This is a genomic window from Methylomonas rosea (genome assembly GCF_024505055.1).
Lineage (GTDB): Bacteria > Pseudomonadota > Gammaproteobacteria > Methylococcales > Methylomonadaceae > Methylomonas > Methylomonas rosea.
This window is the reverse complement of sequence record NZ_JANIBL010000020.1, coordinates 1-57,671: the sequence shown is the minus strand read 5'-3', so window position 1 is coordinate 57,671 and position 57,671 is coordinate 1. Positions and strand designations below refer to the sequence as shown.

Sequence of the window (57,671 nt, the reverse complement as noted above, 5' to 3'; positions counted from 1 at the left end):
CCGTCATAATCGCGCCGTCGCTGTTATTTTTGGCTGCTTGTACGCCGGCAAACAAAACCAATGCCTCGACATTATCCGGTTCCTTGGCCAGCGCTTCGCCGACCATTTTTTCCGCGTCGTCTACCGCTCGATTCAACAACAACAACTGACCGACCCGAACCCGCGCCATCACGTGATTTTCGTTGCCGGCAACGACGGTACTGTATTCCTTAAAGGCATTTTCGATTTTGCCTTGTTTACTCAGCGCTTCCGCAATCTGGAAGTGAGTTTCCCAATCCTTGGGATCGATTTGCAGCACGTTTTTATAGGCAAGCAACGCTTTCTCATAATCGCCCGCTTGATATAGCTGTTTACCTTCTTCCATGTATTTCGCTTTCCGTTCATCGGCGCCGTTACAGGCCACCAAGCCGGTCGATAACACAACAATGCCTAGATTTTTTAAAAAATTTTGTTTCGTTGTCATTAGTCTCTCGATAATTCGTGCGTTTGATTATGTAGCTGCCATGATGGGGCGCCGCTTTTAGGATTTTAACTTATTTACGCGACCAAGCCTTAAGGCTTTCAGTAAAACGGCGAGGGTCGAGGTGCGGCATGTTGCCGCACCTGAGTGGAGAAACTATTGGACGCCAGCCGGCGCCGCGCCACTATCCGCAGCGGTTTGTTTTTGATATTTACCGGCGTTCAACTTGTCTTCATACTCCTGAACAATGGTTTCCATCTCGACACTGTTGAATTGCAACAAGGCTTCATTCTGCAACACGCTAGCCAGCGCACCCTTGTTTTCATAGCGCTCCAGCAACTCTTTGGCGGCCTCGTAAAGTTTGACATTATGAGTATCGCAAACGCCCAATTGCTGCTCGGTAGCTTGCTGCTTGGCGTTTATTGCGGTTAATTGCGCCTGCAAATCCGCTTTGGCCTGACTGACTTCCTTATGCTTTTCAATCACCTCGGAAAGCCTGGTGTTAGTTTTTTCCAAACGCTCGCGTACTTCACCGTTGGAATGTCGCTGCGCGGACAACTCGCTGCTGATTTGCTCCTTGGCCGCAACCGCCGCCGAATGCGCTTTTTTCAACTGCTCAAGCTCCTGCAGCTCTTCGGCTAACTTGGCCGATTCCGCTTTGGCCGCATCGCGCTCGGCGGTCAGGCTTTTAACCATGGCTTGTAGTTTTAACACAGCTCCGTCGTTCTTCGCGGCCTCACGCGGCGCGGCCAGACTGGCAGAGCAACCGCCGGCTAAAAGCACAACCGTTACTGCTACTATCGGTAATTTATTCATCGACAACCTGCCTAGAATTGCGTATTGACGTCGATCTGCAGCACATCGATACCTAGCGGTGCACCGGTGATAATATCGGCACTCAACCAGCGGCCGGTTAACCAGACATTTTTCATCAAGCCATAGTTGCCGCCGATGAACCAGCCTTTGCTATTGGTGCCGCCTAGGTGGAAGTCAGAATCGGTGAAAGCGTCCAATACCGCATCGCGCTCCACGTACTTATACGCGGCAAACACATTCCAATGTCCGGCCACTTCGGCCCGCGGCCAGCCGAAATCGGCCCTAAATTGCCACGCATTGGTTTTACCCTCCACCACAGTGCCATTAAGCATCCGGCTGACTGCGGCTTTATTAAAGCCGACGTTTTTGGCGTAGTCGCCGCTTAAGCGCAAACGATAAGGGGCAAACATGGCCATTTCGTAGGAGATATTGGCATTGACGATATTGTAATCGGACGCCAAACCGACCATCCCCGGATTGGAAGCCAAGGCGCCGGTGCCTTCTCGGCAGATCGACGCCAGCGTATTGCCGCCCTGCATGAATTCGGGCCGCGAAGCGGTATTACCGCGCGTATTAAGATCGCAGGTGCCTAAAACGCTGGTACTTTGTTTAGCTTCGACGTTGACGTAATCGAAATAAGCCAGGGCCGCCTTTAAATTGTCTTGATTGATAAAGCCCCAATCCACCCCGACCTGACCGCCGAACAACCATTTATCGCTGCTCAGAGCCGATTCTTGCAGCGGAAACGCGCCCGCCGTGGCGAACACGGAATGGGTTTGATCGTCGTTAGCCATCAAGCTGTCCGAACCGCCCAAACGGTGGCGCAGAGTGCCGGCAAAACCCTCGAAAGACAAATCCGTATCCCACACCAATTCGCTACCGCCGGTAAACTCGCCACCGCCGGTATACCAAGGATTTTTGATCCGACCGCCCGACAAGGTCAACCATTTGAATTTGTTATCGTCGAACGCATCGTATTGCAGATAAGCCCGGTCCACGGTGAAATCGTATTTCTGTCCGGTAAAACCCAAAGACTGATTCGTGGATACCGGATCGCGTTGATTACCCGTCGCCAAACGCACACCGGCTTTCAAACCATCGGTGACGATGGCATCGATACCCAAGCGCAAGCGTTCGCGAAAATGTTGTCTGTCAGTAGTGGTATTCAAAAATTGATCCACACCCGCAGCGTTCAGACCGCCTCTTTCGTTAACCGCTTGCCAATCGATATAAGAATTGGCGATATTTTCGTCGGCCATATATTCATGCTGCGAGCGCAAACGAATATCGCCAGATAATTTGAAGCGTTTGATCCAGTCAGGCAACGCATTCGGCATGCCCCATTGTTCGTTCTTGGCCTTTTGCATCACATCGCCGACCACTTCTTCGCGTAACTCACTACGCACCTGCTGACGAATCTCGTCTTTGACAAAATCCGGCACGTAAGCTACCCGGACTTCATCGGCAGGCACAGCTTCCTTGGCACCGGCAGCCTTGGCTTCGGCAACTTGCTGACCCGCTTCAACTTCGGCTTGTTTGATCATCTCGTTGGCAGCCTTATCGGTGATCACCCCTTGTTTGACCAATTGCTTGATCAAATTAGTGGTGGTGTTGCGCAGTTTCAGCAACTCTTCCTTTTCTCCGGCCTGCACCGCACCGATCAGCCCGGATAGCGCCAGGGCCATCAGCTGTTTCTTATTCGCCATTGTTCTACCTGTTTATTTTTAAATACGTGATGAAATCTTCAGCTTGATCGGCTGCTGCATGCCTGGCGGCGGCGCCTCGGCTACTCGGTCGAACTTGTTCAATAAGCGGCCAAGCAATTCATCGATATCGGCATCGTTACTGCCTTTGGCTAATTCGACCCGTTCCACCGAGCCGTCGGCTTTCAGCCAGACTTTGACGATGGCGGTATAGCCCTTGCGGCGCAGTTCTTCGTGGCTGCTTAATAGATTAAGAATGCCGTTTTTCACCAAGCCGCCGTACCAGGCGTAAGGATTGCCGGTACCGCCGCCAAATAGGCCGGTGCCGCCTTTACGGGCGGCCAATCCGAAACCGTCCGAACCCGCCGTGCCTTCGGCATCCAAACCCAAATCGCGGGGCGGAGCTTCGTCGGGTGGCGTTTCCGGCATCGGTTCCGGTTCGGGCTCCGGTTGTTCGATTTTTTCCTTGATTTCCGGCTCGGGCGGCTTTTCCACTTTCGGTGGCGGGGGTGGCGGAGGCGGTGGTTTCATCAACGTAATCGGTTGAATTTTTTTCTCGCTTTTCGCCGGTTTTTTATCGATGAAATCCATGATGATTTTCACCACATAAAAAATCGCTAACGCAGCCAGCAAGCCACCGATAATTCTCGGGATATACACCCGTAAGTGTTTCTTTTCGGACATGGTTGAATGGCGCTATTTGACAAGACTTTGCGTCACCAAACCGACCTGGGTAATTTCCAGCTTGCCCAGCAACGCTAAAATATCCACCACGCTTTGATACTGCACCGTGGCATCACCTTTCACCACTACCGGCAGCTCCGGGTTAGCCGCCTTGTATTGCAGCAAGGTCGATTCCAGTTGCTCCATCGTTACCGGAAAAGTATCCAGAAAAATGGTGCCGTCGGCGGTGACGGTAATGGCTTTGGTTTGTGGCTTGGCCAAACTGGGCGTATTGCTGGCCTTGGGTAGATTGACTTGCACGCCCTGCACGGCCGCGGTGGTCATTAAAATAAACACCACCAACAGCACGTACGCCAAATCCAGCATCGGCGTGACGTTGATTTCGTCGTACGCGGCGTTTTCTTCTTGAACTTTCATTGAATATTCTCTTGACCCACAGATCAGGTTTCATAGGTTGGGTTCGCTCGATAGAGCGTTAACCGACACCTCGAAGCCAACATGTCGGGTTACGGCTGACGCCTAATCAACCCGACCTACATTTTTTGGCAAATTAGCTATGCTGCTCGGCCAATTTGGCAACGAACTCGTCAACGAACACATGCATATCGGCGGTTACCATCTTGATCTGGCTACCCAGATAGTTGTAACCAAACAACGCTGGAATCGCCACGGCCAGACCCGCCACCGTCGCCACCAGAGCCGCCGCGATACCCGGCGCAATCGCGTTGACATTAACCTCGCCGCTGGCTGCAATCGCCGCAAACGTGATCATTACCCCGACCACGGTACCCAGCAAACCCAGGAACGGACCGCCGGAAATCGCGATAGTCAGCAACACCATTTGTGAATTCAGTTTTTGCAGCTCCCTTACCAACACGCCATCCATGGAGGCCTTAACCGCATTCAAGCCTTGCGCAGACAACAAATGATCAGCAGCATCAGCGCCAACGCCCTTGGGCAGACGTTTGTTCATTTCCTGCACGCCGACGTGATAAATCCGGTAGATGGATGAGCCGGCAAAGGCGGCATGATTGCCGGTCAATGACAATAACAACGGCGATGCGTCGAAATCTTCCTGACCTTCCTCGTCCTGGTGATCCAAATTGGTAATATTCGCGGCCCCCAAGCGGCTGAAGGCTTCTTCAAACTTCTTGTTTTCGCTACGGGTACGGCTTAACACAACACCCTTGCTGATCATTACCAGGGTACTGATCACAAACATCACCCCCAAGATTCCGATGATCACCCAGCCGTCGATAGTGACGTTGTTCAGTGTCGAGACCAGATAGGATTCACCGCCACCTTCGCTGTCCGGCGTGCTGTCTTCGCCGTAGTTCAACAGGGCTGAAGATTGGCCCTGCATCATGGCCGCGAATTGCAGATAGTTCTGATCGCGAGCGACCTTGGCGATGCCGAATTCGTCTATCGCCCCGACAAAACCGCGCGAACCGTCGACCGCCGCACCGATGCTAATATCACCCAGCAATGCCGACACGCTGGCGGGCAAAATGCCGACTGCCTTGCCATCGACATACAAGGTAAAACCGTCTTTGCTACCCGCTACCGCCAAGTGTTGCCAAGCCGCCAAGTTCAGATCGACCGGGCTCACCAATTCCTTACGATTTACCTCCAAAACCGGCGTTTGCCCTCTAACAGATAAAATCAGGCCATCACGTTGAAACACCACCCCATTACTTTGCGCCTGATCGATTTTTACCCAGCCGGATACGGTCCAACCAAACTCTACCGCCATTTGAATGGCCGGCGTTGCGGTGATACGGATAGCTTGACTGCCGTCGAAGCCACCCGCCGCCCCTACCGCGCCGCCTTCCACCACGGTCTGCGTCGCAGTAGCCGGTTGATTGGCATACGCGGTGGCATCCTTAACCGGACCGGCTTCAAAGTGATAGGCAAGTGCTTGCGCCACATCGAATATTCCAGGTACATCCTGGCCGTCGACAGCTTTGGGATTGCCGTAATACATCCAGAACATCGGCTCGTCGGCCGTCGCGATATCCTTGGGCAGTTTCACCCAAATCAAAGCCATTTCATTCAACGTGTCGATTTTCTCGATATAAAATTTCAATGGGGTTTTGTCGTCACCGGCCATGAAGCGCAAATCCTTGCCGTTCTCACCCAAATCGGCAAAGAAACTGAAATTGCCGGTATGCAGACGCACCAACACCAAACCTTCAGCCACCGGCTTAACGCCCGCTTGCTGCAACTGCTGGGCATCAATGGTTATTTTCTTTCTGTATCCCCATTCATCGTTCCACCAGGCTTGTGCCAGGCCCGGCATCATCAACAGGGTGATCACTAAAAAACCGATTCGTCTCATGCTTACTCTCAGATCAAAATTTATACGGGAATTATCACAAGGGTTTTTTACATGATTATGACGAGGCCACCGCTATCGAAAAAATTCGCAAAAAAGCTAACTCAGCCCCCTTGGTTTTCAGGATCGAATTTATTCGACCTGCCTGTCTAAACCCTCTACTCAGGCCGAATGAATTCGGCCATACATGGGTATGGATGCGCTGAAAAGTTACAAAATATGCTTGGCCGCTTCATCTGTAAGCAGTAGCTAAGCAGATTCAAAACCGCAACATTGATAGACGTGTGCTTAGTTCTACTTTGTCAGATTCGAAAGAAGTTCTTCATATCCGCAGGGTACAAGAGAGGGTATCCAGTGCCATGGATAGCGAGCTTCGAACCATCCATGGAGCCTGGCTTCCGGCAATCCATGCCGGAATGACGGCCTTCGGTAATGTAATACCCGAAATCTGACAATGCAGAATTAGGACTATTCACCAAAACCCAAAATATCCACGCTCAAGATACCCAAGGTGTTGGTCGCGGCCTTAGCCATTTTTTCCGCTGCTTCCTTGCCGACGCTGCCGGTACTATCCAGCGATTTGCCGACCGCGGCCGCCACATTGCTGACGCCGGTCAAACCGGCCGCGACACTGCCGGTGGCTGCGACAGGCACACCCACGGCAGAACCACCGATATCGATATTATCGGCGCCGACGATGGCGGTTGCCGCCAGCGTGATGTTATTGCCTTTAATGCCCGCCTCACCGGCGTCGATGATGCCGCGCGGCGCGAACAGCAACACGTCCCCTGCTCCTACCGTTCTAATACCGCCGCCCTGTAACACCGGCGACACTTCCAGCACCGGCATACCCGCCGCATCGTAACTGACTTTAAGCGGCGGAGCCGCTAACGCGGTTTGCGCGCTGCGGCCGGCATCGACATCGCCCTCGGTGGAACCGCCGGTAATATTGCCGTTACCCAAGGTCACCACGCGCTGAATATTCACGTCGATGTCATTGCGGGCCAGCAGATTGGCCTCGCCCTGTTTTTTCACGATCACGCCCAACTCATCGTCTTCCTTTGCCAAGCCGATATCGGCGGTCGCCAAACCTACGGTGATACCGCCATTGGGGGTAAACAGATTGGCATCGCCGCCATCCTTGGTTTGTATCGAACTCAAGAACAGCGAAATATTACCCAACTTGGGCCTGACCAATTCGCGGGCGTCATCTTTCTCCCGGTCGCTAGCACTGGCAAAGGTTTTACCCTGCCGCGCCAACTCCGCCTCGATTTTTTGCTGTAGCACGGCATTCAGACTATTCAAGATATTGCTGGCGCTGGTATCGGCGTTGACCACTATGCCGTTCGCAGCATCTACACGGTAATCGCTATTACCTGCCAATAAGGTGGTTCCGGGGAACAGCGACTCGATGGTGGCCAGCAATTTTAGCTCGGCCAAATCCTGAGCCTGTTTGGTTGTAGCTTTGGCCAGCGTGGTTGCATTGGCTTTCACTTCCTGCAAAAACACGGTTTGCACAACACTTAACAGTTTGCTGTCCAAGCGGGCCTTATCCACCGTGGATAGGCCGCTAAATGCCAGTTTGGCCGAATCGACGTTTAACGACGAGTCGCCGGTGATGCCGCGCATTTCCTGCACGAACAAATTCAGATAACGCTGATTTTCCAGGACGTATTTACCCGAGTTGAGCATAAACCCTTCGGCAAAACCATTACTGTTCAGCGCACCGCCCGCCAATCCGGCAATCACGGTTATATTGGCGCCGTCATCGGCCAGGGCGGCATTAGATTGATCGCCCGAAGAAGTGATACCGATAGACGATCCCAAATTCACATCCCGGCCCGCCAGTGCGGTTAATTGTCCGGGACCGGCCACGTCTATGCCTTGGTCGGCTTCGATAATATTGCCGGTGTCGGGGTGAATATTGATCGTGTACCGAATATCCCGGCCGGCATTAAAGATACTGACAGCGTCTGCGTTGTTATGTTGAATATTGAATGTGGCGCGGACAATATCCTTACCGGCGCTAACCTCGGCGGGCTTGGCCAATACAAACACCACGTCGTCGTCGATACGGCCGATATTGCCGGTGCCGGTGCTAATCAACACCGGATTTGGGTCATTGGCGTGCAGCGGCGTACTGGCGTGAATTGCGGTGGGCGATTGCGGTTGCTGAATATCCAGAACCTTCAGCACATTGTCCAAGTCGGTTAAAGAGGTCCCGACGAAGGGCAATGCAGCGCTCGGTAATGCCGCCGGTTCCGCATCGCTCAGAATAATCCGCGGATTACCCTTGCCGGTTAAATTCTTAGCGGCGAATAACTCCAAACCACCTTGCGCGGACGGATATAGCGTGAAGCTCTTGTCCACGGCAATATTGCCGTTCAGTGCGTAGGCCTTTAGGCCGGCGGGATAAACCAAAAAGCCTTCGGAAATATTGGTATTGGTGGCCTTCTTCAAACTGGCGATGTCGTTTTCCAGGCCAAGGTCGCCGGAGAGCGTGGTCAATGTGACATTGCTGTCGGTACTGTAGCGGAAAAACCGATTCGATGAGCCATTGATCAAATCTACCGAATCCGGCAAGGTCACGAACATCGGATCGACAATCGCTTCCAGGGCCATGGACTTGCCGGCGACTACATTAAACTGCGCATCGCCCAAAGCCAGTATCGGATTCAGCCCTTTGTTGGTTCCGGCTTTCAGCGATCCGTGCGCATAAATATCCGCCGCACCGCCGTCCACATAAAACACGCCGCCGGCGATATCGCCACCTGCCTGTAATTGCAGATTACCGCCACCGTTCACTTCGACCACATTGGTCTTGAACGTGATAACAGTGGCATCCGCCACCGGCGTATCCCTTTCGCCTACCTGTTTACCTGTGGTGGGGATCATCACCGACAGGTCTTCGACATTTCCACCCGCACTGATGCTGACATTACCGCCGCCAAAGGCTGTTACGCTTTGCTGATGCTGACGGGAAAAGCCGCTTGAGTCGCTGATGCCCAAGGCCACGCCCCAGGCAGTCGGACGTTCCGAGTTGAATTCCGTACTGTGCTGATTGCTATTGGACCAGTCACCGGTGCGCACCAAAGCATCGCTGAGCAATTGCGAGCTAGGTTTGGCATCGATATCGCGTCCGACCTGAATGCTGATGTCGCCGCCATCCAAGGGATATTCGGCGTAAAACAGCGCGGCCAAATCCGGCCCGCCGCTACCCCAGCGCTTGGCGTCATCGGCATCCGCGCGACCCGCCGTATAGATTGCCGAGTTTTGATTACCGTAGACCAGATCGCGCGCCGCGCGAATCTCAATATCGCCGGTACCGGTCCGCACGCTGACATCGTTGGCTAAACTGACGTCACCGCTACCGGCACTCGTCAACAGACTGGCAGAGGCCAGCACCGCCATCGCATTCGCGGAATTCAAATCAGCGCCACCGATCAGTTGGTAACTCCAAGAAGCACCGGTTTGTAGATAATCGCTGACGTTGATCGCTCCAAAACTTGCGGAATTCAAAACGCCGGCGGAAAAGCCGTCGCTCAAATTGGCATTGATCAACAAATTACCTTTAGCTCTAAGCGTTAACACCCCCACCACATCGTTATTCGCACCATAACGCCAGGCTTCTCCGCTGTCGAGTTTTCCCAAGTCCCAGGTCTCTGCGACGGTCAAATTACCGCTGCTGCGAACTTCGACGCCGGGGATGATGGTAAATCCGGCGCCAAAACGGCTGCCAGCAACATTAGCCGCCGCCAAGTCGGCCATATAGGCCAGATTATCATTGTGCATCGCCTGCTGCTCGGCAGCGGCGATACGGTTGTGGTTATAAATACGCGCCCCTTCAACGGTGACGTCGGTATCGCCAACGATAGTGCCGGCGGCAATGGCTTTGACGTTAACGTCCGCCAGACCGTCGCCGTCGGTATCCTGGCGATCAGCACGTAAATACACCTCGCCTGCCGCGCCGGCTCCAGCCGCTGCGACGTTGATGCGCGCGCCGGGCTGGATCTCAATCCCCGCGCCATCGGCCATGGCCCCATCGATAGACGACAAACTGACCTTGCCGCCGTTGCCATTCGCCGCTTGCGCATTCGCCAGAATCAGCGCCGAGCTGTTCAGCGTCAGCAAATCTTCCGCCGCCAGCGTCACCGAACCGCCATTCTCACCCGAGGCATCCAGGGTGCCGGCAATGCTGATACTGCCGGTGTCGGCGCTCAGATTAATCGCGTTGGCATCCACGGTTTGCCCAGCCTCTACAACGATATCGCCGCTACGCGTTCTCAGTTCGACTGCTCCGCTAAAACCGGCGGCGGTAAACACAGTATTCAAAGCACCAAAGCCACCGGCGTTCAAACTGCCGGTATCGATGGCGACTCGGCCACCGTTTGCCTTACCAACGCCATGGGCATCGATAAAACCGTTGAATTGCACCTGACCGGCGCCGGCTTGCGCGGACAGTAAGCCGGCAAGCATCTCGGCGTTAGCGGCGTTTAACAGCAGCTTGCTGCCGGCTTCGGCACTGACATTGCCATGCTGAGAACTCAAACTGATTTTGCCGCCGGACAGATTCACCGGCTTGCTTAGGCCGGCATACGCCACCGCACCGGAGACATCGATCAGCGCATTGCCGCCTAACACTACATTACCCTGCAAGGCATTCAAGGACACGTTACCGGTTTGATACAACAAGGCCGTGTTCAAGGCAATGTTATCGGCTTCCAACACTAATTGCGCGGCTATGCCTTGAGTGCCGGCGCTTAGCGTCTGGCTGCCGCCGCTTAGAGACAAGCCATGGCCGCTGGCATTAATAATGGTTTTGGCGCCGTTCTCGGCACTGACAAACGGCGTATTCACGCTGAGGTCGGCCAATGAAGTTAAAGTGCTGTCGCCCTTGCCCAACATGCGCTCGCCGGCGTTAACATTGACTGCGGCAAAACCCGACAGCTGGAATTTACCTTGGTCCAGCAACAGCTGTTGCACATTGATATTCAATACCCCACTGCCGTCGCCCGGCAAAACGCTGCCCGTAGACTTGCTATTGGCAATACTCAGGGTTTTCGCAGTCAAAGACAGGGTTTTCCCGGCATTGGCTTTACCGGCCAGACCCAAGGCATCAATGCGTAAATCGCCGAATTGAAAAGGTTGACCAAGCGCATCGGTTTGCAATAACTCCCCGTACAAATTGATCATACCCCGGCTGCTCAACACCAACTCGTTTACGGCCAAGTGCGAGAGCTGATTATTATCCAGCGACAGGCCGTTCGCTACGCCGGAGGTCTCGCCGAGGTTGATCGTTTCCGCGCCCAGATATAAGGAACCGCCGGCCAGATTCAGTTCACCGGCCATTTTGGTCCGCCGTGTCGAATCCAGCGCCACCGAGCCCGCGCCGGCCGAAATTACCGCGCCGGCACTTATGTTTAGATCGCCTTTCAAGCCTTTAGCGCCGGTACGGTTGATCGTTGCCTGCTTACCCGCGGACGTGCGCAGCAAGGCGCCGTCGCCGCTCAGCTCAAGCACCGTATCGCCTTCCGTATCCGCGACCGCGCCGCTGGCTTCAATTTTTGCACCCTGTTCAAGGGTGACATTTTCGCTGGCGGCCAGCAAGGCCTCCGGCGCTTTCAAGGTCGTGTTTTGGGCTACCGTCACCGACTTGGCGATGACATCCAGCTTGGTGTGGCCGGTCGCTGCATCAAAGCTTCTTACCGCACCCAGCAACAAGCTATCCACTCTAAACTTATCCAAATCGCTAACCGACAATTCGACATCGTCGGTCGCAGCGGTTGAGCCTAAGGCCAATTTATCCGCCACGATGTCTACCAAACCGCCACGTCCGCCCTCGACCACATCGGCCACCACGGTGGGTAGTTCCAGACGGGTTTTGGCGTTTAGCACCAGTTGTCCGGCATCTTGCGGCAGCCGCGGAATCGCCAGTTCTTTATTTACCGCTCTATCCGCGAAAAATTGATTGGCCGAGCTGATGTTGTATTCGCTACGGGTTTTGGCAATGCTGCCCGCTTCTACGACATACTCGGACCAATATTGGTCGCGGATGTCTGTTCCCGCGATAGTGCGGTAACCACTGACGACAGACGCACCATCGACCCGTGTTCTACTGGTACCGGGAATCGCATTGGCGCTGCCGGCGACCGGCGACACCAAAAATGCATTCGGCAATAAGGCGTAACGAGCCGGCAGTAAGGCATAGTAGCCGGCGGCAAGTCCGCTACCGGCACCGATGTAAATACTGTCGCCGGTTTTCAAACCGGATTCGGGAAACGATTTGGGGTCGAACGGCGAATAATCAGACACACCCGGTACCACCGCAAACCGTTGATCCGAATCCAGCACATCCAGCGAACCGCCGTCGCCTGGAATGAACTCAAAACCCAATAAATCGCCGCCACCGGATAAATCCACTAAAGCACCGTCTTCCCGGCGGATTTGCGCGGCTTTGACGGTTATTTTTTTCTCGGGGCTTTCAAACACCCGTTTTTTATCGGTGTCGGCCGGTTTCAAATCAGGGTTGACCACGTTCAGGTTGTTGCCGGTGCCGGCCAATGGCAACAGCCACTCCAAGCCGCCCTGGGTTACGCCCAGCGGGATGATTTGTCCCTTAGCAGAAACCGACGTAATGCTGTCGGCGCCGAAAGTCACCGTTTTTGTCGCCTCCAACACGATCTCGCCCAACGGCGCGGTCAGCACACCGTTTTGGACGATATTCGGCCCTTGCACGGTCAAACTGCCCAAGGCGGACAGCACCGGTGCGGCGGCTTTAGCGCTTTTATTGAAAGTCACCGTGCCGTCCGGATCGCCGGCAACAGCCAAGGTAAACTCGGTCAAGGAGGTGGGATAGACCTGCGAGGCAGTTAGATTAAGTTTGGAAAAGGTTTTAAATTCGCCGACAAAATCCAGTTCCCGACTGTCGATCCGAATGCCTTTCAGGCGAATATCGCCGTCGGCGGCAAGATCGACACTATTAAAACCGGTCGTTACCGAGCCACCGACCAAATCAATCAAATCGGCATTGACCGCCAGCCGGCCATCGCCGTTCGTGGCTTTTAATATCGGTGCTCGATAGCTATCCGACCCCAAGGTCGCGGTAGTAGCGCTGATTTGCACAAGGCCGGTATCGTCGGCGGTGTTCCGCTCCCAACCGAAATTGACCGCGTCCAGCGCAATAGCGTTATTCAGTTGCAGATCGACATCGCCGGTAAAACGAATCTCGCCTTTCTCGCCGGATACGGCCAAATCCAGAGAGCTAAAGCCGGCCTCGCTAATCTGCTCGGCGGCCAGATAGCCGATGCCGGTCAGTTGGTCGCCAGGGGAGTCCTTCTTGGGCAAGGAATCGCCGGGTTTAGAAAAAGCCGCGGAAAACGGTACATTGCGTTCCTGGGAGATTTTTAAAATGCGCGGCGCGCGCGGAAAGACAGAATTTTCTATATCCGAATCTCGGCGATTGTCTACGTTCAGAAACACCGACAGTTTGCCGCCGGAAGTGCCGGGCGCTGCACCGCCCCTGGCTTGCATATCGCCGTCCAGAAACGCGCCTTCGGCAGCAGTAACATTAATGCTGCCGGCATGCGAACCTACCAAGGTGGCAGCATAAGCCGCGCCGATCACGGCAGGATTATTAACCGGTAAATCCAGGGTGGCTTGGCTACCGGAAACATTGATCAAGGAACCAACCTGGGAGGCAAAAAAGCCGCGCTGAGCATTGACGATCACTTTGCCGCCGTCGAAGACCTTACCGATACGCCGGCCCAAGCCGTCCACGGTGATTTGGCTGCCGCCCGATACATCGATACCGGCAGTGCTCCCCAGCCAGATACCTTGATCCTGGCGGTATTGCGGATCGACGTCACTTTGATCGGGAATGATATTCAGCGCCACGGTACCGCCGGGCGCAACGATGCGGCCATCCAGCACCAGCGACGAGTCGGATTCCAGCGTGACGCTGCTTAAATCATCGGCGTTAATCGTCGCGGTAGCAGCCACAAGCAAATTGCTATTGGAATTAATCCCGGCAGCGTGATCGGCTCGCAAGGTCAATTTGCTGGGTGCGCGCAGTTCCGGCAACAAGGTCGTCAAGTCCGAAAACGTTTCGATACCGTCGGCGTTGGCCTGTTCCAGATAGGTATTGTTCAATACTCTGTTCTGTTGGCGCAGCTCAATGTTGACACCGTCTTCCACCGTCAATCCGTTCAGGTTTGCGCCGATATCGAACTCGGCAAAGCCGCCTTCGCCGAAAAACGTAGTGGCGATTTGTAAAGGCTGTACGCCGCCATCGTTTCTGCTCGGCGTTTCTTCCCGACGGATAGCCACCGCGTTGGCTTTCACCGTAAAACCGCCGCCTTGTTGCATGGCATAGGCGTGCATAACGCCTTCCATCAACACGTTGGCGCCAGCGTTGTCTATGGCAGGTTCCGCGACCAACACAATGCCGCCCTCTTGCAAGGTGTCGCCCTTGCCGGTGGTCCTTTGCGCCTTACCGGCTTCCAGCCTGCGGTCTTCGTGCAACCAGGCACCGGCACTGATGTCGATCAAGCTGCCGGCCCGCAAATTCACCCCACCGCCGTTACCCTTGGCCTTGGCGATAAAGGTACCGCCGTCTATCGCCACCGTCTTGCCGTCAAGATTCTCCGGCTGGGCGAAATCGTTAATCCATTCCCCGCGCAAATCGATTGTCGCACCGGAAGCTAGGTTAATCTCGCCTTGCAATCCCGGCGCATTGGTCTCGGCGGTTTCCAGTTTTACCGTCGCCCCGGCACCGACGATATTGCCGCGCACGTCAACCGCGCCGCCTTGTAAAGTCAGATTGCCGCCGGCGGCCAAGCGCAAGGTCGCATTATCGGCGACGCTGATTTTGCCATTGGTTTTAAACACTGCATTGCGCACGCCGCCGTCGATGAGCTTGTTGGCATCCACGGCCAGAGCCATGGCCAAACCGTCATTTCCAACCGGCAATAACTCGTCGATATCCACATCGATGCTGTTTTGCACGCCGGCGGAGAAAATCAATGCCTGCGCATTGTTCAGCGTAAACGCGGTATCTACCGTCAGACGGCTACCCTTGGCTTGCTCGGCCAGCGTCCGCTGCCGCCTGCCGTTGGTGGTCTTACCCAGCAGCTCGCCGTCTAAAACAGCACTGTTAGCTCTAACCATTAAGCTGCCGGCATCCTGGCCCTCGACATAACCCGGTTCGAAACGCGCCAGCGTAAACGGACCGTCGATTTTCCAGACTTTGGTGATGCCCCATTTTTGGTATTTTTTCACCACCTCGCCGTAAATCGCCTCGTAAGACACTAAAGGATCGGCTTCGCTAATATCCACCAAGCGGCCATTGGCCAGCAGTTTACTGGTGGTAATGAAGCCATCCAGATAAGTAATCTCGCCACCGGAAAAGTCCAAAACCGCGCCTTTTTCAAGGATCACATCGCCTTCGGAGTTCAGCGTAATCTCGCCGCCTTTCACCATTCGTTCGGCGACCGTGCGGCCAATCCCTGCCACGGTAGGCGCAATATCGGTCAGAGGCGTGCCTTCGCGGATGTCCACCAGGACGGTCTTACCTTTCAATATGCCGGTCTTTTGCAGCGGGGCGTCTTTCAATTCGAAGTTGCGCAATTCCACTTCCAGGACGTTGCTCTCCATGGTGCGAACCACTTTGTCGGTGCCGGACACATCGATTTTTGCGCCGGCATCGATCAGGATGCGGCTATCGTTTTTTGCACTGTTGTCGGCAACCGGATTTAACGGCGATTTAGTCGCGGTGATGTTAACCTTGCCATAGGGTGCGTTGATTTCCGCGCCGGACTGCAAATGCACTTTATCGGCCATAATCTCGACCCGAGATTGCGGCTGCACCTGACCGGGTACGGCGGTTTTCTCCACCAACACCTTGACGGCTTCGCCGGACTCCAGATTTTGGGTTTCCTCGATATACTCCACCTCGGGCAGAATCTCGGTGGTACTACCCTCGCCTAAAGTCACTTGCGCGGAACGGCCCAAACCATCGCCTTTATCCGTGGTGCGGGTGGTGGACTTCGCAGCGATAACCGTCTCGCCGCCCTCGGTTTTGGTGGTGAAACCTTCCCGTGCCAACAGGCGGATAGTGCCGTTGACATTGGTGGAGGTGGTTGCGGATACCTTGCCGCTTTGTTTGACGGCAAAGCCCATCAAGGTGACATTGCCGCGATTGGCAGCGATGTTGCCCAAGTTTTCCACCTTGCCGCCGGTCTCGACTTCCACCAGCAAGCCGCGCACATCGTTATTGGTTCTGTCATCGGCAGTGGGGGCTTCTTGCAAGTACACCTTGTCGGTCGCCGCTGCCATGATTACCTGACCGCCGGGCGATTCCACATCGCCTTTGTTCATGATGCTCGGCGCAATCACCAGGATGCGGCCGCCCTCGCTGGACTTGATCCGCGCCCCGCTTTCCACTTTGATCTCAATCGGCACTTTTTGACCGTCGGCATCCAGTTTGAAACTGCCATCGGTATTTTTTTGATAAAAATCGCCGGAGCCTTGAAAAGCGGCGCGACCATCCTTAGACACAGTGCCGATGGTTTCTTTGTCAAAGGTTTTTTCGAAACTGACATCCATCGTCGAAGCCACCAAACCACGTGCGTTGACCACCGAATCCCTGCCAAATACAAAGCCGTTTTTATTGACTAAATAGATTTGTCCGTTTGCGGTTACCGAACCCAAAATCTGGCTGGGATTTTTGCTGGGATCAACGATTTTATTTAAGGCGATGGCGCTGGCGCTGGGCTGCTTGAACTCGACGGAACTGTCGGCACTGACGTTGAATTTATCCCAATTCAGAATAACCCGGTCGGTCTCCTGATTAATGGTCATGTTATTACCGACTACGGAACGGTTGGCGCCGCCCATACTGGCCCAGACCGCGCTGGGCACCGGTAATTCGGCGCAAACCGGCGAGACGAAAGCGATCAACATACTGCCGGCGACTGCCGACTTTACGCAAGCCGCAATGGGATTTAATCTGAAAAATACCGCGTCGTCATGCTGGTGCTGTGCTCTGTTAGTCATAATATCGCCTGTGCCAATCGAAGAAACAACCGCATAAAAAATCGGTTGGCAACCCGGCTGTCTTGACTGACAAGACCCGCGGCTTTCCGCCCCCGCTTCGCAACGGGTTTAGCAATATTTAAATAAAACGGTAAAACGCCTTGTTTTCACCCCTCACCCTGCCCTCTCCCGCTGGAGAGGGATTGTTGTGCTTCGCGGTGAATAACTACAAATAACTTTTAACTACCTTAATAAGCATGAAATGCTGAATAAATACTAATTTAAAACAGCCCAATATTAACTGTACAAAAGTAGCAATAAGGCAATATAAAATATTACATATTTATTACAGTAAATAGATTTGTAATAAATATGTAATATTATTTATCGAAACTTACAGTCTTAAACAATGTTATTGCCATCAAAATATGTTTCAAATAAAAATCAACAACATAGATACCAGCACACGTACAAATTCCGAGTTTCTTAGGTATCCTCTTACAGAAGCTACTGATAATGCCTTTTCCCTCAGCGGCCCGTCGTAAAAGCTCGCACTCTCGAAAAGGCAATGCCGTTAAATTAAAAGCTGGACACATGTAGGGTCGAATTTATTCGACCTTTAGCGCCCGCCCATATTGCGAATAACTTCGCACCTACAAATCCTTGACTTAGCGGCGTTGTCCCAGACGAAGACGGGGTTGTTTTGAGTTTTACGTCAGCGTCCCGATTGAGTAGGAGATTTCTCTAATTCTTAAAGGTCCGTTTAAATAACAAAAAGACGGGAGCGAATAACCCAAAGACACAAATTAATTCGCTCCCATCTTCCGCAATGATTCAGCCGCCACGCCCTAAAATTGTGTAGCAATCCTAAAGTCCACTCGGTTCTCGCCGCGCCTGACGGTGCCTTGGTCCAGCAGCGGAATGCCAAAATCAAACTCGCCTTGCACATGCTTAAACATATCGAAACGTAAACCCACCCCGGTACTGGCTAGCGCCATTTCATTCGCATTTCCCGGTAAGGCATCCACAATCCAGCCTTTACCGGCGTCGACAAACACCAGCGCCCGCATTTTGTCGAACTCGTCCCATTCGTCCGGCACCAGCCGGGGGCTATACCATTCCAGCGAGGCGGTCACGCCGTCATCGGATAGCGCATTGGTTTCCAAATAACCGCGCACGGTTTGAAAACCGCCCATCGAAAATTGCTCGTTACTGATCAGCGGCGAATCGGTGATCTGTCCTGACATCCGCGCCGCCACTTCCATACCCCAAGGCAAGTTATGCCGGTAGTCCATACCGCCGCTCAGATAGATAAAATTGGATCTGGCTAAAAAGCGTTTGTCGGCAAACTGCTGCTCATCGCTGCCCAAGCCACGTATCGCAAAATTGACACCCACATTGAAAGACAACAAAGACTCGGCATCGCGCAAATTGCCGCTGTACTGGGCCATGAATGGCAGATAACTGATGGGGGTTTTTAAGGTATCCGAACCTAATAAATTCAAATCTTCCTTAAAGTCCTTGTAATCGACGCCCAGCGTCGCGGTATGGGTGTAATTGTTTAGCGTCTTAAGGGGCGATACAAAACGCGCGCCGTAAATATCACCGGTACCGATCACCGATAACGCGCCGGCGCTGGCAATTTGCGACGTGGAAGATGAACTGACTGCGTATAGAGCAAGACGCTTGTCATCGTCGATGATGGGCATTACATAACTACCGACCAACACTTCGACCTCGTCCGGATTTTCCGGCGAGGTTTGATACATGAACGACGCGCTATGAAATTTTTGCCAGAGATTGTCGTAACGCAGCGATACCAGGGTCCGCAAGCGGCTGGTGTTTTGCGTATTGCGGGAATTTACTTCGACTTTGCCGTGCAAGGGCAATTCGTCTTTAACTTTGAGATCCACTTCCAGCGTACCCGGCGTTTCACCGGCCCGCAGCACCGGCACCACGCTCCTATCCTCGCTCTCGCCGGCCAATGCGGTAAGCTGTTCCTGCATTTTCGGCAGATTGGGCACATTACCCTCCGCCAGCTCAGGCACCTTGGCTTTGATGGCACCCAGCGAGAAATAACGGGAATCGGTGACTCGCAAGCGCGATACCTTGCCTTCCGTCACCTGTAAATACACCACACCGCCCACCACGTTTTGCTCGGGAATATCGACGGAGACGGTTTGATAACCTTTACTGCGATATAACTCTTCCAGTGCGCTACGCGCATCTTCCACGGTATCAATGGTTTTTTTCGGGCCTAGAAACCGGTAGACGCATCGTTCCACCAGTTTCCGGTCCAATAAAGAGCTACCCTTCAGGCGCAGCTCCAGTAAATCGAATTGATTGCCGGCTTCGTCCGCGCTGACCAGCGCACTAGCCGTCAATAACACAGCCGCCAACCCAAAACGGACCGAGCCTAAAAACAAATGTTGTTTCATTTCACCCATCGCAAAAAAAGACAGCCTCCGCAAGCGAAGGCTGTTTGTATTCAATGCGCATCCTTGCGCGAACCTCCAGCTATTACACTAAAGGTTTATTACACGCTGATTACATCGGTTTGCTGGTGTTGGTAGAGTTTTTGATAACCGGCACTTGGCAGTTGCTCAAAGAACCCGCAACCGCATGCGAATAAGGCATAACAGGCGCGTTGACGTTCAAGGTGTCGGTAAAGTTGTTGCCGTTACCGATAGCCAAGTAACCTGATTGACCGAATGGGTGAACGAAACTAATGTTCAATTCGGTAGCCAGAATGGTTGGTGAAGCAGCGTCGGCAGCGATTTTGGCGATAACAGTGGATTTGTCAGCGCTGATAGCTTTCCGCCATTGGAACGTTTGCTCAACCCAGTCCATGTATTTGCCTCTGAACGCTTGCTCCAGAGTAGGCGCTACGCCGTCCACTTTGATAAAGCGGTAATGCTTGGCATGCGTGGCATTGTTTTCCAAACTTTGGTGACCAATTGCCCACGCTCTGTTGTTGGCAGTGTTAACCGCAGTGTTGAACACGTCAGGGTTGGTAGTAGTGATTTGTTTAGAAGCGGTTTCACCATCGGCAAAGTCTTCCAAGCACAATTCCATATCGCCGGAACCACTGACTTCATGCTTCACAGGACCCGCCAAATTAGAACCCGCCCAATCAGGTGACAAACCGGCAGAGCTGCATGGATTGTTCAGGAATTTGACGTATTGTTGCGCGCCGGTTCCGGAACCATCGATACGTTTGCAAAAATGCACTTTAGTATCGTTAGGCGTAACCGCTCTGACGGTGCCGTCGGAATCGGTGTAGTTCAAACCCGCTGTCAATGCGGTCAAGGCGACGCCGCCTACTTTAAACTCTGACCATCTTTTGATTTGACCGGAGATCAATTCGGCCACTTGTTGTTTGCTCAAGCTAGGCATACACGCTTCGGTGTAAGCGCCCGGTGCGCAGCTGCCGCCAAAACCGGCCAGCAGGTTTTGCGCTCTTTGCAAAGCCACATACAAGTTATCGGAAACCGGCACACCAAATACCAAGGCCGCTGCTGGCACCACGTTCAGAGCCGCGTCGGCAGCCACTGGGTCTACTTCAGAAGCATTTGAAGGCTTGTTAGGACCGACGAACAATTTTGGTTCGACATCGGAAATACCGGCATCGGACACTACATTAGTCAGGTTAGCGCCGCTGGCGTTGCAAAACCAGGTATTGGTTACGCCTTGTTGAGTGCAGTTACCATTGTCGATACGCATAGCAGCAATCGCTACGCCGTCGATCAATGGGTTAACGCCTTGCGCAGAACCGCCGGCAGAACGTTTGTGGAACAGTACTTTGGCGGTGGTTGCCGCAGCGCCGTTGACGGTCAGACCGGGTACGTTGGTAGAGTTCAGTGTGCAGAAATAAGCACTGTGGTTTTTACCTTCGGAACCCGCTGTTCCGTTGTCTTTAAATACATCCAAAGTACCGGCGTCGCACAAGTTAACAAACAATGCCGCCAGGGCTTTGTCTTGCGCGCTAGCGCCGGACATAAAGATTTCGATATCCGGCGTGACGCTAGGCGCATGCGCGGATGCGCCTTGCGAGAAACCTGCCAGAGAAGCCACTGCAATAGCAGCAGACAATAATTGCTTTTTCATTGTATATCTCTCAATTGATTAAATTTAAAGTTTGAGCCGACCCGTTCATGAAGGGGGAACCAGCGAAACAGAATCCGGCCGGCCCAAGACACTTTCGGGATTAAACCGCCAGCGATTTACGACGCGTTGCGCGCAATACGCCCATCAAACCGGCGCCGAACATCCAAACCGCAGCAGGCAGTGGCACAGCCGCAGGTGCAGCGGTGTAAGTCAAAGAACCCACGTTGCCGCTGAATGAAAAATTCCATGTACCTGGGAAAGTTACTAATTCACCAGTGTCGAAATCATCATCATTGACTTTTTCATGAACAAATGCCAAAGCAGTGCCCAGCTGACCTTGCGCGGTAAAAGGCAAGGCAGTTTGGAAATCGTTACCGTAAACAGCGGTGTAACCGTTTTGGCCGACAGTTTTGAATGTGCTCAAGTTGTTAGCATTGGCGTCTTGAGTTTGAACAGAACCCACCATAACGTTCCATTTGCTCATGGTATTACTGATGTCGCCAGCATTGGTATCAATGTTGGAAGGCGCAGGAACTACTGACGTAGTGTAGAAGCCATATTTCGCTGTATCTGATGGGTCATTTAACAATCCATGACCACCTGAAACACCCCAAGCAACGTTGTTGCCGGCAGTGTAAGCGGCAGCGAACGATTGGAAGTTGTTGTCGCTCAGTGAGAATGACAATGGTTGGCTAGGGTTAGCCAAAAATTGTTCAACAGTGATACCCAAATCCAGCGTATAAGAGTTTTGCGCTGTGTAGTTAACCAGGTTGAACAAAAACTCACTACCGTCTGCTGTCGCATCGCCGATAGCTTGGATACGCGCTTCCGCGGCGCCTGAAGCGGCCGCCGCCAATACTGCAACTGCCAACAATTTTTTAGACAATTTCATTTTTTAAAACCTCATGTTTAAATTTCGATTAATGACATAAGGTGACAGCCCAGCCGTCTTGACCTGCAAGACCCGTGACTTTCCGTCCCCGCTTCGCAACGAGTTTGGCTTTTACACGCTTTAGATCGTACTCGACGCTATCTAACATCCTGACAGCGCCGCTTTGTTGCCCCCGCTACCATTTCCCCCCAAGCCTCCTCCCTATCCTCTTCCGTAGCCGCTCCCTGTCCGTGCCGTCCGTGTTCCCTAGTTGCTCCCGAATCCTTGTTAAACTGCCTTATCCCGGCACCTCAACTTGGTGCGGATTATTCCAGAGCAATAGCGGCGTTTCGGTTACAGCATTGTTAAATTCACGTGACATGTAATACATCTGTATTACAAAACCGGCCGCTAACACGAAAATTCAGCGGATGATCGGGCGAGAGCGTTGTGAAAGTTAAGATTTTGTTTGCGGGCCTTGCTTCACTGGCATTGAGTGAAGGAAGAAGCTCCTTCTCCCTCCGGGAGAAGATTGGGATGAGGGAATCTAAATAAAGCTATTTTCATGAATTGTCGTGAGCGCTCGATATCAAGGCCCTCCTGACTATTGAGTTAGTCCGACCAAACCCAAAAAGTCAGTCATGCCTCCCGGAATGCGGGCATCCAGTGCCATGGATAGCAAGCTTCGAGCTATACGTGCAATCTCGATTCGGCATTCAAGCGAACGCAGACACCTCGCGACCGCGTAGCGAATCAGCGGCGGCAAATAGGCTCTCGCCTGCGCGGGAGCGACGATACCTGAGGGCGGCTAAACCACGCCCAGCAAGACTTTGGCATTAACGATACCCTCAGCATCGGCCGGCTTTTCGACTTCGATTTGCAGCACTTGCAAGCGGTGTTTGCTTTCCAGAATCGCCAGCCAGGACATGAGTTGGTCGAAAGGCAGATGCTCCAGCCAGACGCTGACTTTATCCTCGCCTTCCGGCGACAGGTGTTTGATGGCCGGCTTTATGTCCAGCTGTTGGCTGCTGAAATCGACTACCGCCATCGGCGATTGGTTCGCACCATCCAGCGTCGGCGCGTCGCCCGTAGCCTGCTGCCGCAAAGCCGCCGCTTCGTTGCCGACTTGTTGTAAGTAGGTATAGATTTGCCGTTGCGACTGGATTTTTTGCGTCAGCAAGCGGCTCTGTTCGGCGATTGGTTGGTAAAACAGCAGGTAAGCGCCATACACCAGCACGCCCAACAAACCGCCCACCGCCAGTACTCGCTCTCTGGGCGTTAAGTCGGCAAAACGTTGCGATATGTCATTTTTCGCGAATCTCAAGTTGCGCCTCCACGCCGTTTGCGCCGCTGTCGGCCGATTGAATTCTGACCTGCACCGTGCTTTGCAACTGCTGTTTGAATTGCTCCAGCTGGCCGATGTCGTCGGCAAGCAGATGTAACTGCAAACCGCCGTTCAGGAAATTGAACTTTTTCAAGTGCACGGCTGGCGTGTCTTTCAACACCAAGCCGGAACGGTAAATTAGCCGCATAAAGCTGCTGCCGGCAAAATCCTGTTGTTTTCTAAGTTGCGCCAGTTGTTGATCGGCTTGAGCCTTGACATTGACAATGCGTTTCACATCGGGAAAGGTCTGTTTGAACAGGTCTTGGGTTTTGACTTCCAACGCGCCTAGCTCGGCTTGTTGTTGCCAATACGTATGCAATAAGGCGTAGCTCTGCACCGCCAAGGCCAATGACAAAATAATTGCTGCCGGCAGCCACTGTTGCCAACGGCCTATTTGTCGGCGGCTGACGGTATAGGCACCGCTCAACAAATTCAGCTCGGCCGGCAATAACTCGGCGGCGCTCGCCATGAAGTGCAAAGGCTTGTCGATAGCTATTTCCAAACCCGTATTCGGAAAATCATTCGCCAGACTGGTTTCTTCACTACTTTTGCATATCCGCAAAGTCTCGAAATCGGCGCCTTCGGCACGGGCTTTTTCCAGCAGCTGCGGCAGAAACTCCGCATCCACGCCGCCGCCAAGATAGGCCGCGCTGCGCAGAATGGCATTGCTGCCTTCGATCAACAAAGTACCTTGTCCAGGCTTATACGGCAGGCACAAGCTTTCCGGATACGCAGCTTCCAGCGCTAAACCGGCCTCGCGGAACGGCGCAAGCCACGCCGTTAATGTTTCGTGCGTAACAGCGGCCACGGCAAGTTTGTCCCGATCTTGCTTTAGCCAAACCAGATGATAATTTTCTACATCCTCAGCCAGCAGGTCTTCCAACGCAAACGGCAGGGCTTTTTTCAGTTGCGCCGCGTTTTTAACCGCCAGCTCAATTCCCAGCAATAACACCAAAGCGGCAGGCACCAGCAGCAGTAAAGACTTACCCTGTGCAGCCATTGCCAACTCGGCCATCGTGCCGGACGCCGGCTGACTATCAGGCTCGGCAAGACTCAACCATTCCAGATGGTCGGCGGACCCAGCGCCGAATCTGACCAGTAGTTTTTCAGCCATGCGCCAAGCCCTGGCGCTGCCGCTTCACCACTCGCGCGCCACCACTATCGCGCTGCAATTGCGACTCAAACAGCAGATGGGTTTTACCCATATCGATTTGCCCTTGTAATAAAAAATTTTGCGAACTGACGCCCAAGCCATATTTACCGATGCCGGCATCGGCAACCGTTTCATCCTTTAAAAATTCCGCGACTTTTGCGAAAGGCTTACCTCGGGCCCTGAACATCGATTCCGCCTGATCGGCGCTGATGTCGTCGGCCAAACAGCGCAACACGGTGGCACTGGCGGTGTTGATATTCAGCGGCGCGTAGCCGTCCACTGCGTAGACATAGGGCAGCAATTTCAGATAGGTCTCGCGCGTCACGCCTTGTACCAACAGCAACTCGCTGACATCGGCAAATTGCCGGTTCGCGGCACGGTAGGCCGGCTTCAGCCGGGTATAGGTTTCATCTTCCGCACCGTGCGGATAGCTGACATCCATATCCGCATCGACCCAATCGCTTATCGCCTGCACCAGCTCGGTTTTCAGTTTTAGAATTGCCAGCAAGCGCTCCAGGCGCTTGACATCGTCCTTGGAAATTTTGCCCTCGACCAATAGGTTGTTCAGATTGATCCGCCCCTGCAAATCCTCAATCTGCGCTTGCATCGTGCCGCCGACCACGCTTGTCCTTGCCAACGGTATAGACCAATCTTCAGCCAAACCATCTACTTTACCGGCCGTGGTGTCTGCAGCCAGCCGGCCAATGGCCCAAGTTTCCAAACCGTACACATACTCCCAGGCTTGCGCGCTGCGCAGCTGATTTTCGGTGCGGCGAATATCCAGTTGCCGCGCGCTGGACATGGACACGACCGCTACCGTGGCGATAGCCAGTATCAGCATGACGGTGATCAACGCTATCCCGCACTGCCGCTGATGTACTATTAACCCGGCCTTTAAATATCGTCGCTCCCGCGAAGACAGGGAATTTAAGGGCCGGGTTAATAAACTCATTCCCGCACCAGAAATAGCCGGCGGATTTCGCCCAAGCCGGCCAAGTTAAAATTAGCTTCCACAGCTCTGGGTAAGCCGCTGCCGTCAGCCGGCCAATGCGTAGTCCAGTCGCTGCCGTAAAAACGCAAATCAAGCGCCGCGACGTTCAGCAATTTTTTCCGGCGAAATTGCGTCTGCTGGGTACGATCCAATACAGTCCAGACCTGCCGGTACAAACTACCATTTTCCAGACGATAACTAACTCGTTGCAGCTGACTGCGCATCGCCAATTCCGACCATTCCGGCACGTTGCGCGTCAAGGTCAACAAGTCCTCGCCGTTGCCGCCGGAAAACGCCGGCTGTTCGCTGCCGAACTCGTCCCGAATAGAACGCGGCAAGGCTTGGGTCAGGTCTTCGTTAAGCAAATACAAGGTTTGCTGCAGTTCCGCCATGCTGTCCGAACGTTTTTCAGTTCCCGCTCTGACATCCAGCACCGCACTCAAACCGGCGTAGGCCATTGCCGCCATGATCGCAAATACGGCCATGGCGATCAGGATTTCCAGCAAGGTAAAGCCACGCGTTGTTGCGGCCCTACTGGTCATGACCGAGCGGGATATAACTAAGCAAACCGGCGTAAGGCGACTTATCACCCTCCAAAAACACTTCTATCCGGTAATCCCAAACAGAACCGCCGATACTCGGCGTCACGCCGCGCTTGGCTTGCCAATACCAGCGCCGGCCCGCCATCTCTTCCCAGCCATCCTGGTTTTCCGGCTTTTCGGTAGCCAAGCGCAATTGCAACGCATGATTAGCCGCTATCGTCGCGGCTATCGTTTTGTTTTCCAGATACCAGAGATTCTTGGTGTTGTCGGCGGTAATTTTGATCAATCCGGCCATCAGGATGGCTAACAGAGCCAACGCAATCAGCACTTCCAACAACGTAAAGCCGCCGTCGCCGGAATATTTCATGGCTTGATGGCGACGCTGGAAACCGCCAAGCCCTCGTCCACGGTATTGCTCAGCCAAAACCGCAGATCGCTTTTTGCTAAATCCAAAGCAATTTGGAACACATCGGTGGCCCCGTCCGGAGTAAATACAATCTGCGGCTCGGGATGCACGTTGCCGCCGAAACGGTTATGCAGATACACCGGCTTTTCGTCCAAGGTTAAAGACAAGCTCATGCCTGTTGGTAAATCCCGCTGTCTAAAGACCGCATCAGTATTCTCCGGCTGCCACTTGCCTTGGGCCGGCGACAGGAAACGATAACCTTGCCCCACCAATTCCAGACCGATACTGTCACCGCGTATCATCGCTTCCTGCTCTACCAGCTCCAGCAATTTTGCCAGCCGCTGAATTTCCAATTGTTGCTGCTTGCTGTTATCGGTATTGCCCATCGCCAGCATCGCCATGCTGCTCATCAGCCCGATCAGGACCATCGCAATCAATAGCTCGATAAGCGTGAAGCCGCTGGCGTTCAAGCCCTTAAGCTGACTTATTTTTGCGCCCAATTGGTGATGTCCGCGCCGGCTTCGCTACCGCCTTCCAAACCGTCGGCACCGAAAGAATACAAATCAAATTCGCCGTGCGCGCCGGGTTGCATATAAAAATACGGTTTGCCCCAAGCATCGGCCGGCAGTTGATCCAGATAACCACCCTGCTTCCAATGCGCGCCTTGCGGCAGATTGGCCGGCTTGTGTACCAAAGCTTCCAGACCTTGGTCGGTGGTGGGATAGCTGAAGTTATCCAGGCGATACAGATCCAGCGCGGCGCTGATGGCTCTGATGTCTTGCAAGGTGCGGGTGGCGCGGGCTTCGTCCGGTCTGCCCATGATTTTCGGTACGACGATGGACGCCAAGATACCCAAAATTACCACCACAATCATCACTTCGATCAGGGTAAAGCCTTGCTGTTTTTTATTGCTCATAGCGGTCTAAAGTAGCTTGGGTTGATGCACCCCTTGAGAATACGGTGCAATAAATCTTACGTAGGTTGGGTTAGGCGTTAGCCGTAACCCAACATGTCGACTTCGAGTTGTCGGGCTACGCCCTATCAGGCCAACCCAACCTACATTGATAAGATTAAGAAGCCAACGTGACAGGCGTATGACAAAACGCTTATCTGATCAGCTGGTTCATTTCAAATATCGGTAACAGAATCGCCAGTACGATGGTCAGCACCACCAAGCCCATGAACAAAATCAAGGCTGGTTCGAATAAACCCATGGTTAGTTCAGTCAGGGCCTGAATATCGCGCTCCTGATCGTCGGCGGCGCTTTCCAACATGCGCGGCAATTGCCCGCTGGCTTCGCCACTGGCAACCAAATGTATCGTCACTGGCGGGAAAAAGCCGCTGGCTTCCAGCGCCTTATTCAAACTCTGCCCTTCCCTCACCCGAATCGCGGTATGAGCGACCGCCTGTTGCATCGCATTGTTGGACAACACCTGACTGGAGATTTTTAATGCTTCCAGCAACTCGACGCCGCTATTGGTCAAAATCGCCAGCGTGCGGGTAAAACGGGCGGTGTTCAAGCCCTTGGAAAAGCGGGCGGTAATCGGCATGGTCAAAAGCCAACGGTGAAACAGCATGCGCGGCCGTTCCTGGCGCAAAATCAGCTTCGCGGCCACGGACAAGGCCACGGCGATGATCAACAGCAGTAAACCATTGCTCTGCAAAAAATCACTGCAGCTAATCAGCGCTTGGGTAATAGTCGGCAATTCATGGCCCATTTTGTCGAAGACGCCGGTAATTTCCGGCACTACATACGCCAGCAAGCCGATGACTACCAACACAGACACGGACGACAACAACACCGGGTAAATCATCGCCATCTGCAACTTGCGATGCAGTTGGCCTTTGTCGCTTAAATAATCGGCCAGCTTTTCCAGCACCTGATCCAGCTTGCCCGAAGATTCGCCGGCTTCGATGGTGGCGCGGTACAAGGGCGGAAAGGTACTTGGAAATGCCTGACAGGCCACGGCCAGACTTTGCCCTTCCAGAACTCGGCTTCTGATCGCCAGCAAGATACGCCTGGCCCTTGCCGACTCCAGTTGCCGGGCGATAATGCCCAGCGCTTCGTCTATCGCCAGGCCGGACTTCAACAAAGCGGCCAACTGCCGGGTGATATGCGCCAGCGCGCGCATGCCGATGTTTTGCGCCAACAAGGGCGACTGACCGCTACGTTCTTTTTTAAGAACTTCCTGAATGTCGAGCAGGGTTAGATCATTGGCCTTCAATTGCTGGCGGGCAGTTTTGATGGTATCGCTTTCAAGCGTGCCTTTAACCGACTTGCCCTTATTGTTCAAAGCTTGATATTCGAAGACCGCCATGGCAGTTCCTCAATCCTTTAAGGTAATGCGGATCGCTTCGTCGATGCTGGTGTCGCCGTTCAGCACTTTTTCCAGCGCGCTTTGTTGAATACTGCGCGAGGTCAGTCGTGCATGTCGTTCCAGCTCCAAATCGCCGGCACCATCGTGGATCAACTGTTGCATCGCGCTATCCAGCATGATCATTTCGAATATGCCGGCCCGGCCCTTGTAGCCGTGGTTATGGCACTGTGGGCAGCCTTGGGCTTGATAAACGGTCACTGGCTCGCCGGTTTCATTGCGATAACCCAGCTTGGCTAAATCCTGTGTCGGCACCTGCTCCGGCTTTTTGCAATGCGGACACAGTTTGCGTACCAGGCGTTGTGCAATCACGCCGACCAAACTGGATGCCAATAAAAAAGGCTCTATGCCCATGTCGCGTAGCCGGGTGATGGCTCCCACGGCGGTGTTGGTGTGCAAGGTCGATAGCACCAAGTGGCCGGTCAAACTGGCCTGCACGGCAATCTCGGCGGTTTCCCGATCGCGAATCTCGCCGACCATCACGATGTCCGGGTCCTGCCGCAGAATCGCCCGCAAACCCTTGGCAAAGGTCATATCCACCTTGGCATTGACCTGAGTTTGGCCGACGCCGTCCAGGTAATATTCGATAGGGTCTTCGACAGTGAGAATATTGCGACTGCGTTGATTCAGTTGGTTAACCACCGCATACAAACTGGTGGTTTTCCCGGAACCGGTAGGCCCAGTCACCAGAATGATGCCATGCGGGCGGGCGATCATCTGCTGAATACTGTTCAGCTCGTAATCCGACATGCCGACTTGCTTAAGACTTAACTGATTAGCCTGCTTATCCAGCAAACGCAACACCACGCGCTCGCCGTGACCGGAAGGCAAGGTCGATACCCGCACGTCCACGGTGCGGCCGCCAATATTCAAGGAGATACGACCATCCTGAGGCAAGCGCTTCTCGGCGATGTCCAGCTTGGCCATCACTTTAAGCCGGGAAATCACCATCGGCGCAAATTCGCGTTGCGGCTCGATGATTTCCCGCAAGGTGCCGTCCACCCGAAACCGCACCACCATGCGTTTTTCGTAGGACTCGATATGAATGTCCGAGGCGTTTTCCTTGATGGCTTCTGTGAGCAGTGCATTGATCAAGCGGATGATCGGCGCTTCGTCTTCGCTTTCCAGTAAGTCTTCCGGCTTGGGCAAATGCTGGGCCATCTCGGACAAATCCAGATTGTCCTGCATATCATCGACCATCTGTTGGGCGTGGCCGGTTTTGTGTTCGTAAACTGCTTGCAGCAAGCGCTCGAATTCTTCTGTGTCGACCGCTTCGAAACTGGCCGGCCTGGCCACGAAGCGCCGGGTTTCCAGCAAGGCCGTTACCGAGGCTTTAGGTTGATAGACGATGCGCGCCTGCTGCGCGGAACATTCCGCAACGATCACGCCGTGGCGTTTGGCAAAGCCGTATGACGGCAGCCTGTTATCGGTCGGTACTGGCGCTGTCGGTTCAGCGTTTGCCATTGCCGCCAGCCTCTCCGCGGTCATCCTGCACAGTCGAATTCTCGTCCGGTAAGTTATCCAGCAAGGGCTGCTTTTGCTCCGGCATCAACAACACGCCGTCCTCGTTAAACTCTTGCTGCTTGTCGCGGATATAGTTGTATTTATCGTGGGTTAAGCCGCTGGATTTACCCGCATCCCTGATGATTTGCGGACGCAAAAACACCATCAGATTCTTTTTGGTGATGGTCGTCGAATTGGTTTGGAACAAATAGCCCAGATACGGAATATCCCCCAACAGCGGCACCTTATCCACTGTTTCGGTGATGTCGTCTTCTATCAAGCCGCCCAATACCAAGACCTTGCCGTCATCGACCAATACGCTGGTTTCGATCTTGCGCTTATTGGTCTGCAAATCCGCCCCAGTCGTGCCCTGCACGACGCTGGAGACCTCTTGCGCAACTTTCAATTTGACCGCGTTGCCTTCGTTGATCTGCGGCAAAACCTTGAGTTTGATACCGATGTCTTCGCGCTGGATGGTTTGAAACGGCGTACTCAGGCTGCCGCCAACCGACGGCGTGTACTGACCGGTAGTTAATGGGATGTTACGGCCGACGATCATGCTGGCTTCTTCGTTGTCCATCGTCACCAGCGACGGCGTGGACAACACATTGACGTCGGTATCGTTGGCAAAGGCGGTCAGCAAAGCTTTTAACTCGCTACCGGCCAGATAGCCGATGCTTAAGCCTTTGCCGGCGGAGGTAATAAATTGCGATAGATTCAAAGAATTGCCTTCGCCTTTTCTGCTCGCTGCAAACACGCTGCCGTCTTCCTTGGTTTGCCATTCGACGCCGATATTCTGCGATTTGTCGTAGCTGACCTCGGCAATAATCGCTTCGATATGCACTTGTGCGCGGCGCACATCCAATTGTCTGACCACCGATTTCAAGGTCAGCATCAAATCGTGCGGCGCGGTGATAATCAGCGCGTTGGCCGCCTCGTCCGCCCGAACATCAAAGTCCTTGCTGGTGGTAGCTTTAGTTTTAGGTTGGTCGGCTTTTTCGTCCTTTAAAGACCCCACCCCGGTCAGTGTTTCCACCAATTCCTTGGCTACCGCATATCGCATATAAATAACTTCTGTATTACCGGCTTTTTCTATGGGCGTATCCAGATTGGCGATCAAGGCCCGCATCTGCAAACGAACCTCCGGATCGCCGCCGAGGATGATGGAATTGGAGCGTTCGTCGGCCACCATCGGCGGTGCGACCGGTGTGGTTTTACCGGCATTGTTGCCGGTAATCAGCGTGTTCAACGGCTGAATCAAATCGGCGGCATTGGCGTGCCGCAAATTGATGATTTCTATATTTTGCAAATCGCTTTTATCGATTTGCTTGATCATCGCCGCCAAGCGTTTAACGTTGGCGGCGGTATCGGACAGGATCACGGTGTTACTTTCCGGCACCGCACCGATAAACGCGTATTGCGGCATCAAGGGCAACAGGGTCTGCACCAGTTGCGTCGCATCGACGTGATGCACCTGCAATACTCGGGTGAGTTGCTCGTCGCCGTTCTGCGGATTGCCGCGCAACTCGCTTTCTTCGCCGTCCTGTTTGGCGGTGACGTTGGGAATAATCTTCACCACATTGCCGTTCGGAATCGCCGAGTAACCATGCACCTTTAATATGGACAGAAATACATCGTAAACCTGGGCGGACTTCATTGGTGTGGAGGTCACCACCGAGATATTGCCGGTGATGCGCGGATCGATAATAAAATTTTTACCGGTGACATCGGCAACCGTTTCGATCAGCGCACGAATATCGACATCTTTCAGATTCAGCGAGAATTCGTCTTTTTCCGCCAGCAGCATCGGGCAGAAAATGGCCAGCAGCAAGCCGATCAACAAGCGTGTTTTCATTTGCAGTTTACAAGGGAGGAGTTATTCGGCGGCGCTTGACGCGCGGACGCTATCTTTTTTCAATAACAAGGATTCCTGGCGTTCGCCACGCTTTAGCAAAACCCTGTCTGCTTCGACAGCCTGCAACACCGCACCGCCGGGCAGCTCGTCGCCCAGCCTATATTTCTTTTGCTGGCCGTCGTCGGCTTGAATGATGCCGCTGGCATTTTCCGGGTTCTTGGATAAAAACATGATGCCCAGCAGTTTGAGCTGTAATTGCGTCTCCGCAACGGAGTCCTTGCCCGATACGCTCTCCGGGCTTTGCCCGAACAAATGCCAGGTACCGATTTCCGACAAATCCAAGGGTGGATTTTGCGCAGCTGTTTCAGTGGGCAGCGATGCCGCAGCCTCTGTCGCAACCCGGTCTACATCCGCCAACGCGGCGGACAAATTTACATACAACACCCCAAGCAAATAAACCGCAGCCAAGGCTGTGGCAAGCCATTGCAGATAAGCGCCACCAGCCACTCCTTGCTCCGCTGCTTTCAAATCGAAAGCCAATCTTGAAAAACCCGCAAATTTCATCATGATTCGATTATGCTGGAAAAACATGACTGTTTTATGACAAAACCAGCCTGGCCGGCACCACCCAATTCAAGCTAGCGGCTGACTTGCCGGCTGCCCCCAAGCGCTGTTAGAGTTGGCGGGCAGACATGAAACCAACCGAATCAAAAAAACCCATGAACGGACTATCAACCCTGGAACAGGCCTTTGGCGGCGCAGCGAGCCGCATCGGGGAAATCGATAGATTAGCCGGCGATTTAAATCGCTGGTATTTGCAACAACCGCTAGAACGCAACTTCCTGCATCCTTGCTTAATCGGCGGCAAACCGGCCCTGGTCTGCCAAGCCGGCCTGAGCCGCGATGCCGAAGCTGCTTTTGCCGAATTGGCGGCCATCGCCCTACGCTACGGTGTTTATTTAAAGGAAGACAGCCGGCAGCGCGACGATAGCTCTATCCTGCATAACCGCCGCCGTGAAGTCAGTCTGGTGTTGAGTTTTTGCATCGGCATGATGGGTTCTTCGCGCATGGTAACCGCCAACGATTTACAGCCGGTCAATGCCGTGCAAGCGGTTGCCAGCCAACTGGCCGAGCCGGTCAACCCTATGCAGGTCAAGTTGTCGGTCGATAAGGATGGGGCATCGACGATTCGTTTACGTCTGCGGAAACCGCCCAGCGCCGCAGAAGTGATGGCCGCCTACAGCCAAAAACAGGCCACGCTGAACAGCGACCCGCTGGCGAAAACGGAAATCTTTAATTTTCTAAGCGACATCTATCAGGCCGAGTCCGCCGATCCGGCTAATATCGGTGCCGACTTAGCGCTAATGGCCGACTATTTTTCCCACTACCCGCAAGCCGTGAATTTGCTCAGCGAACTGCGCGGCCAAAAACTCATACTTAAATACAAGCAAAACACCTGGCAAACTCAGGCCTTTGGCAATCAATTTGGGGTAGATAGCGTGACGATTTATTTCGATACCCGCTTAGGCGCGCAGTTGCTGAACGATCCGGGCTGCGACAGCACGCCGGCATGCAGCATCTCGCCCGCCGACGCCTTACTGCATGAATTGCTGCATGCCAAATTGATGTTGCTGGACAGCCAACATTTTATCGATGGCGGCGGCATGGCCCAAACCCTGTATCCATTCGAGCACGAACGCGAAGTGATCAATCACGAAAACCGTTTGTACCAAGACATGAACCAATTGGACGGCCGTGCCCGCCCTTTAAGGCATAGACATAGCGGCGAGTTATTGCAAGTCTCCTGCCCGGCCTGCAACCCAATAAAGCAAGTTGCGTCAAGCGACCCAAGTCTGTAAAACTAGCGAAATTTCGTGATAAGCATAACAAAAACCACTCAACTCAGGAGACACAAAATGACGCCCATATCCAGCCGTAACGTTGCCGAAAAATGGCGGTTTGCCAGACTCGGCGGTTTCGATCAGGTTGAATTGAAACGCGGTAGCGATTTAATCGGACTGCCGGAACTGGATCAGAAACTATGGGCGGCGCTGAGTTGCCCGACTCATGGCTTGTTCTTCGACAACCAAACCCTGGCGCTGCTGGATACCGATAACGATGGCCGCATCAGAGCCAACGAAGTGATCGAAGCGGTACGTTGGGTGAGTAAAGTGCTGAAAAACCCGGCCGATTTGATTCAACAAAACACCACCCTGCCGCTGGCGGCGATTAACGATCAAGATGAGGAAGGTCAACAACTACTGGCTTCCGCCGTCGAGATATTAAAAAACCTGGGCAAGGCGGATGCAACGGCAATCACCACCGACGATCTGGCTGATATGACCAAGATCTTCGCCAACACCCAATTCAACGGCGATGGCATTATTCCGGTTAAAGCCGCCGGCGACGAGGCCGGCCAGCAAGCTATCACCGACATCATCGCCTGTTTGGGCGAAATTCAGGATCGTTGCGGCGAGCCTGGCATTAATCTGGAAAAAATCGAGCAATTTTTCAAGGAGGCCGGCGCTTATTTCGATTGGTGGCAACAGAGCGACGCCGAAGCCGTGCGGATTCGTAATCAAATCGCCGACACCGAAGCGGCGGCAGCGTTGCTGGCGCAATTAAAACCGAAAATCGACGACTTTTTTACCCGCTGCCAACTGGCGGAGTTCGACACCGGCGCGACTGAGTTGTTGAACCCGGCCGACAGCCGCTACGAGCAACTGGCCGGCATCGACTTATCCACCACCAGCGAAGAGTTGGCTAAATTGCCGCTGGCCGCTATCGTCGCCGGCGGCAGTTTGCCCTTGAATGCCGGCTTGAATCCGGCTTGGCGCGCTGCGGTAGAACAGTTAAAAACCTTGGTGCTGGCACCGTTGTTGGGCGCGGCAGACAGCTTGTCTTATACGCAATGGCAAAGCGTGATCGGACAATTCGCTGATTACCAAGCCTGGTTGCAGAAAAAACCGGCAAACGCCGTGGAAGGTTTGGGACTAGAGCGCATCAAAACCCTGTTACAAAGCGATGCGCAAGCCAAATTGACCGGCTTGATCGAACAGGATCTGGCGCTGGAACCACACGCCAAAGCCATAGATTCAGTCGTGCGCTTGCTGCATTACTACCGTGATCTGTACACCTTATTAAATAACTTCGTGTCCTTTCGCGACTTTTACAGTGCCGAACCGCACGCCATATTCCAGGCCGGTACCTTGTACCTGGACGGCAGAAGCTGCCAATTGTGCGTCAAAGTCGATGACGTGGACAGCCACAGCAAACTGGCAGAACTGAGCAAAATCTTTCTGGCCTACTGCGTCTGTCGCCGCCAAGGCAGTAACGAAACGCTGACCATTGCCGCAGCCGTAACCGGCGGCGACAGTGACAATTTGCGCGTCGGCCGCAACGGCGTGTTTTACGACCGCAACGGCCTGGATTGGGACGCAACCATCGTCAAGATCATCGAAAACCCGATCAGTATCAAAGAAGCATTCTGGGCACCCTACAAACGGGTAGCGCGGATGATTAACGAACAACTGGAAAAAAGCGCGTCGGCCCGCGACAAAGCAGCGCATGAAAACACCTTTAAAGGCATTTCCGACGCCGGTGCGCAGGCCGGACAAGGCAAGGAACCGCCGGCACCGTTTGATGTAGGCAAGTTCGCCGGTATTTTCGCCGCCATCGGTTTGGCAATCGGCGCAATCGGCACCGCACTGGCCGCCGTGATGAGCAGCTTCATGGGCTTGGTTTGGTGGCAAATGCCGCTGGCCATCATCGGCGTGATGCTGGCGATTTCCGGCCCGTCGATGTTTATCGCTTATTTGAAACTGCGCCAACGCAATCTGGCGCCGGTACTGGATGCCTGCGGCTGGGCGGTGAACGCCAAGGCCTTTATCAACATCCCCTTCGGCCGCTTGTTGACCGGCGTCGCCAAATTACCGAAAGACGCGGAAATGCAAATGGTCGATCCGTTCGGCGAAAAGAAAAGCCATTGGCAAAGCTATATGTTTTTGCTGATCCTGCTGGCCGGCGCGGCCTATGCCTGGCATAAAGGCTATATCGGACCTCAGCAAGAACCGGAAAAAGCGGCGCAAGTTGAGGAAAAAGCGGCGGTGGCTAAAGTGGAAGCACCTGCTCCGGCAGCAGCTCCGGCTAAACCTGTGGAGCCAGCTAAGTAAGGATTTCCTTGTAGAAAGTTCGGAACCGGGGCGATTGTGTTATCAAGTAGTTGCTCCGGTTCCGCCAATCTTAGAAGTGTAGGGGGATAAGCGCAGCGTCATCCACCCTACGGCCCTAGTAGCTCGTGATACATCGGCAACAGGCGCGGCTTGGTTCAAGCCGATTCAGAATCGTTGTCCCATCAGATAATCCAGAGCTTGTGGGCTATAGTTTGAAGGTTGAACTGCTTTCCGATCAGCACACTGAGCATTATTCAGCAGAAGTCACAAAATGAGTGCTAACTAGCGGGTCAACTTGACCGGCAAAAGCTGCGCTCCTTTTGTCGCTAGGCTCTTTTGCCGTCAAATTACCCTTATCGTTATGCGCACTCAAGGAGGTGCTTATGGATGAAATGAAATTCTGGACGATCATCGGCTCCGCACACGAGCAATCTAACGGCGATATGGATGAGAAATGCGAGTTGATTCGCACAGCACTTTCCAAACTATCCAAGGATGATGCGAGAGCATTTTCGACTCTTTTCCGTGCAATGATGGATCGTGCCTATTCGTGGCCGTTGTGGGGCGCGGCATATGTCATCAACGGTGGCTGCGGCGACGACACCTTTTCTGATTTTCGAGCCTCACTTATTTCTCGCGGTAGCACTGCATTTGAGCGCGCACTCGCAGATCCTGAGTCATTGGCCGCGGAAGATTTTGACGAAGACGCATGGTTCTATGAGGGCTATCAGTATGCTGTGACAGACGGTGTCAAGACCGCCGTGGGGTCAGCCGTCAATCGCGAAAGTCCCCATCCCGATGAACCATCTGGCCAAGAATGGGATGAAGACAAAGTCTATGAGCTCTATCCGCAACTCGCGGAAAAATTCGCATAACGTGGCTCTCAACCGGGCCGCCAGCACGCTACGCTTGCAGTCGGGAGGGCACGGTTTTTGTGCCCACGCGGAATTAAAGCAATCGTGCGAAATGGTGGGCAGAAAAGTCTTTCCCACCCTTTTGAATACGGCTTACTCAGTTTGGCGCGTATAGGCATTTATCGCCCATCCAACTCCTTTCCTGCCTAAACCTCACGGCGCAATCATGCCATTGTGCAAATAGCTTTCTTCGTAATTAAACACGATATTCGCATCCGGCAAGACCAGTGCTTCGTCCTTGCCCTTGTAATCCAAACGAAACAATAAATCCTTGATGATATTGATCCGGGCGGATTGTTTATCGTCCGACCTGACGATGGTCCAGGGCGCCGATAGATGGTGGGTTCTGGCAAACATGATGTTGCGGGCTTCGCTGTATTGCTGCCAGTGTTTCTGGGCTTCCTTGTCGATGGGGCTGATTTTCCATTGTTTCAGCGGATCTTTCTGGCGTTGCTTTAAGCGTTCTTTTTGCTCGGCTTTACTGATGTCCAGATAGTATTTCAGCAACTTGATGCCGGAGCGCACCAACAGTTGTTCGTAATGGGCGACGGTTTCGATGAACTCGTGATATTCGTCATCGTTGCAAAAGCCCATCACCCGTTCCACGCCGGCGCGATTGTACCAACTGCGGTTGAACAAGACCATTTCCTGGGCGGCCGGCAAATGGTGGGTGTAGCGTTGAAAATACCAGGTACTCAGGTCGCGGTCGGACGGCTTGCCCAGTGCAACCACCCGAATTTCTCTAGGGCTGAGATGCTGAATGATGCGTTTGATGGTGCCGTCCTTACCACCGGCATCGCGGCCTTCCAGGATAATCAGGATTTTATCGCCATGCTTGATAATGTGGTTTTGTAACTTGACCAGTTCGACCTGCAATTGCTGCAAGGTGTCCTTGTAGACTTGTTTATCGGGTTTGGGTGGGTGTTTTTTGCTCATATTTACCTGCCTGTCTAAAATGGTTTCCGCTGTTCCGGCCAAATCAACCGCTTTGATGATCACTGCCCATTCTTACCCGCAAAATCAGGTTTTTCTTGTGCTTCCTGAGTTCCAGAATATCCTCGACATTTTTTTCGTTGAGAATTTGATCCTTCATATACAGCACCTCGTTACAAAAAATCTCGGCGGCTTCCATGCCCGGTTGCAGTTGGGTCCAGGAAATTTCGATAATCGGCCGCTCATCGACGGTTTCCGATTCGGCGAGCAAAGCCAGGAAGGTATCGACCACCAGCGGATCGTAGTCTTTGGCTTTTTTACTCAGCAGGCGCACTTTCACTTGCTCGGTCGTCATCGCGGTGCCGGTGATCGAGCCGTCCAGATAATTGATATAGTCGCGCACCAGGGTCAGTATCCTCGCACCCAAGGGTATTTCCGGACCAACCCAACCCAAAGGTTGACCGGAACCGTCGAAATGCTCGTATTGCGCGGCGATTAGTTCGGCGGCGTTATGCAGGGGTTCCAGGCCTTTTAACAGCGATTGCCCTTCCAACGCGTGGTTTAAATATCGTTTGCGTTGCTGGCTGTTCATGCTCAATAAGCACTGGGTCAGCAAACTATCCGGCAAGCTCATTTTGCCGATTTGCAGCAACAGCCCTGCATATACTAAATCCTTCAGCGCGGCGGCATCCATCCCCAGCCGCCGCCCGACTTCCCTGGCATTTTCAGCAACATATTTGGCATGACCGCTTTTGATTCCCGGCCGCATTTCGATGGTTTTCGCGAACACCTTTACCGAATCGGCATACTGTTTTTTCAAAGCATCGTGGGCTTGATCGATCATCTGCAACGACTTCCGCAACTGTTCGGTGCGCTTTTCGACCTTGTCTTCCAAGCTGGCGTTCAGTTCTTTTAACTCCTGATTTTGCCGGTTGATAATATCGAACAGGCGCCGACGCTCGTCGCGCAAGCGCTTTTGTTCCAGCGCGTTGTTCACCAGAATTTTTAGCTCGTTGTCTTCCCAGGGCTTGCTGCAATAACTGTAGATCTTGCCCTTGTTGACGGCGGCGATGGTCGATTCAATATCGGCATAGCCGGTCAATAAAATCCGCACGCTATCCGGCCAGCGTTCGGCGGCCCTGGTCAGAAACTCCGCACCATCCATCTGAGGCATACGCATGTCCGAGATAATCAGATCGATAGGATGTTGCGCCAAAATTTCCAGACCGTCGGCTCCGCCCTCCGCCATATAGACTTGATATTCCGCACCGCGAAACAAGCGTCGCAAGGCCTTCAACACATTTGGCTCGTCATCGACGAATAATAAATTGGCAATGGCTTGGGTATCTTCGGAAGACTCAGTCATAGTGGCGGTGATGATTACTGACTGGCGGGCACACATGTCGGCAAATAAATGCGGAATCGAGTTCCTCGACCGACTACCGAATCTATTTCGATGCGACCATGATGATCCTGGATGATTTTATACGACAACGACAAACCCAGGCCGGTACCTTTACCAACCGGCTTGGTAGTAAAAAACGGATCGAATATCCGCGCTTGGGTAGCTTCGTTCATTCCCTGCCCGTTATCCTCCACTTCGACCCACAGCCAATCGGCATCCTGATAACCGGTACGCACCGTAATTTTGCCGAAGTCCTCAATGGCTTGCGAGGCGTTGACCAACAGATTCATGAATACCTGATTCAGTTGCGCGCCAACACATTCGAAAGGTTTAATGCCGCCATATTCCTTGACGACTTCGGCTTTGTATTTGAGCTCGTTGTTGATGATGTTCAAGGTAGCATCGATACCGGCTTCCAGATCGAATATTTCCCTGCCCTGCTTATCGATCCGGGAAAAATCGCGCAAATCCTGGACGATTTTTTTGGCGCGATTTGCACCTTCCAGAGACTCTTCCACCAAATCGGCGGCATCACCTTTCAGAAAATCCAAATCGACCGCTGTTTTAAACTGTTTAAACGCTTGCACATCCGGGTGGTTATCCGCCAATTGCCCGGCCAGACGCTCAGCCAGCTCCGCGGCCCTGGTGAGTTCTTGTATATATTGTTTAAGGCTATTCAGGTTGGAATAAATATAACCCAGCGGATTATTGATCTCGTGCGCCACGCCAGCCGCCAATTGGCCTATCGAGGCCATCTTTTCTGACTGCACCAAATGAGCCTGGGTTTCCTGGAGTTGCTGATTAAGCAGGGTTTGCTGGTTTTTCTCGAGCTCCAGGGTCTGATTAGCCTCTGTCAACGCCTGGGTCCGCTCCCTGACCCGCTCTTCCAGTTGCTGATTGATTTTCAGCAACGCGCTTTCCGCCTGCTTTTGCGTGCTGATATCCATGCCGCAGCCCATCAAGCCGGCGAATTCGCCGCTTTTGCGCACCCTGGGCACCGCAGTTTCCAAAATCCACACCACCGCCCCGTCCGGTGCGTATAAGCGATATTGGATTTTGAACTTGGTTAACTCGGCCGCAGCTTGCTGATAAGCCTGCACCACTTTGTCTCTGTCCTCGGCGTGTATGGTATTTAACCACTGGCGCCGGTCAACAAAACCGCGCTGGATATTGAACGTTTTAAACCAGAAACGATTACAAAAAATCGGCAGGTTTTTGGCATTGGTTATCCAGATCAGAGCCGGCAGATGATCGGCAAGCTCCTTGAAACGCTCTTCGCTTTCCCGCAAAGCTGAATATAAATTGCTGTGTAAAATATCGACATGTTCATCCTTATCGATACTAACTTGCTCGGCATCGATGCCTTGATTAAGGCTGATCGCCATCAACTTGTCGGTTTTTAAAATATGGTGGCAAAGCCAGTCGACCAAAAAATCCAACAGATCCTTGGAAATGACCGAAACATCGGATTGCGCCTCGACATGCACTTGTTGCATTTTATCGATAAATTCTTGATGCTGCTGGCAATGCTGGGCCTGCATCCGCAGATTGAAGCCTGCCTCCATCATCAGTTGCTCTTCGTGTTGGAAATGATCTACGGTGTAATCGACTAACTGCTTGACGGTTTCCAACACGGTTTGCAGGTCGGCACCCAAGGCGTTTAATTCATCCAGGCGATTAATCAGCGCGACCAGATGCCGATGCTGATTATCCACACTCTCTATACCGACCAGCAGTTGGTCGTTCCACGTTAAAATACTCATCCGCGATCCATTCTCAGCAGGGTCAAGTCTGATTACCGACCTCTGGCATTATGGCACAATGCATTTACTCTGCCGGTTTTTTCAAGACTCAGGTTTATTGGTATGGATATTCAAGATTTCGACGGTTTACGCGCCTTACTGGACTCAACGTTTCCGAAAACCTGCCGCAGTTGCGGTTACGTATATACCTCGGCCGAGCAGTTTTTTATCGAAACCCAAGACATGCCCCATGGTCGTTCATCCTTACGATCGGCCATCGAGGACGACGGCTTAATTCTAGTGGAAGTATTCAGAAACTGCCGCTGTGGCTCCACGCTGATGGACGAGTTCGGCTGTCGGCGAGATCAAAGCGCAGCCGGTCTAAAACGGCGCCTGGCTTTCGACAATATGTTGAGTGCCATGCAAGCCCGAAACATTGCCACAGACGCTGCCCGCATGGAGATCATCAAGTTTTTACAAGGTCAACCCAATACGCTGGTGGCAATGCTGAATATCGAACTGCTCCCCTAGCGATGCATTATCTGCCGGAAACTCTTAGCCTTGCATGGCTTCCAACTCATCCCAACGCTGATAAGCCTGGCTCAGATCGGCCTCGGCAGCCTGCAATTGCGCCAGCTTGGCGGCTACGGCATCAGGGCTTTGTTTATAAAAATTGGCCTCGTTCATTTCCGCCGTCAGCTGGACTTGCAGGGTTTCCAGTTGCTCAATCAGCGCCGGCAGTTGCTCTAGTTCCCGCTGTTCCTTAAAGCTCAGTTTCTTGGCCGGACCGGTTTTGGGTTTTTCTTTTTTAACCGCTTGTTCGGCAACTTTTACCGCTTCGGCTTTTTTGTTCTGCTCCATCAACGCAAACCAGTCGGCATAACCGCCGATGTATTCCTCCACCCGCCCCTCGCCTTCAAACACCAGTACGCTGGTGACGACGTTATCCAAAAACTCCCGGTCATGGCTGACCAGCAGTAAGGTGCCCTGATACTCGACCAGTTTTTCTTCCAGAATCTCCAGGGTTTCCAAATCCAGATCGTTGGTGGGTTCATCCATCACGATCAGGTTGGCGGTCTTGGTAAACAGGCGCGCCAATAGCAGGCGATTTTTCTCGCCGCCGGACAGGCTTTTCACCGGCGAACGAGCCCGGGCCGGAGCGAATAGAAAGTCGGCCAGATAGGACATCACATGCCGCTTGCCATCTGGGGTGTCGACAAACTCGCCGCCGTCCAACACGCTGTCGGCCACCGAGATTTCCGGATCGAGTTGCTCGCGCAATTGGTCGAAGTACGCGATTTGCAGATTGGTACCCAGTTCGATAGTACCGGTGGTGGGCTGCAATTGGCCGAGCAGCAGCTTCAATAAGGTGGACTTGCCGGCACCGTTGTTGCCGATCAAGCCGATCTTGTCGCCGCGTTCGATACGCAACGAAAAATCCTTGATGATGGGTTTGTCCTGATATTGAAAATTGACGTCGATGGCTTCGACGACTTTTTTACCGGATGCCTCGCCTTTGTTCAGGCTGAGTTTGGCGGTGCCTTGGGTGTTGCGGCGCTCGGAGCGTTCGTCGCGCAGTCTTTTCAAGGCTCTGACCCGGCCTTCGTTACGCGTGCGCCGCGCTTTGACGCCTTGTCTGATCCAGACTTCTTCCTTGGCCAGTTTTTTATCAAACTCGGCGTTTTGATTGGCCTCGTCTTCCAGCGCCGCCGCCTTGCGCGCCAGATAATCTTGATAATTGCCGACCCAGGACGTCAATTGGCCGCGGTCCAGATCGATAATGCGCGTCGCCAGTTTTTGTAAGAACGCCCGGTCGTGGGTGACAAACATTACCGCGCCCTGAAAGGCCAGGATTTGCTCTTCCAGCCAGGCGATGCTTTCGAAATCCAGATGGTTGGTCGGCTCGTCCAGCAACAGCACTTCGGGCTCGATCACCAACGCTCTTGCCAAGGCCACCCGCCGCTTCCAGCCGCCGGACAAACTGCCGACCAGCACGTCCGCCGGCAATTGCAATTTGCTCAACACCGCTTCGACGCGGGTTTGAAACTCCCAACCGTTGTCGGCTTCCAACTTGTGCTGCACATCACCCAAGGCTTGCAGCGATTGCTCGCTGCCGTCCATGTGGTGTAACAATTCGTGATAACGGGCGATTACCCGACCCAATTCGCCCAGACCGCCAGCCACCGCTTCATAGATGGTTTCGTTTTCGTCCAAATTGGGCGACTGCTCCAGCCAAGCCAAGCGCAGCTCCGGCTGTTTCCAGATTTCGCCGTGATCGGCATGAATATCGCCGGCGATGATTTTCATCAAAGTCGATTTGCCCTCGCCGTTACGGCCCAGCAGGCCGACCCGTTCGCCGGCGTCGAGTTGAAAAGCGGCGTTATCGAGCAGCGCATGGGTGCCAAAGGCGATGGAAACATTGGTTAAGCGGATTAAAGGCATTTGTCTTGTAGGTAACGTCTAAGTAAGTCCAGGGCCAGTAAGGCGGCCTGGTTTTGTTTGTGTTTTAGGGGGCCGTGCGCATTGAGCTGGGTCGAGACCACGCCGCCGGGTGTCGCTAAGGCATTGTAAAGGACAATGGCTTTATCTTTATCCCGATAGTCTGCGGCGCTGCCGCTATAAAGCTGCACCAAGGCAAAATCGGTTTGCTCGCGGGCTTTGAGCTGTTCGGCCCAGACTTTAGCGATGGGCTGTAAATCGCCGGCACCCGCTTGGTCTGCGCCTGTGTTGCGCCCCCAATCCAGATTGACTTCAACACGCCTCAGCCAGTCGCATCCCAAGCATTTGGCGGCTAACTGGCCCTGGCTGGCAGTTTCCAGCAAGGCCAGGGTATAGTGTTTTTTGCTCATCTCGTCGGCCACGACCTCCAGCAGATCGCCCTGCGCTTCGTTTAGTCCGTCGATGGCAAACACATAATCGCCTATCCTATCGGCAACGGCTGTCACGCAGCCATGCTTTTCTTGCTCGGGAAAGCCGCTGGAAAATAACAGTTTGGTCTGCACTTCATCGGGTGCGGCACGAAACCCCAGTTGCACGCCGTCCGGCAAATCAAAATCCGCCAAGCACTGCTGAATAGCCGATTCGCCTATGCCTATGCTGCGTAAACTCACCAGACACTCCGGCTGTAGATCAAAACTTTGCAGCAATTGCGGCCTGACTAGCGAGGTAAACATACTCTTCATTTCCGAGGGCACGCCCGGCAGAAACACAAACCAGCAACGTTTGAATTGCAAAGCAAAACCTGGCGCAGTGCCGTAAGCGTTGTCGATACGTAGCGCAGACTGCGGCAGCATGGCCTGCTTGCGATTCGCCTCCGGCATCACTCGATTCCGGCGGGCGTAATACTGTTCAATGTCGGCAAAGGCCTGCGCATCGAATACCAAAGGCTGACCGCTGGCAATACTCACTGCCTCGGCGGTTAGATCGTCGCTGGTCGGCCCCAGGCCGCCGGTACAAATACAGCAATCGGCGCGTTCGGCGATTTCCGTGAACAGCGCAATCAAGTCTTCCAGATTATCGCCCACCGCCGTATGGCGTTTCAGCGTAAAACCTAGTTCAACCAATTGCTGGGATAGCCAGGCGGCATTGCTGTCCACGGTCTGCCCGCAAACGATTTCCTCGCCTTGCGAGAATATTTCGGCGATCTGTTTCATAACACCCGATACCAGAGCGGTAAACTTACTAAACTCAAGGCCGTCGTCACCGTCACGGCCATCGCGTATAAACCGCTGTCCAGTTTATAACGGTCGCACAACACGATGCCCATCACCATGCTCGGCATAGCTAGATCCATCACGGCCGCAGTCCTGGGCTGACCAGTCAAATTCAGTAAACTTGCCAGCCACAATGCAATCAGCGGCATCAGCCATAACTTAATCAATGCGGTGGGAGCGATGAACGGTAAATTACGCACACGTATATCCCGCCAACTAAGTGCCAGACCTAAAGAAAAAATCATCAACGGTGCTACCGCTCCGGAACATTTTTGCAGTAGGCCGGCCAACCAGAACGGTATCGGCAATTGATTGAGGTTTAACACTACCGCTACAAAAGCGGCCCAAAATGGCGGCGCATTAAAAAATGCCAAGACCGATTTTGGTTTGGGCTCCCCGGTTGCTCCGTAATGGCGGGCCAGCATTATGCCTAAGGTATATACCAACGGCGCTTCGGCAAACAAATCGATCTGGATGACCAAAGACCGGGTCCAGTCACCGAAAATCTGCTCCAATACCGGCAAGCCCAGATACGTGACATTTGGGAAGGCTGCCGCCAAAATCACCGCCCCGGTTTGCGGATTTTTAAATCTAAACAACTTGGCAAGCATCCAAGTCGCCAAAATCGACAGCAAGATACTGATAGAACCCAATGCTGAATATTGTAGCGATTGCCAACCAATATCAGCCCGCCACAGCACATCCAGTACCATAACCGGCATAAAAAAGTAATAAACTACACTAGTTAACACCAGCCGGGTCTGGTCTGCCGACAAACGGTTGGGCGTCAAGACCCGCCAACCGGCTCCGCAGAGCATCAGCACGGTCATTTGCATCAAAGTTGTATTCATGCCGCGCATTTTATCAGGCTGGCGGCGGTGACACGCGGCTAAAGCATTTGCCCTAGTTATAGTTGATCGCCGCCCGGCGCTTGGGCTACGGCCTGATCGAGTAGTCGTTCGAACTGATCGGCCGGAACCGGTCTGGAAATTAAATAGCCCTGGCCGTAATCGCAGCCCATGCGATTTAATAGATCGTATTGCTCCTGGGTCTCTATCCCTTCCGCGACGACTTTAATGCCTAGCTTGTGCGCCATCACTACAATGGCTTCGCACAAGGCCATGTCGCTGGAGCCGGCCACCAGACTCCTGACAAAAGCTTGGTCGATCTTGATGTAATCGATGTCGAATTTTTTCAAATAGGCCAAGGACGAATAACCGGTGCCAAAATCGTCCAGAGCCACCTGCATGCCGGCATCCCGAAACGCCAGCAGTTGCTCGCGCGTGCTGTTGCTGGCGTCCAATATCAAGCCTTCGGTAATTTCGACAATCACGCTCCGGCCTGGTAGTTCCAGTTCCCGCAGCAATACTATCCATTGATTGGCTTCCATGGCTTGCTTGCGGAACTGCACCGGCGATTTATTCACGCTGATCTGGAAATCCGGATGATAGCGTTGCCGCCACTGCTTGGCCTGACGCACGGCGGTATCGAAAACCCAATCGCCAATGTCGACGATAACCCCGGTATCTTCGGCAACCGGAATAAATTCGGCCGGGCTAACCATTCCGAGCGTCGGATGCTGCCAACGCAGCAGGGCTTCGGCTTTGGCGATGGTGCCGCTGGCAAATTCGATGATCGGTTGGTAATGCAGTAAAAACTGCTGCCGGGCCAGCGCGCCGTGCAAATCATTGGCCAGCCTCATGCGCAACTGGGCGTTCTGCTGCATCAGAGCAGTAAAATAATGGTAGCGGTCGCGGCCCTGATTTTTGGCGGCGTACATCGCCTGATCGGCATTTTTTAATAATGAATCGGTGTCGAGCGCGTCGTCCGGATACAGGGCAATGCCTATACTCCCGGAAATATAGGCCGTCTCGTTTCCCAAACGAAACGGTTCCGCCAAGCGCTGCAAAATATTTCTGGCGATCCGGTTCACACCATCGACCTGATCCAACTCGCCCAAAATCACGGTGAATTCATCGCCGCCTAGCCTGGCGATGCTGTCGCAATCCCGTACGCAGCCGCTGATACGCCGCGCCGCTTCCTTCAACAACACATCGCCCATGAAGTGGCCCATGCTGTCGTTGACATCCTTGAAACGGTCCAGGTCCAGAAACATCAATGCCACATGCTGACCGTGCCTAAAAGCCTTTTTGATTTCCTGATTGAGCCTATCTAAAAACATATTCCGATTCGGCAATCCGGTCAACGGATCGAAATTAGCTTGCCGCCAAATCAATTCTTCGGATTTTTTACGGTCGGTAATATCCGCTATCAAGGCCACCCGTCGGTGCACTCCGCCGCTCTCATTCAGAATGGAATTGATGGTTACCCACTGTATGCAATCCTCGCCGTTCTTGCGGCGGCCGCTGATTTCGCCGGCCCACTGCCCATGAGTATTGATAACCCGCAAGACAGTTTTATAGAAAGCCTGATCATGATGCTCCGTGTTGCCGCCGACAAAGGCGCGGCCTATCACTTCGTCCGCCGAATAACCGGTTACCGTGGTGAATGCCGGATTAACCGTGATGATAGTGCCCGTGGCATCGGTAACCATCATCGCCTCGCTGCTGTTCAAATACACCAAGGCGGCCAGTTGCATTTCCTCTTCGGCACTTTTCCGCGCGGTAATGTCCTCGTACACGCCCAAGACGCCAATGGTCTGGTGTTGCAAATTACGTAAGGGCACCCTTGAGGTTCTCAAATGCATGGTTTTACCTGCCGGACCTAATAGCGTTTCTTCGTAATTCAATTTTGCCGTATTACTCTCTATGACCTGTTTATCGTCCGCTCGATACAAGTGCGCCAAATCTCGCCAAACCAATTGCTCATCCGACTTACCGATCAATTCGGCGGGGCTATCCAGCCCGGCATCCTTACTGAAGGCTAAATTGGCGCCCAGATAACGGTAACTAAGGTCTTTCCAGAACACCCGGCTGGGGATGGTGTTGATGACGGTTTGCAGCATGTTTACCGAGTCGGCTAATTTATGCATCGCCTCCAGGCGCTCGGAAATGTCGCGCAAGATCAGTAATTGATTGCCTGCCAAGCTATCGCCCAACAAGACGATATCGATTAATACCATCCGGCACCTGCCATCCTTGCAACACACTTTCAATTCCCCAGTTCGACTGGACTCGCCCGCAGAGTGAGGGACACGCTGATAACCATGCCAATTAGCGATGACTTGCTGCCGATATTCGGCCTGGGGATGGGCATGCCACCACCATTCCGCCAAGGTCGGAATATCGGCCAAGGTATAACCAAAGGTTTTAACAAAAGCGGAGTTCAAATAACTGATATTGCCCTGACTATCATGCAGCGCATAGGCAATCGGCGACTCTTCGATAATCGCGTGAAACTTGGCTTCGCTGCCCGACAGCGCCTGGTGCGCTTGATAGAGCCTCTGGTAAGGCAGTTGGATGCTATTGAGAAATACCGAGCGATAGATCAGGCCATAGGCGACCACCTTGTAGACATGGCCGAGCAGAATATATAAATCGGTCACGCTGGCATAAAAGGTCACGAACAATTCGCTCATGGCCATGATAGCTGCCGCTGCGGCCAATCCAGCCGGATCGTAGGAATGTTGGCGGCGGGCTTGGAGTAAATAGCCGATGGCACTGAGAGCATAGACGCCGGCCAATAAATATTCGCAGGCTTTTTTAAAAGACGTTAAGCCCTGAACTGCATCAAAGGTGCGCGGTAACCAGTCCTGATGGAAAAACACCAGCCAGCAACTCAGGGCAATATAGAGCAGCACACCGCTCAACATCAACGAACGCGATACCGGTGTTATTTGCCTACTCGGCACCCACAATCCCATCACTAAGCCTAGCGCCGCAAAGCCGCGGGCCATTAGCCAAAAAGCGATGGCTTTTTCCGGATCGCTTTCGGTGATAAAGGCCGGCATGCCGCTGAAAGACAGGGTATGCATTAAATCGAGGACCGCCACGCCTAAGAAACAGCAGGCCAGCATCATGAATCCGGCGGAGTTTTCCTTTTGATAAACGCTCCAACCCACGGCGAAAACCAATGCGGAAATCACGATGGAAAAGCCTTCCATCAAGGTATGCACGCCCAAGGACTGGCTGAAAAACGGCCGTAAGGATTCCGATAGCGGAAAATACAAGCTAAGCAACTGCGCAAGTAAAAGTAGTAGCACCGTCCAAAGCAGAGGCCTGACCTGGTTTTGTTCGCTATATTGCTCCACAGTGTTCCCTTGCTGTTTGCCGGTCTGCCGACATTATGTAGACTTAAGTCTGTTAGCGGCTAGTGTTATTGTTATGTTCTGTCGATAGTGCTATGGGTACTGTCAATTCATCAGCAGGAGCATTCAATACGCCAGAGCCCGCCAATGTTGTCTAAGTTTGTCGATTTGCGCGACATCCAGTTGCGCGGTGCGGGAATGCTCCCGGCATAAGGCGCCGCGAAATCCCAAATAATCCGGACTTAACTGCACCAAACCCGCTACATCGCCGACGCGCAAGGAACCGGCCAAACCACTTAGCAAGCCCAGACTGGCGACTCTATCGACAAACATCTGCAATTCGTCGAGCGTCATCAACCGGGTCAATGAACCGAGTTGTTTATCGGCGGTATCCAGCATCACCCCGCGAAAACCGGCCTTGGCTAAGACATCGATAATCGAAAAATCCGGCCGGGTATCGGCAAATAATACCGCTACCAAGGCCACGCCCTGCTCGGCAAGCGTTTGTAATCCCGCAATGCAGGTTTGCCAATCGCCGCCCGGAAAAAAGCCGATTTTCACATAATTCACCCCGGTAGCGGCCATGGCTTGCACGGCCGGCAGGATCAATTCGGGCTGCATCGGTAAATCGCCGATAGTGGCGCTAACACAGCTACCCGGTTGCATGCGGCGGACAATCTCGGCAACCACGGCAACATCCAAGGCACCCAACGCACCGCGAGCCGGTTGTTTTAAATCGATAATATCGACGGCGGCGGCTTCGACCAACAAAGCTTCGGCCAAACTATTCACGCTTGCCAACATCGCTGTCATGCTTGCACTCCCCGGCGATGTTGCTCGATAGCCGTCATTAACCAATTCCAGGCTTCCCGTTCCCGCTCACCGGCGGTTTTATCCAGACCGATGCGTAAATAATCCAGCTCGGCTTGAATTTTCTCCCAGGGCAATCTATCCAGCCGGCTGATTAATATCGCCGCTTCCAGCACCGAATATTGTGCCCGGTTAAAGCCTTGAAACGGCTTATGATTGACCGTGTGCACGGCCCGGCAAAATAGTTTGGGCCGGGTGTCGTCGTCTTCGATCCGGACCAGGTTCAGTTCGGTATGTGCCAAGCTGTCGGCTAAATAATACCCTGCGACTTGTCGGGCGGGCAATACGGGCCAGTCCCTACGCCCGGTCAGACAACCGGCAAAAATCCGCACATCGTCGCAATAATTGATGACAGCGGTTTTGTTAGCCAGCAGATTATCCAGCGTGGTCGAAGGCCGAAACGGCAGGATAATGTATTGATCTTGTTCAACATGCACCCCCATCGGCGCGATGTGCGTATCGCCTTGCAGATTGACGGTGGTGACGAGGGTTTCTTGAATCATGGTTGTTTAGGTCTATCCTGAAGCGTGAAATGTTGCCGGTTTACCAGCAAACCAACGCGCAATTTTAATCTCGCCGGCTACCCTTAGGGATTTTTTTTCCAGCCGGCGCATGCAGGATGCATTTTCGATCACCATTAACCAGGCCACACGCTTATGCACGCCATAGATATTGCCGACTTATCGATTTTGCTGATCGAACCTTCGACCACACAGCTAAAAGTCATCATGCAGCATTTACGCGACGAAGGGATTGCCAAAATCGAAGGGGTTTCCAATGCTAAGGCGGCGCTGGAAAGCTTGCACAATCATCGCCCTGATCTGATTATCAGCAGCCTGTATCTGCCGGATATGATGGCCACCGAACTGGTCGAACATCTGCGCGGCGACGAGGCTTTGAGTCATGTGCCCTTCATGTTGATATCCAGCGAATCCAGCTTCGATGTACTGGACACCATTCGCCAGGCCGGCGTAGTAGCGATTTTGCCTAAGCCGTTTGCGCATGACGATTTAAGAAACGCCTTACGGGCGACTATCGAGTTTATCGATCCGCAAGAAATCAGCCTGGAACATTACGACATCGAAAATGTGCGGGTCTTGGTGGTTGACGACAGCCCGCTGGCCCGCAAGCACATCAGCCGAGTGTTGAACAATATGGGCATCGTCAAGATCACCCAGGCCCAGGACGGCAAGGAAGGCGTTGATGTATTCGCTCGAGACCAAAACGCCTTCGACCTGATCGTCACCGATTACAATATGCCGGTGATGGACGGCCAGCAGTTGATCAAAACCATCCGCCAGGATTTAGGCAATTCCATCGTACCGATCTTGATGGTCACCAGCGAAGAAAACGAAACCCGCCTCAGCAATGTGCATAAAGCCGGGGTCTCGGCCATTTGCGACAAACCTTTCGATCCGCAGACCGTGAAGGAAATGTTGTTTCGGGTGCTTGAACCGGATTGAAAACAACCAGCTCCGATTGCTAAGACTTACCTTCCAAACTTGTCTAGCGGCAACTGCCTATTGACGATTGCGAACTGTATTCACGGCCCTCGCCTGTCTTTTTTCCAAACCTCCCAGAACTTGCAGGCCTGCCTTAGTAAGTGTCCATAGTGCGAATTCTGGAGCACCTTTTACCTATTCCGCATCCTTCCTATATCCACCGCCAACCCTATGGCATGATCAGCCAGTTTCTATTTTCTGTACTTGCATCACCCTTATCAGCAGCACTATACTGCCCATAAAAGCAGTAACCATAAAAACAGCATGAAACCACTTACCGACCGCCAACAAGATATCCTGAACTTCATCGAGCGCAGCCTGATGCAGGACGGCTTTCCACCGACTATCGCCGAAATCGCCGCTGCGTTTGGTGTGCGCTCTACCAACAGCATCCGTGGTCACTTACAGGCTTTGGCGCGTAAGGGCGCAATCGAATTGGTGCCGGCCGCATCGCGCGGCATTCGCCTACTTAAACCCACCCCAGATCCCAACCAAGGCTTACCGCTGGTCGGCCGGGTGGCGGCGGGCCAGCCAATTCTGGCCGAAGAACATATCGAGCGCTATTGCCGTCTGGGACCGGAGTTATTCGATAACCGCGCCGATTATCTGTTACGCGTACAAGGCATGAGTATGCGCGATGCCGGCATTCTGGACGGCGATCTATTAGCCGTGCAACGCACGCCGGAAGCCCGCAACGGCCAGATCGTCGTGGCGCGGATTCACGACGAAGCTACGGTAAAACGATTGCGTCTGGACAGCAAAACGCATATGGCTTATCTGGAGCCGGCCAATCCGGATTTCCAGATCATCGAAGTAAATTTACAACGCGAGCCGCTGGTGATCGAAGGCGTGGTGGTCGGCGTTATTCGCAGCGAGCTATGAGTGCAAACGCCTTAGACCAACTTTTGCGCTCGCAAACCGGTGTCTGGCGCGGATTACGTTCGGAACACCAAAATTGGCCGGTCATTCCTTCCGGCTTTGCGGAACTGGATGCTTTGCTGCCTGGAGGCGGCTGGCCGCTGGGCGGCGTACTGGAGATATTCTCGCCCTGCTTGGGGATTGGTGAGTTAAGTCTGTTGCTGCCCGCTATGTCCTATATCACCCAAACCAAACGCTGGATAGCCTGGATCGCGCCGCCACAGCAAGCTTACGCACCGGCCTTGGCACAGGCCGGCATTGATTTAGCTTATGTTCTGGTAGTGGATTGCCGGCAAGAGGCAGACATCCCCTGGAGTCTGGAAAAACTGCTGCGTAGCGGCCGCTGCGGTATGACCTTGGCCTGGCCGCGCCGGCTCAGCGATCATCAAATTCGCCGCTTACAACTGGCCGCCGAAGCCGGCTCCGCGTTGGCAGTGCTCTATCCAAAGCAACCTAGCGGCGCCGGTTACACGGCATTGCGTTTGGAAATCAAACCTGTGGAGACCGGCCTGGCTTTACACATTTTGAAAGCGCGCGGCAGTTTGCAACGCGCGTCATTAATCTTGCCGCTATAAGAAAACAATGGCTGCAACTGCCAGGGCGCTATCGCCAACGCCGACAGACCGAGTCGATACCTTCGTAAAACCCAACGCGGCCACTAGCCCACTTTGGCTATGCGCGTATTTCCCCGACTTGGCTTTGGCAGCGCTGCATCTGGATTTAGATCAGGCCGTCGCCTGTTCGGCGCATAGCAAAGGCCAAACTCGTTTATATGCGGTCTCGGAACCAGCCCGGCAAGCCGGCGTCGAACCGGGCATGGCCCCCGCTGCAGCATTAGCCCTGTGTCCCGGCTTGAGTATTCGTAACCGCGATCCGCTCGCCGAACGCCAGGCTTTACAGCAACTAGCCGAAATTGCGCTGGATTTCAGCCCCTGGGTCAGCCTGGATCAACCGGACTGCTTGCTGCTGGAAATTCGTTCCTGTCTGACCCTATTCGGCGGCATAGAGCGCTTACAAGATAAGCTAAGAACGGCATTGCAAACCGCTAGGCATCACCCGCTAATCGCCATTAGCCCGTCCCCAACGGCTAGCGTCTTACTAGCAAGACTAAGCCTGGAAACTATTGTCACGGACCGCCAGGCCTTGCGTTCGGCATTGGGTCCGCTGCCCGTCGCCGCTCTGGAGCTGGACGATAAAATCTTACACCGGCTATTCCGCACGGGTATTCGCCAACTCACCGACTTGTGGCGCTTGCCGCGCGACGGCCTGGCCAAGCGCTATGGCGCCGTGTTATTGCAACAACTGGATAGACTGGCCGGCCAGCAAACTCAAATTTTGCAGGCCTTCCATAGGCCGCCAAGCTTCCAGGCCAGCAGAGAGATGCCGATCGAGCTGGAACGTATCGAACATTTCTTTCCGGCTGTCGAACAACTGGCCGGCGAATTTGCTGCGTTTCTAAAAAGCCGCGATGCCACGACATTAGGCATCTCCCTGCAACTGCACCATTATGACCTTCCCGCTACTCGCTTAACACTGGATTTTCGCGCCGGCAGTCGCGATCCGAAACACTGGTGCGGCTTGCTGTACGAAAAGCTGGAACGCTCGCCGTTACCGGCCCCGGTGCTGGCCCTTACCTTACTCAGCGCAGCCATAATTCCGTTTCAGCCGGAGCGCTTCAGCCTGTTCGACGACAGTGAACAACCTAACAGCGAAACGGAATGGCAAGCTGTTTTGGATCAATTACAAGCCCGACTGGGACATCACGCCTTGAAGTTTCCGGGAACGCAAGCCGACCATCGCCCGGAGCGCGCGATGACCAATACCCCAAGCCTGCTAAACGCAAACCCTGGTTTACCGCTACGGCCGTTGTGGCTGCTACCTAATCCCGCCCCGTTACGGCTCGGCGATATTTGCTTACTATCGGCAGCGGAACGCATCGAATCGGGCTGGTGGGACGATCAATCTATGCGCCGCGACTACTACATTGGCAAAGATGCGCACGGCCGCAAGCTATGGGTTTATCGCGACTTAAACGCCAAACAGCAGTGGTTTTTGCATGGCTTATTCGGCTGAAACCACCACACCGGACAGCAGCTTTGCCGAACTGCATTGTCTGTCCAACTTTAGTTTCCTGCGCGGCGCCTCGCACCCGGAAGAGCTGGTCGAGGAAGCTGCCAGGCTGGGTTATCAAGCCTTGGCATTGACCGACGAATGTTCGCTGGCCGGCGTGGTACGCGCACATCTGGCAGCCCGCAAACACCAGATTAAACTGATCATCGGCAGCGAATTTGTGTTGGACGACGGTCTAAAACTGGTTTTGCTGGCCACCGATAGAACCAGCTACGGCAATCTATCCGCGTTGATCACCCTCGCCCGCCGTCAAGCCGAAAAGGGCAGTTATCGGCTGGCTAGAACCGATTTAGCCGCACACTTTCCACAAGGTTGTCTGGCGATCTGGTTAGCCAACACCCAACACAGGGTGGACGACGGGCAATGGCTGAAGCAGTTATTTGCAGACGACCTGTGGCTAGGTATCGGCATTTTTCTATCCGGCCACGACGAAACCTGTTTACGAGAAGCCGAAGCCACCGCCCGGCAACTGGACATCCCGATAGTCGCCTGCAACGACGTGCATATGCACCACCGCTCTCGCCGCGCTTTGCAAGATACGCTCACCGCAATTCGCCTCGGCCAACCTCTTGCACAATTGGGCTATGCCTTATTCGCCAACGGCGAGCGGCATCTACGCCCCCGCCCCCGGTTGGCCGAACTTTATCCGCCGGAATGGTTGCAACAAACCTTGGTTATCGCCGAACGTTGCCAGTTTTCGTTGGACGAATTGCGCTACGAGTATCCGCAAGAACTGGTGCCGACTGGTCATACACCCACTTCCTGGCTACGACAACTGACTGAAACCGGCATCCAAAACCGCTGGCCGCACGGCCTGCCGGAAAAAGTGCGCCAACAAATCGAGCACGAACTAAGCCTGATCGCCGACCTGGCTTACGAGCCTTATTTTCTGACCGTGCATGACATCGTCAGATACGCCCGCGAACAAGGTATTCTTTGCCAAGGCCGCGGCTCGGCGGCCAATTCGGCGGTGTGTTTTTGTTTGGGCATCACCGAAGTCGATCCGGCCCGGATGAATCTGTTGTTCGAACGCTTCCTGTCCCGCGAGCGCAACGAGCCGCCGGACATTGATGTGGATTTCGAGCACGAGCGCCGCGAGCAAGTGATTCAATACATCTACCAAAAATATGGCCGGCATCGCGCGGCCTTGGCCGCTACGGTGATTACTTACCGGACGCGCAGCGCGGTGCGCGATGTCGGTAAAGCCTTGGGCCTGAATCTGGCTCAGGTGGAACGCCTGGCCGATAGCGTGGATCGCTGGGATGGCTATCAGCTAATGCCGGAATCTTTAAAAGAATGCGGCTTCGACCCGGACAGCCCCATCGTGCAACGCCTGGCCGTGCTGGTTCAGCAAATCAAAGGCTTTCCGCGCCATCTGTCGCAACACGTCGGCGGCTTTGTGATCGCTCGCGACGAATTATCAAGATTGGTGCCGGTGGAAAATGCGACGATGGCTAACCGCACCGTAATCCAATGGGAAAAAGACGATCTGGAAGCGATGGGCTTATTGAAGGTCGACGTGCTGGCGCTGGGCATGCTCAGCGCGATTCGTAAGGCTCTGGTATATCTTGGTCAATATTGCCGGCCACCCGTTTTTCCTTACGAAACCAAGCCCCTTCGCCCGCCAAAGGCTGTCGTAAAAGTCAAAACGGAACCCTCTCCCCACGTGAGAGGGCTGGGTGAGGGCTCGAAAATCAATGCTTTAGCTTATTCGAATCCCCTCACCCCAACCCTCTCCCGCGAGGAGAGGGAGCTTTTACAACAGCCTCCCGAGGAAAAATGGCCTGTTTCGACTGTAATCTCAGCTACCGAAGAAACCGACTCACCCAACATCACCTGGACCCTGGCCGACATTCCCGCCGAAGACCCGGCCGTGTACGCGATGCTGCAACAAGCCGACAGCATCGGCGTGTTCCAAGTCGAATCGCGGGCACAAATGACTATGCTGCCGCGCTTGAAGCCGGAAAATTATTACGATCTGGTTATCGAAATCGCCATAGTCCGCCCCGGCCCGATTCAAGGCGAGATGGTGCACCCCTATCTAGCTCGACGTAAAGGCTTAGAACCGGTGGATTATCCGAGCCCAGAAGTAAAAGCCGTGTTGGAACGCACGCTGGGCATTCCCATTTTTCAAGAACAAGTCATGCAACTGGCCATGGTCGCCGCCGGTTTTAGCGCTGACGAAGCCGATCAACTGCGCCGAGCCATGGCGGCCTGGAAACGCAAAGGTGGGCTGGAACCGTTCGAACGCAAATTACTGGACGGCATGCGGGCGCGAGGATATAGCCAAGAATTCGCCCAGCGGATTTTTCAGCAAATCAAAGGCTTTGGCGATTACGGTTTTCCGGAGTCGCATTCGGCCAGCTTTGCCTTGCTGGCTTACGTCTCGGCCTGGTTGAAACGCCATCATCCGGCAGCGTTTTGTTGCGCCTTGCTGAACAGCCAACCAATGGGCTTTTACGGCCCATCGCAACTGTTGCAGGATGCTCGCCGCCATGGCGTGGAGGTAAGGCCGGTAGATGTGCAAGCCAGTCAAAGTCAATGTTCATTGGAATTTCCCGCAAACGCCGCGCCGGCCTTACGTTTGGGTTTTAATCAAGTTAAGGGCTTGTCGCAGTCGGTGGCGACCAAGATTGTCCAAGCCCGAGGCCGGCAACCATTTACCAGCGTCACCGATCTAGCGGCTCGCGCCGGTTTGGACAGACAGGATTTGGAATACTTGGCAGCGGCCGATGCGTTGAAAAGTCTGGCCGGCAACAGGCATCGCGCCTTTTGGGCCGCCGGCGGCGTGGAAGCTCTCACACCGGTATTTGGTACGCCTGAAATTGCCGAAGCCACACCGCTGTTAAAAACGCCCAAACCGGGCCAGGAGGTATTGGCGGACTATGCCAGCATCCGGCTCAGCCTGCGCGAGCATCCGCTGGGCCTGCTGCGCGAACGCCTGCGCCG

39 protein-coding genes and 2 riboswitches (1 of these 41 running past the window's edge) are annotated in these 57,671 nt (G+C 53.6%); of the genes, 9 read left to right on the top strand and 30 right to left on the bottom strand.

Annotation, left to right across the window (positions count from 1 at the left end; translation table 11 throughout):
• The 21 genes from NP589_RS08405 to NP589_RS08305 all read right to left on the bottom strand — a co-directional run.
• On the bottom strand, nt 1–463 hold the 5' portion of the coding sequence (locus tag NP589_RS08405; RefSeq protein ID WP_256606579.1) for a tetratricopeptide repeat protein. 1,925 nt of this gene lie to the left of the window's left edge; the window shows 463 of its 2,388 coding nt (coding positions 1–463); it begins with the start codon at nt 461–463; the stop codon falls past the left edge of the window.
• A gap of 153 nt (nt 464–616) precedes the next feature.
• A complete protein-coding gene (locus tag NP589_RS08400) occupies nt 617–1,276 on the bottom strand; it encodes a hypothetical protein (protein WP_256606578.1) in 660 nt (219 codons plus the stop codon).
• 11 nt (nt 1,277–1,287) lie between these two features.
• Entirely contained in the window at nt 1,288–2,982 is a 1,695-nt protein-coding gene (locus tag NP589_RS08395; protein ID WP_256606577.1) for a putative porin, read from the bottom strand.
• A gap of 18 nt (nt 2,983–3,000) precedes the next feature.
• Nucleotides 3,001–3,663: an energy transducer TonB gene (locus NP589_RS08390; RefSeq protein WP_064009660.1), complete on the bottom strand. Its 663-nt coding sequence runs from the start codon at nt 3,661–3,663 to the stop codon at nt 3,001–3,003.
• A gap of 12 nt (nt 3,664–3,675) precedes the next feature.
• A complete protein-coding gene (locus NP589_RS08385) occupies nt 3,676–4,080 on the bottom strand; it encodes an ExbD/TolR family protein (protein ID WP_036276642.1) in 405 nt (134 codons plus the stop codon).
• A gap of 133 nt (nt 4,081–4,213) precedes the next feature.
• Entirely contained in the window at nt 4,214–6,001 is a 1,788-nt protein-coding gene (locus tag NP589_RS08380; protein WP_256606576.1) for a DUF2341 domain-containing protein, read from the bottom strand.
• Between the two features lie 465 nt (nt 6,002–6,466).
• Nucleotides 6,467–17,050, bottom strand: coding sequence for a filamentous hemagglutinin family protein (locus NP589_RS08375; RefSeq protein WP_256606575.1), 10,584 nt, complete (start codon nt 17,048–17,050; stop codon nt 6,467–6,469).
• 44 nt (nt 17,051–17,094) lie between these two features.
• A riboswitch (cyclic di-GMP riboswitch) is annotated at nt 17,095–17,173 on the bottom strand.
• A gap of 704 nt (nt 17,174–17,877) precedes the next feature.
• On the bottom strand, nt 17,878–19,476 hold the full coding sequence (locus NP589_RS08370) for a ShlB/FhaC/HecB family hemolysin secretion/activation protein (protein WP_256606574.1): 1,599 nt from the start codon (nt 19,474–19,476) through the stop codon (nt 17,878–17,880).
• A 100-nt stretch (nt 19,477–19,576) separates the two neighbouring features.
• Complete coding sequence (locus tag NP589_RS08365) at nt 19,577–21,136, bottom strand: hypothetical protein (RefSeq protein WP_256606573.1); 1,560 nt, start codon at nt 21,134–21,136, stop codon at nt 19,577–19,579.
• A 100-nt stretch (nt 21,137–21,236) separates the two neighbouring features.
• Entirely contained in the window at nt 21,237–22,028 is a 792-nt protein-coding gene (locus NP589_RS08360; RefSeq protein WP_256606572.1) for a hypothetical protein, read from the bottom strand.
• A gap of 40 nt (nt 22,029–22,068) precedes the next feature.
• Nucleotides 22,069–22,147, bottom strand: a riboswitch (cyclic di-GMP riboswitch).
• Between the two features lie 668 nt (nt 22,148–22,815).
• On the bottom strand, nt 22,816–23,331 hold the full coding sequence (locus NP589_RS08355) for a type II secretion system protein M (protein ID WP_256606571.1): 516 nt from the start codon (nt 23,329–23,331) through the stop codon (nt 22,816–22,818).
• Entirely contained in the window at nt 23,312–24,505 is a 1,194-nt protein-coding gene (gene gspL / locus NP589_RS08350) for a type II secretion system protein GspL (RefSeq protein WP_256606570.1), read from the bottom strand. Before gspL ends, NP589_RS08355 begins: the two co-directional genes overlap by 20 nt.
• Nucleotides 24,498–25,496, bottom strand: coding sequence for a type II secretion system minor pseudopilin GspK (gspK, locus tag NP589_RS08345; RefSeq protein WP_256606569.1), 999 nt, complete (start codon nt 25,494–25,496; stop codon nt 24,498–24,500). The genes gspL and gspK overlap by 8 nt, the downstream gene beginning before the upstream one ends.
• Nucleotides 25,493–26,077, bottom strand: a complete 585-nt coding sequence (gene gspJ, locus NP589_RS08340) for a type II secretion system minor pseudopilin GspJ (RefSeq protein ID WP_256606568.1) — start codon at nt 26,075–26,077, stop codon at nt 25,493–25,495. The genes gspK and gspJ overlap by 4 nt, the downstream gene beginning before the upstream one ends.
• Nucleotides 26,067–26,444, bottom strand: a complete 378-nt coding sequence (gspI, locus tag NP589_RS08335; protein WP_256606567.1) for a type II secretion system minor pseudopilin GspI — start codon at nt 26,442–26,444, stop codon at nt 26,067–26,069. The genes gspJ and gspI overlap by 11 nt, the downstream gene beginning before the upstream one ends.
• On the bottom strand, nt 26,441–26,983 hold the full coding sequence (gspH, locus tag NP589_RS08330) for a type II secretion system minor pseudopilin GspH (protein WP_256606566.1): 543 nt from the start codon (nt 26,981–26,983) through the stop codon (nt 26,441–26,443). The genes gspI and gspH overlap by 4 nt, the downstream gene beginning before the upstream one ends.
• Nucleotides 26,968–27,399, bottom strand: coding sequence for a type II secretion system major pseudopilin GspG (gene gspG / locus NP589_RS08325; protein ID WP_256606565.1), 432 nt, complete (start codon nt 27,397–27,399; stop codon nt 26,968–26,970). Before gspG ends, gspH begins: the two co-directional genes overlap by 16 nt.
• Before the next feature lie 190 nt (nt 27,400–27,589).
• A complete protein-coding gene (gene gspF / locus NP589_RS08320; RefSeq protein WP_256606564.1) occupies nt 27,590–28,801 on the bottom strand; it encodes a type II secretion system inner membrane protein GspF in 1,212 nt (403 codons plus the stop codon).
• A gap of 9 nt (nt 28,802–28,810) precedes the next feature.
• Nucleotides 28,811–30,322: a type II secretion system ATPase GspE gene (gene gspE, locus NP589_RS08315; RefSeq protein WP_256606563.1), complete on the bottom strand. Its 1,512-nt coding sequence runs from the start codon at nt 30,320–30,322 to the stop codon at nt 28,811–28,813.
• Nucleotides 30,309–32,216 carry a type II secretion system secretin GspD gene (gspD, locus tag NP589_RS08310; RefSeq protein ID WP_256606562.1) on the bottom strand — a complete coding sequence of 636 codons (1,908 nt, stop codon included), beginning with the start codon at nt 32,214–32,216 and terminating at the stop codon, nt 30,309–30,311. Before gspD ends, gspE begins: the two co-directional genes overlap by 14 nt.
• 21 nt (nt 32,217–32,237) lie before the next feature.
• Nucleotides 32,238–32,783 (bottom strand): type II secretion system protein N, encoded by a 546-nt coding sequence (locus tag NP589_RS08305; RefSeq protein WP_256606561.1) that lies wholly within the window; start codon nt 32,781–32,783, stop codon nt 32,238–32,240.
• A 152-nt stretch (nt 32,784–32,935) separates the two neighbouring features.
• Between NP589_RS08305 and NP589_RS08300 the strand changes: the two genes are divergently transcribed.
• From NP589_RS08300 to NP589_RS08290, 3 genes are all read left to right on the top strand, one after another.
• Nucleotides 32,936–34,075, top strand: coding sequence for a hypothetical protein (locus NP589_RS08300; RefSeq protein WP_256606560.1), 1,140 nt, complete (start codon nt 32,936–32,938; stop codon nt 34,073–34,075).
• A gap of 57 nt (nt 34,076–34,132) precedes the next feature.
• Nucleotides 34,133–36,388, top strand: a complete 2,256-nt coding sequence (locus NP589_RS08295; RefSeq protein WP_256606559.1) for a hypothetical protein — start codon at nt 34,133–34,135, stop codon at nt 36,386–36,388.
• A gap of 383 nt (nt 36,389–36,771) precedes the next feature.
• Nucleotides 36,772–37,263 carry a DUF4240 domain-containing protein gene (locus tag NP589_RS08290; RefSeq protein WP_256606558.1) on the top strand — a complete coding sequence of 164 codons (492 nt, stop codon included), beginning with the start codon at nt 36,772–36,774 and terminating at the stop codon, nt 37,261–37,263.
• 192 nt (nt 37,264–37,455) lie between these two features.
• Here NP589_RS08290 and ppk2 read toward each other — a convergent pair whose 3' ends face one another.
• Genes ppk2 through NP589_RS08275 form a run of 3 tightly spaced genes read right to left on the bottom strand, consistent with a single transcriptional unit; the run spans nt 37,456 to nt 41,403 of the window.
• Nucleotides 37,456–38,238, bottom strand: a complete 783-nt coding sequence (gene ppk2 / locus NP589_RS08285) for a polyphosphate kinase 2 (RefSeq protein ID WP_256606557.1) — start codon at nt 38,236–38,238, stop codon at nt 37,456–37,458.
• Nucleotides 38,239–38,281: 43 nt separating this feature from the next.
• The gene (gene nosR / locus NP589_RS08280) at nt 38,282–39,601 is read right to left on the bottom strand and encodes a response regulator c-di-GMP phosphodiesterase, NosR family (protein ID WP_256606556.1); all 1,320 of its coding nucleotides are present in this window, start codon (nt 39,599–39,601) and stop codon (nt 38,282–38,284) included.
• A gap of 14 nt (nt 39,602–39,615) precedes the next feature.
• The gene (locus NP589_RS08275; protein ID WP_256606555.1) at nt 39,616–41,403 is read right to left on the bottom strand and encodes a bacteriohemerythrin; all 1,788 of its coding nucleotides are present in this window, start codon (nt 41,401–41,403) and stop codon (nt 39,616–39,618) included.
• 102 nt (nt 41,404–41,505) lie between these two features.
• Between NP589_RS08275 and NP589_RS08270 the strand changes: the two genes are divergently transcribed.
• Nucleotides 41,506–41,913, top strand: coding sequence for a hypothetical protein (locus NP589_RS08270; RefSeq protein ID WP_256606554.1), 408 nt, complete (start codon nt 41,506–41,508; stop codon nt 41,911–41,913).
• Between the two features lie 24 nt (nt 41,914–41,937).
• Here NP589_RS08270 and NP589_RS08265 read toward each other — a convergent pair whose 3' ends face one another.
• From NP589_RS08265 to NP589_RS08240, 6 genes are all read right to left on the bottom strand, one after another.
• The gene (locus NP589_RS08265; RefSeq protein WP_256606553.1) at nt 41,938–43,824 is read right to left on the bottom strand and encodes an ATP-binding cassette domain-containing protein; all 1,887 of its coding nucleotides are present in this window, start codon (nt 43,822–43,824) and stop codon (nt 41,938–41,940) included.
• Nucleotides 43,815–45,035, bottom strand: a complete 1,221-nt coding sequence (locus NP589_RS08260) for a competence/damage-inducible protein A (RefSeq protein WP_256606552.1) — start codon at nt 45,033–45,035, stop codon at nt 43,815–43,817. Before NP589_RS08260 ends, NP589_RS08265 begins: the two co-directional genes overlap by 10 nt.
• A complete protein-coding gene (locus NP589_RS08255; protein ID WP_256606551.1) occupies nt 45,032–45,946 on the bottom strand; it encodes an AEC family transporter in 915 nt (304 codons plus the stop codon). The genes NP589_RS08260 and NP589_RS08255 overlap by 4 nt, the downstream gene beginning before the upstream one ends.
• A 56-nt stretch (nt 45,947–46,002) precedes the next feature.
• Nucleotides 46,003–49,305 (bottom strand): bifunctional diguanylate cyclase/phosphodiesterase, encoded by a 3,303-nt coding sequence (locus NP589_RS08250; RefSeq protein WP_256606550.1) that lies wholly within the window; start codon nt 49,303–49,305, stop codon nt 46,003–46,005.
• Nucleotides 49,306–49,428: 123 nt separating this feature from the next.
• The gene (locus NP589_RS08245; protein ID WP_256606549.1) at nt 49,429–50,115 is read right to left on the bottom strand and encodes a (5-formylfuran-3-yl)methyl phosphate synthase; all 687 of its coding nucleotides are present in this window, start codon (nt 50,113–50,115) and stop codon (nt 49,429–49,431) included.
• A complete protein-coding gene (locus NP589_RS08240) occupies nt 50,112–50,675 on the bottom strand; it encodes a DUF447 domain-containing protein (protein ID WP_256606548.1) in 564 nt (187 codons plus the stop codon). The genes NP589_RS08245 and NP589_RS08240 overlap by 4 nt, the downstream gene beginning before the upstream one ends.
• 153 nt (nt 50,676–50,828) lie before the next feature.
• Between NP589_RS08240 and NP589_RS08235 the strand changes: the two genes are divergently transcribed.
• The 5 genes from NP589_RS08235 to NP589_RS08215 all read left to right on the top strand — a co-directional run.
• A complete protein-coding gene (locus NP589_RS08235; protein ID WP_256606547.1) occupies nt 50,829–51,635 on the top strand; it encodes a response regulator in 807 nt (268 codons plus the stop codon).
• A gap of 303 nt (nt 51,636–51,938) precedes the next feature.
• A complete protein-coding gene (gene lexA, locus NP589_RS08230; protein WP_256606546.1) occupies nt 51,939–52,556 on the top strand; it encodes a transcriptional repressor LexA in 618 nt (205 codons plus the stop codon).
• Nucleotides 52,553–53,167 carry a translesion DNA synthesis-associated protein ImuA gene (imuA, locus tag NP589_RS08225; RefSeq protein ID WP_256606545.1) on the top strand — a complete coding sequence of 205 codons (615 nt, stop codon included), beginning with the start codon at nt 52,553–52,555 and terminating at the stop codon, nt 53,165–53,167. Before lexA ends, imuA begins: the two co-directional genes overlap by 4 nt.
• A gap of 7 nt (nt 53,168–53,174) precedes the next feature.
• The gene (locus tag NP589_RS08220; protein ID WP_256606544.1) at nt 53,175–54,665 is read left to right on the top strand and encodes a Y-family DNA polymerase; all 1,491 of its coding nucleotides are present in this window, start codon (nt 53,175–53,177) and stop codon (nt 54,663–54,665) included.
• The coding region (locus tag NP589_RS08215; protein ID WP_256606543.1) for an error-prone DNA polymerase at nt 54,649–57,671 on the top strand (3,023 nt) is incomplete at its 3' end. The genes NP589_RS08220 and NP589_RS08215, both read left to right, overlap by 17 nt.

Excerpts from the sequence above, each read along its gene's own strand:
- NP589_RS08400 (WP_256606578.1), bottom strand. The coding sequence starts at position 1,276 with ATGAATAAATTACCGATAGTAGCAGTAACGGTTGTGCTTTTAGCCGGC.
- NP589_RS08395 (WP_256606577.1), bottom strand. The coding sequence starts at position 2,982 with ATGGCGAATAAGAAACAGCTGATGGCCCTGGCGCTATCCGGGCTGATC.
- NP589_RS08390 (WP_064009660.1), bottom strand. The coding sequence starts at position 3,663 with ATGTCCGAAAAGAAACACTTACGGGTGTATATCCCGAGAATTATCGGT.
- NP589_RS08385 (WP_036276642.1), bottom strand. The coding sequence starts at position 4,080 with ATGAAAGTTCAAGAAGAAAACGCCGCGTACGACGAAATCAACGTCACG.
- NP589_RS08380 (WP_256606576.1), bottom strand. The coding sequence starts at position 6,001 with ATGAGACGAATCGGTTTTTTAGTGATCACCCTGTTGATGATGCCGGGC.
- NP589_RS08375 (WP_256606575.1), bottom strand. The coding sequence starts at position 17,050 with ATGACTAACAGAGCACAGCACCAGCATGACGACGCGGTATTTTTCAGA.
- NP589_RS08370 (WP_256606574.1), bottom strand. The coding sequence starts at position 19,476 with ATGGGTGAAATGAAACAACATTTGTTTTTAGGCTCGGTCCGTTTTGGG.
- NP589_RS08365 (WP_256606573.1), bottom strand. The coding sequence starts at position 21,136 with ATGAAAAAGCAATTATTGTCTGCTGCTATTGCAGTGGCTTCTCTGGCA.
- NP589_RS08360 (WP_256606572.1), bottom strand. The coding sequence starts at position 22,028 with ATGAAATTGTCTAAAAAATTGTTGGCAGTTGCAGTATTGGCGGCGGCC.
- gspL (WP_256606570.1), bottom strand. The coding sequence starts at position 24,505 with ATGGCTGAAAAACTACTGGTCAGATTCGGCGCTGGGTCCGCCGACCAT.
- gspK (WP_256606569.1), bottom strand. The coding sequence starts at position 25,496 with ATGAGTTTATTAACCCGGCCCTTAAATTCCCTGTCTTCGCGGGAGCGA.
- gspJ (WP_256606568.1), bottom strand. The coding sequence starts at position 26,077 with ATGACCAGTAGGGCCGCAACAACGCGTGGCTTTACCTTGCTGGAAATC.
- gspI (WP_256606567.1), bottom strand. The coding sequence starts at position 26,444 with ATGAAATATTCCGGCGACGGCGGCTTTACGTTGTTGGAAGTGCTGATT.
- gspG (WP_256606565.1), bottom strand. The coding sequence starts at position 27,399 with ATGAGCAATAAAAAACAGCAAGGCTTTACCCTGATCGAAGTGATGATT.
- gspF (WP_256606564.1), bottom strand. The coding sequence starts at position 28,801 with ATGGCGGTCTTCGAATATCAAGCTTTGAACAATAAGGGCAAGTCGGTT.
- gspE (WP_256606563.1), bottom strand. The coding sequence starts at position 30,322 with ATGGCAAACGCTGAACCGACAGCGCCAGTACCGACCGATAACAGGCTG.
- gspD (WP_256606562.1), bottom strand. The coding sequence starts at position 32,216 with ATGAAAACACGCTTGTTGATCGGCTTGCTGCTGGCCATTTTCTGCCCG.
- NP589_RS08305 (WP_256606561.1), bottom strand. The coding sequence starts at position 32,783 with ATGATGAAATTTGCGGGTTTTTCAAGATTGGCTTTCGATTTGAAAGCA.
- NP589_RS08300 (WP_256606560.1), top strand. The coding sequence starts at position 32,936 with ATGAACGGACTATCAACCCTGGAACAGGCCTTTGGCGGCGCAGCGAGC.
- NP589_RS08295 (WP_256606559.1), top strand. The coding sequence starts at position 34,133 with ATGACGCCCATATCCAGCCGTAACGTTGCCGAAAAATGGCGGTTTGCC.
- NP589_RS08290 (WP_256606558.1), top strand. The coding sequence starts at position 36,772 with ATGGATGAAATGAAATTCTGGACGATCATCGGCTCCGCACACGAGCAA.
- ppk2 (WP_256606557.1), bottom strand. The coding sequence starts at position 38,238 with ATGAGCAAAAAACACCCACCCAAACCCGATAAACAAGTCTACAAGGAC.
- nosR (WP_256606556.1), bottom strand. The coding sequence starts at position 39,601 with ATGACTGAGTCTTCCGAAGATACCCAAGCCATTGCCAATTTATTATTC.
- NP589_RS08275 (WP_256606555.1), bottom strand. The coding sequence starts at position 41,403 with ATGAGTATTTTAACGTGGAACGACCAACTGCTGGTCGGTATAGAGAGT.
- NP589_RS08270 (WP_256606554.1), top strand. The coding sequence starts at position 41,506 with ATGGATATTCAAGATTTCGACGGTTTACGCGCCTTACTGGACTCAACG.
- NP589_RS08265 (WP_256606553.1), bottom strand. The coding sequence starts at position 43,824 with ATGCCTTTAATCCGCTTAACCAATGTTTCCATCGCCTTTGGCACCCAT.
- NP589_RS08260 (WP_256606552.1), bottom strand. The coding sequence starts at position 45,035 with ATGAAACAGATCGCCGAAATATTCTCGCAAGGCGAGGAAATCGTTTGC.
- NP589_RS08255 (WP_256606551.1), bottom strand. The coding sequence starts at position 45,946 with ATGAATACAACTTTGATGCAAATGACCGTGCTGATGCTCTGCGGAGCC.
- NP589_RS08245 (WP_256606549.1), bottom strand. The coding sequence starts at position 50,115 with ATGACAGCGATGTTGGCAAGCGTGAATAGTTTGGCCGAAGCTTTGTTG.
- NP589_RS08240 (WP_256606548.1), bottom strand. The coding sequence starts at position 50,675 with ATGATTCAAGAAACCCTCGTCACCACCGTCAATCTGCAAGGCGATACG.
- NP589_RS08235 (WP_256606547.1), top strand. The coding sequence starts at position 50,829 with ATGCACGCCATAGATATTGCCGACTTATCGATTTTGCTGATCGAACCT.
- lexA (WP_256606546.1), top strand. The coding sequence starts at position 51,939 with ATGAAACCACTTACCGACCGCCAACAAGATATCCTGAACTTCATCGAG.
- imuA (WP_256606545.1), top strand. The coding sequence starts at position 52,553 with ATGAGTGCAAACGCCTTAGACCAACTTTTGCGCTCGCAAACCGGTGTC.
- NP589_RS08220 (WP_256606544.1), top strand. The coding sequence starts at position 53,175 with ATGGCTGCAACTGCCAGGGCGCTATCGCCAACGCCGACAGACCGAGTC.